This window comes from Streptomyces sp. NPDC045899 (genome assembly GCF_056431485.1).
Window position 1 is genome coordinate 401,118 of the sequence record NZ_JBWKKP010000003.1, and the last position, 43,576, is coordinate 444,693.

A 43,576-nucleotide genomic window follows, 5' to 3' on the forward strand; every position below is an offset into this window, starting at 1 on the left:
GTGGTCCGCACCAACGGTCTCGACCCGGTGGCCCGTGCCACCCCCGAGCGCTGGTTCACCCCCGCGTTCGCCGGCGCCCAGCCCGCCATCGTCGACTGGGCCGTCCAGATGGTCCGCACCACCGACCCCGGTTGCTACATCGCCTGCTGCGAGGCGCTCGCCGCGTTCGACGCCCGCGCCGAGCTCGGTCTGATCAGCGCTCCCACCCTGGTGCTGGTCGGCGCCGACGACGAGGTGACCCCGCCCGCCGACGCCCGCGTCCTGGTCGCCGGAATCCCCGACGCCCGGCTCGCCATGGTCCCCGGCACCTCCCACCTCGCCCCGGTGGAGCAGCCGGCGGCCGTCACCGATCTGCTGGTCCGCCACTTCTCCGGCACCTGGCAGAGCCCGGACCACCCCACCGGGATGACCGCGATCCCGGCGCCGCCCGTCAAGCCGGTGCTCACCCCCGCGCCCCCCGCCACGCCGACGACGGCCCCGACGGCCACCCCGGCCGCGGAGATCGGCTGGGCCGCCGCGCCCGAACCGGTCCCGGACGCCCGCACCGACGCCTTCGAGCGCGGCATCAAGGTGCGCCGCGAGGTGCTGGGCGACGCGCACGTGGACCGCGCCGAGTCACAGACCGACGAGTTCACCGGCGACTTCCAGGACTTCATCACCCGCTACGCGTGGGGCGAGGTGTGGACCCGTCCGGGGATCGACCGGCGCACCCGCTCCGTGATCACCCTCACCGCCCTGGTCGCCCGCGGCCACCTGGATGAACTGGCCTTCCACACCCGCGCCGCGCTGCGCAACGGGCTCACCCCCACCGAGATCAAGGAAGTCCTGCTGCACACCGGCGTCTACTGCGGGGTGCCCGCCGCCAACGCCGCCTTCGCGGTGGCCCAGCGTGTCATCGCTGAGGAGACCAGCCCGGAGGAGTGAGCCGTTTACGCGGGCGGCCCGGTAGCAGAATGATCCACATGAAGCTCACCAAGAAGGGCCACGCCTGCGTCCGGCTGGAGAAGGACGGGCAGACGCTCGTCATCGACCCCGGAGCCTTCAGCGAACAGGACGCGGCGGTGGCCGCGGACGCGATCCTGGTCACCCATGAACACGCCGACCACTTCAACGAGGCACGGCTGCGGGTGGCGCTCGAGGCCAACCCCGGCGCCGAGCTGTGGACCCTGACCAGTGTGGCCGGGCAGATCTCGGCGGCGTTCCCCGGCCGGGTGCACACGATCGGCGAGGGCGACACCTTCACCGCCGCGGGGTTCGAGATCGAGGTCCACGGCCAGCTGCACGCCGTCATCCACCCCGACATCCCCCGGATCACCAACGTCGGCTACGTGGTGGACAACACCGTCTTCCACCCCGGCGACGCGCTCACGGTGCCCCCCGGCCGCAGGCTGGACACGCTGCTGCTGCCGGTGCACGCCCCCTGGAACAAGTTCAGCGAGGTGCTCGACTATGTCCGGGCCGTGGCCCCCCGCCGGGCCGTCGACATCCACGACGCCCTGCTGTCCGAGGTGGCCCCGCAGGTCTACGGCCGGCTGCTGGGACCCGAGGGTCCGGGTATCGCCGGTACCGAGCATCTGCGGCTGGCGCCGGGGCAGACGCTGACCCTGTGAGCGCTGTCGGACCCGGCTGTTAGGTTGGCCCACATGCGCATCGCGACCTGGAACGTCAATTCGATCACCGCCCGGCTGCCGCGGCTGCTCGCCTGGCTGGAGAGCAGCGGTACGGACGTGCTGTGCGTCCAGGAGACGAAGTGCGCCGAGTCCGCCTTCCCCTACGAGCCGCTGCGCGAACTGGGCTACGAGTCCGCGGTCAACGCCACCGGCCGGTGGAACGGGGTGGCGCTGCTCTCCCGGGTGGGGCTCGGCGAGATCACCGTCGGCCTGCCCGGCGGCCCGGACTACGACGGCGGGCAGGAGCCGCGCGCCATAGCGGCCACCTGCGGCGGCGTCCGCGTCTGGTCGGTCTATGTGCCCAACGGCCGGGAGATCGGCCACCCGCACTACGACTACAAGCTGGACTGGCTGGAGGCACTGCGCTCCACGGTCGCCGAGGACGCCGCCGGTGACCGCCCCTTCGCCGTCCTCGGCGACTTCAACGTGGCGCCCACCGACGAGGACGTCTGGGACCGGGCCGCCTTCGACGGCCTCACCCACGTCACCGACCGCGAGCGGGACGCCCTGACCGCGCTGCGCGGCACCGGTCTGTCCGATGTGGTGCCACGCCCGCTGAAGTACGACCGCCCCTTCACCTACTGGGACTACCGCGAGCTGGGCTTCCCCAAGAACCGGGGCATGCGGATCGACCTGGTCTACGGGAACGAGCCGTTCGCCAAGGCCGTGGGCGACGCGTACGTGGACCGTGAGGAGCGCAAGGGCAAGGGCGCCTCCGACCACGCCCCGGTCGTGGTCGACCTGGAGGTCTGAGACCGGGGGTCACCCCGTCAGGGCCCGCAGGTCGATCGACTCGGCCATCGCCCGCAACCCGGCGTCCCCGGGGTGCAGATGGTCACCGCTGTCGTACGCCGGGAGGATCCGCGCCGGGTGCTGCGGATCCCGCACCACCGCGTCGAAGTCCAGCACCGCGTCGAACACCCCGCCGCTGTCCCGCAGGAACGCGTTGACCACCTGACGGCGTGCGTCGGCGTCCGCCGTGCAGCGCGCCTCGCCCTCGCACGGCGCGATCGTCGCCCCGACGACCCGCAGCCCGCGCGCATGGGCGCGCGCCGCGAGGGTCCGCAGTCCCGCGACGACATCCTGCGCCGAGGTGCCCCAGCGCAGGTCGTTGATGCCCTGGAAGACCACCACGGTCCGGGCACCGGTCCGGGCGAGCGCGTCCCGCTCCAGCCGGCTCAGTGCGCTCACCCCGCTGGTCACCGTGGAGACCCCGTCGCCGGTGTAGACATCGGTGACCACGCGGTTCGCGGAGATACCGCTGTTGACCACCCCGTACGCGGGCACCTCGGACTGCGCGCGCAGCCGCCGGGCCAGCACATCCGGCCAGCGGCGGTTGGCGTCGGCCGTGGAGTTGGTGCCGTCGGTGATCGAGTCGCCCAGCGCCACCACCGTGCCCGGCCCGCCCGTCACCTCCACACCGGTGAGGAACGGCCAGGTGGTCAGGGTGCCGGTGTAGGCGTCCGCACCGGTGTCCCCGGTGCGGTCCCCGCTGCCCGGCGCGCTCAGATACGAGCGCTGGGTGGCCTGGGTGTGCACCGGCGCCGCGCTGACGGGTCCCGGCAGATGCACGCTCACCAGCAGATTGGTGTCCGCGGGGACGCGGAAGTCCACCGGGTCGCTGACCAGCTGCGCCCCCGCCGGGATCGCGGCGCCCCGCCGTCCGCCGAACGTCAGCGGCACCGGCGTACCGTGCGCCGCCGCCCCGTTCCCCTGTACGGCGACGGTGGCCCGGCCGATCCCGACCGGCGCCGCCGCGAAGGTGTTCGCCAGCCGGATCCTGGCCCGCGGCCCGCCCGCGCTGGTGTGCACCACCAGCCGCAGCGTCTGGTCCGTCCACGGTCCGACCTTGGTGTACCCGGCGGTGCTCGCTCCCCAGCTGCCCGTCCAGCCCGGCGTGGACCGCCGCAGCGTCGCGGCGAACACATGCAGATCGGCGCCCGGCCCCGGATCACCGGGCAGCACCACCGACGCGATCTCCCGGTCCCGGGCCACCGGCACCGTCACCGCGTACAGCCGGGCGGGTCCCGTCCGCTGCCCGCCCGCGCCGTTGAGGTGCGGGAGGCCGACCGCCTTGGTGGCCGCGGAACCCCCGCGCCAGTCCGGCGCGGTGAGGGTGTACGTCCCGCTCGACCCGTCGCGGTAGCGCACCGTCCCGGTGCCGCTCACCCCGGCGCCGGGTCCCTCCGGCGCGCTGCCCGCCACGAGGAAGGTGAGCGCCTCGCCCCGGCCGCGCAGCCGTACCGCCTGCCCGTCGGCGACCACGTTGTCCGGGCGCGCTCCCGCGCCCCGCGGCCAGGTCAGCCGTGCCCCGTCCAGATCGAGCACCCGCCCCGGCGTCCACCCGGCGGCCCTCAGATCCCCCGCGGACAGCGAGTTGCCCGAACCGTCGAAGTCCGCGTCCCCGGGCCGGGAGTCCTCGCTGACCCCCCGGTTGTCGAAAAGCCGCTCCAGGGGGAGCGGCTCGGGCGGTGCGGTCCGGGTGGCTGTCCCGGCCAGAGCCGGTACGGCCGATGCCGGAAGGGCGAAGGCGACACCTCCCGCGATGATCCCGGCCGCCGTCCACCGTCTGCCCAGGCGCATACGTGTCCCCTCTCGCAACCAACCCCGACCGCTGATCCGACAGGTGCGGGAAGAACGTAGAGAGGCGGATGGGTGGCGTCAAGACAATCATCGGGTCACGAGCCATACCGCGCGCCCTGTGGTGCGCCCGTGCGCGGGATGCGACGCTGAGTGGTATGAACATCCCCTTCTTGGACAACTGGCGCAAGCGGCACGGCCCGGCCTCCGCAACGGCGCTGATGGGCGCCCAGGAGGAGGATCCCCAGGGGGTCGCGCAGCTGCTCTCCGAATGCGAGCTGCTGCGCGCCCGCGCCGCCACCGCCGGGATCGGACTCGACGATTCCGCCGCCTCGTTGGAGGAACTCGACCAACTCCTCCCGCGCTGGCGCGACGACCCCGAGGAACTGACCTGGCTCGGCAACGACGCCGGGCTCTACCTCGGCACGGTCATCATCCGCACCGTCCCCGGCGCCGTCTGGCAGGTCTGGCCCAACGGCCGACCCGTCGTCAGACTCGGTTCGGGCCGCGAGGTCGACGTCGTCCAGGCCGGTCACCAGTGGGCCGTCGACGGCGCCCCGGAACTCTCCCAGCTCTACGCCGAGGCCGCCGAGACATAGCCCGACGGCGGTCACGGTCACCCCCGGGCCGGCGGGCGGTCCCGCTCGCCCCAACGGGTAATCTGTGGACGCGCTGTGGCAGAGGGGGGTCAGGACGTGCGGGGAGGGGGGTCCCAGCCTTCGCTCCGGGCCATCGGGCCCTACCGGCTGCTCACCCGCCTCGGCGCGGGCGGCATGGGCGAGGTGTTCCTCGGGGTCGACCCCGCGGGCCGTCCGGCCGCGGTGAAGACGATCCGGCCCGACCTCGTCGCGGACGGCACCGCCGGCACCCTTCCCGGGGCCGGCCCCGATCATGACTTCCGCGGGCGCTTCCGGCGCGAGATCGCCGCGGCCCAGGCGGTGGAGGGCCGTTACACCGCACGTCTGCTGGGCGGCGACGCCGAGGCCGACACCCCGTGGATGGCCACCGAGTACGTACCGGGACCCGCCCTCGACCGGACCGTGTACCGATCCGGCCCGCTGCCGCCCGAGACCGTCCGGACTCTCGGCCTGGACCTCGTCCGCGCCCTGCGCAGCATCCACCACGCCCGCGTCCTGCACCGGGATCTGAAACCCGGGAACGTGCTGCTGGCGGACGGCGGACCCAAGGTCATCGACTTCGGTATCGCCCGGCCCTTCGGCGCCGGCACCATGACCGTCGCCGGAGCCGTGGTCGGCTCACCGGGCTTCATGTCGCCCGAGCACGTCAGGGGCAGCCGCCATGTCGTCGCGGCCTCGGACGTCTTCTGTCTCGCCACGCTGCTGTGCTACGCCGCCACCGGGGAGGGGCTGTTCGGCGACGGTGACGGGCCGGTGGCCCTGGTGCTGTTCCGCATCGCGGAGGCCGAGGCGGATCTCTCCCGTGTCCCCGGTCGGCTGCGCGAACTGCTGACCGACTGTCTGCACCCCGATCCGACGGCCCGGCCGGACACCGCCGAGCTGGAGCGCCGGTTCGCGGCCGGGACCCCCGCGGGTACCGTCGTGCGGCCTCCCTGGCCCGCTCCGGTCCAGGCGCTGATCGCCGAGCGGGAAGGGGAGCTGCGGCGCACCCTCGAACGGGCCGCCGCGGAAACCGCGTTCGGTCCGGAGCCCCCGCCCGGCGCGTCCGCCGTGCACAGTGCGCCGACCGAGGCCGGTGCGGTGCGCCGGCCGCCACGGACGGGCGGGGACGGTGTGCCGCGCCGCCGGCGGGTGCTGACCGGCGCGGCGGTACTGGCCGCCACCGCCCTGGCGGTCTTCGGGATCCGCGCCCTCGGCCCGGGCGCGGACGACGGCGCCGGACCGCGGACCGGGGCGAACGGCGCGGCGTCCGGCACCACTTCGGTCTCGGTGGACGCGTACGGTGGCCCGGACCGCAACCGGACCTTCTCCTCGAGCGGCGCCCGGCGACCGGAGGGCTGGCGGAGCTGGGCGGCCCGGCTGGCGGACACACCGGTGGACTGCGCGCTGGACAGCCGGCTGCTGGTGTGCCGTCTCGCGGACGGAACGCTCCAGGCCCTCGACGCCGCGTCCGGTGCGCGCCGCTGGCGGACCGACCGGGAGCACCCGGGCGAGCGGCCCGCGCACCACGCCCGGGGCGACGGCACCAATCCGGTGGTCGTCGGCGGGCTGGTGGTCTCGGCCGAATCCGGGCGGCTGCGCGCCCGCGACGTCCGGGACGGCTCGGTCCGCTGGGAGCGGCGGATCGCGGGCCGCGGGGGAGAGCACGGACGGATCCTCGCGGCCGACGGGCGGGTCTTCCTCACGGCCACCGGGCACGACGGGACCGGGAACGACGGCGGTGCCGAGGTCCTGGCGTACGACGTCCGCGGCGGACACCGGCTGTGGTCCCGCGCCCTCCCCGCGCGGGACGGCGCGGCGGCGGCCGGGACCCCCGTCGGCGTCCAGGCGTTCGGCACCGGACTGGTCTATGTGCTGGGACCGGACCGTCTGATGGCGTATGACGCCGGTACCGGGAAGCGGGAGGCCGTCTCGGAGACGGCCGCGGAGCGGTGCCGGGGAGCGCAGCTGAGCGGCGGTGAGGTGCTGTGCCCGGGTGGGCACGAGGGCGTCGCCGCCCTGGACGCCCGGACCCTGGAGCGGGTCGACCACCCGGACGATCCGGTCTATCCCGGGGTGCCCCCGGCACGGGGTTCGGTGGGTGCGCTGGGCAGCCGTGGCGCGCTGACCACGGAAGGCGACGCGGTGCTGCTGCGCGGGATGGACGGTACGACGCTCCGGGTCGGCCCGGTGGCCCGTACACCCGGCGGAGAGCGGGCGGCCGTCTCCGCGGGCGTGTTCATCGGGAGCACCGCCGTCTACGCCGACAACGCCGCGCTGTACACCCTGCCGTGGGGCGGCACCGCGCACCGGACCCCGGTGAAGGGCGCGCCCGGTATCCGCTCCGCCCCGGCTCCCCGGAACGTCAGGAAGGCGGTGCGGGCGCCGGAGGTGCTGTCGGCCGGCGGAACCGTCGTCCTCGTCTACTACGACGGCACGGTCCGCTCGCTCGACATGCCCTGACACCGTGCCGGCCACCCGCGTGATCAGCGGGACCACCACGACCACCACGACCACTGGACCACTACGAGAGGAGACGAGGGAGCGGTGCTGCGACCCCTCGACGAGCACACCCCGCGCCGGATCGGCCCGTACCGGCCACTGGCCGCACTGGGTTCGGGCGGTATGGGGACGGTGTACCTGGCCTTACCCCAGGACGTTCCGCCCCGCCCGGCCGACGGTGCAGAAGGTGCCCTCCCCGCGCTGGTCGCGGTCAAGACGATGCGCCAGGACCGTTTGGACGACCGGGAGTTCGGCATCCGCTTCCGCCGTGAGGTGGAGGCGGCACGGGCGGTCCGCGGCCCCCACACCGTGGCTCTGGTGGACGCGGACCCCGCCGCGGCCCCGCCCTGGCTGGCCACCGAGTACGTCGTCGGCCCCTCGCTGCACGAGGCGGTGACCCGGTGCGGTCCCCTCCCGGCGGCCGCCGTCCGCGCCCTGGGCGCGGACCTGGCCCGCGGACTGCGGACGATCCACGGCGCACGGGTGCTGCACCGCGACCTCAAGCCCGCCAACGTCCTCCTGACGGCCGGCGGGCCCCGGATCATCGACTTCGGTATCGCGCAGGCGTACGACGCCACCGCGCTCACGGGGGTCGGCACGATGATCGGTTCACCGGGCTTCATAGCCCCGGAACAGCTCATGACCGACGGGCCGGTGACGGCGGCCGCCGATGTCTTCGCCCTCGGCGCGCTGCTGTGCTTCGCCTCCCGCGGCTCGGGACCGTTCCACGACGAGGAACTGGCCGCCGTCATCCACCGCGTCGCCCGCGGTGCGGCCGATCTCGACGGCGTACCGGACGAGCTGCGCGGGGTCGTCACGGCCTGCCTGGACCGGGACCCCGGCGCGCGGCCCACCCCGGACGCGCTGCTGCGCTCCTTGGACCCCGAGGCGGTGGCCAACGGCAGGCCGGGACGGGAGACCCGCAGGACCGGGCCCTTCCCGTGGCCCGAGGGGATCCTTGGGCTCATCGGTTCCCATGACGCGGAGGTGCGCCGGGTGCTGGCGGCGGCACCGCCCCCGTCGCCGGGGCTAACCCCGCCCGCTCCGGACGGACGGCGGCGCCCGCGTTCCCTGGTCCTCGCCCTGGCCGGGGCGGCGGCGCTGACGGCCGGGCTGCTGATCGCCACGCTGCTCCCCGGTCCGGGGGAGGACGACGGGACGGCTTCGGACGCGGCCGCCCCGGTTGCCGCGGGACCGGTGGTGACCGGGCGTACGGACATCGGCGCGCGGGCCGTGGGACTGGGGCCCCACGCCGATGACCGGAAACGGCGGCCCGCGGGCTGGAAGCCCTGGCACGCCCGGCTGCCGGACGGCTCCCCGTCCGCCTGCCAGTTGGCGGACGCCTATCTGATGTGCGGTGTGCCCGGCGGAGTCGAGGTGCGGAAGGCTGCCACCGGTAAGCGGGTCTGGCGCTATCACGACGAGGGCGGGCGCAACGACCGGAGCGCCGGTGAGTTCTTTCCCGCGATCGGCGGGGACGTGGTCTACGCCGCGGAGGGCGACGGCGTCGTGGGCCTGCGGCTCGGCACCGGCAAGCCGGTGTCCCACTGGCCGGGTGCCGCGGGATACGTACCCACGCGGGCGGCGGCCGCGGACGGTGTGGTGTACATCGTCTACGGCGGTCCGGCAGGTGTGGGCACCAGTTCCAGCATGCTCTTCCGCGCCTACCGGGCGTCCAGCGGACACCGCCTCTGGGAGAAGGTCCACCGAAGCGTCTTCCCGCAGAGCATGGAGCTGGTGGGGGACCGGCTGTACGTCCAGGGGGACACCCATGGAGTCGCGCTGGACACCGCCGACGGGGAGGCGACGGGCGAGGCGCCGCCCTGTCTGCCGCTGGTGGTGCGGGGAGGGCGCGTCTACTGCGACACCGCCGAGAACACCACCACGGTGCGCGACCCCCGCACCCTCAAGTCGCTGTCCACGCTGCCGGGCGGCATGGTGACCGCGGGCACCGGCCGGACGGCCGTCACCCGTACCACCGGGACCGACGGCACCATGACACTGCACGGCGTCGACCTGCTCACCAGAGGGAAGCGCTGGACCAGGCCGAGCGGCACCGGGGAGGTGACGGTACCGGTCCACGGCGACCGCTTCCTGTCCGTCGACCACAGGGGGCTGCGCCCCTTCTCCGGGGCCGACGGACGGCCTTCCGGGGAGCCGGTCCGCTATCCGGGCTGGCCGGTGGTCAAGGACCCCTCCGAGTGGATCCCGCCCCTGGTGCTCGGTGACGGCGGTGTGCTGTACCTCGTCTTCGACGACGGCACGGTGGTCTCCGGCGCGATGCCCTGAGCCGTCGCCCCGGGCCGCTCTCGATCGGGGGGTATCCACCCCCCGGTATGCGTGTCCTGTGTGATGTGCCGCTTTTGTCTGGATAGCTTGCGCTGACGCGACACAGGCGAAAGTGGGTGGGGCCGGGTATGGCCGTCGGCGAACCGCTGATCGAGATGCGTGAGGTCAACAAGTACTTCGGCGCGCTCCATGTGCTCCAGGACATCGACCTCACCGTCGGCCGCGGTGAGGTCGTGGTGGTCATCGGACCCTCCGGCTCCGGGAAGTCCACGCTGTGCCGGACCATCAACCGGCTGGAGACGATCCAGTCCGGCTCCATCGCCGTGGACGGCCGGCCGCTGCCCGAGGAGGGCAAGGAGCTGGCACGGCTGCGGGCCGAGGTCGGCATGGTCTTCCAGTCGTTCAACCTCTTCGCGCACCGGACCGTGCTGGACAACGTGATGCTCGGCCAGCAGAAGGTGCGCAAGCGCGCCAAGCGGGAATCCGAGCAGCGGGCGCGGGAGTTGCTGGAGCGGGTCGGGCTCGCGGACCAGGCGCCCAAGTATCCGGCGCAGCTCTCCGGCGGCCAGCAGCAGCGGGTGGCGATCGCCCGCGCGCTGGCCATGGACCCGAAGGTGATGCTCTTCGACGAGCCGACCTCGGCGCTCGACCCGGAGATGATCAACGAGGTGCTGGAGGTCATGCAGCAGCTCGCCCGGGACGGGATGACGATGGTCGTCGTCACCCATGAGATGGGCTTCGCGCGCTCCGCGGCGAACCGGGTGGTGTTCATGGCCGACGGCCGGATCGTGGAGGACCGCAGCCCGGAGGAGTTCTTCAGGGCCCCGGCGACCGAGCGGGCCCGGGACTTCCTCTCCAAGATCCTCAAGCACTGAGCCGGGTGGTGACGGACATGAGGCGCATCCGCCGGACGATCGCCGCCCTGGCCCTGGCCCTCGCCCTGCTTCCGGCAGCGGCCGGATGCGGGAAGGAGGGCAGCCCGCCCGTCAAGGGTCCCCAGGCCGAGGAGTTGCCCACCTACAAGGTGGACACCGGCTTCCGGCTGCCGGAGTCGCCCACCTGGCGGCGGGCCGAGCGGCGCGGCTACCTCACCGTGGGGGTCAAGGAGGACCAGCCCTATCTGGGCGAGAAGGACCCGGCCACCGGCCGCTACTCCGGTTTCGATGTCGAGATCGCCAAGATGATGGCCGCGTCGCTGGGGTTCCAGCCCAGCACCATCCGGTTCCGGACCATCGCCTCCGCCAACCGGGAGACCGCGCTCCAGAACGGCCAGATCGACTACTACGTCGGCACCTACACCATCAATCCGCTGCGCAAGCGCCAGGTCGGCTTCGCCGGGCCGTACTACATGGCGGGCCAGTCGCTGCTGGTGCGCACCGACGAGGACGACATCCACGGTCCGCAGGACCTCGCGGGCAAGACGGTGTGCTCGGTGGCCGGTTCGACCCCGCTCCAGCGGATCCAGACCGACTACCCCAAGGCGCGGGCGGTGGCCTACGACACCTACTCGGTCTGCGTGGACAACCTGCTGAGCTACCAGGTCGACGCGGTCACCACGGACAACGTCATCCTGCTCGGCTACGCGGCCAAGGTCCCGGACGAGCTGAAGGTGGTGGGCAAACCGTTCTCCAAGGAGCCGTACGGCATCGGTGTGCCCCGCCATGACAACGCGCTGCGCTTCGCGCTGGACGACGCACTGCTGGCCCACGAGCGCAACGGGGACTGGAAGAGGGCGTACAACGCGACCCTCGGGCTGTCCGGGGTGCCCGCGCCCAAACCGCCGCCCATCGACCGCTACCAGACGCGCTGAGGCCGCCGCATGGATGTGCTCACCGACAACTTCTCCCTCTACGGCAAGGGGTTCCTGGGCACGGTCGAGCTGACCGTGTACGCCTCCCTGCTCGCCCTGGCCGCAGGCATCCTGATGGCGGCGTTCCGGGTGGCTCCGGTGGCCTCGCTGCGGGCGTTCGGCACCGCGTGGGTGACGGTGCTGCGCAACACCCCGCTGACGCTGCTGTTCTTCGCGGTGATGCTGGGGCTGCCGCGGTTCGGCCTGGTGCTCCCCTTCACCACCTTCGCGGTGCTGGCGCTGGGCTGCTACACCTCGGCGTTCATCTGCGAGGCGGTGCGCTCGGGCATCAACACGGTGCCGGTGGGACAGGGCGAGGCGGCGCGCAGCCTCGGGATGACGTTCGAGCAGACGCTGGGCGCGGTGGTGCTGCCGCAGGCGTTCCGCTCGGTCATCCCGCCGATCGGCTCGACCCTGATCGCGCTCGCCAAGAACTCCGCCATCGCCGGGTCGTTCAGCGTCACCGAGCTGCTGGGCACCTACAAGCCGCTCAACGAGATGGGCTACAGCATCATCTGGACCTTCATCTGGATCGCCGTCGGCTATCTGATCGTGACGCTGGCCATCAGCGCGATCTTCGCCGTCCTGGAGAAGCGCTGGGGAGTGCCGCGATGACCACCACCGCCCTCTACGACGTGGCCGGGCCGCGCACCCGGCGCCGCCACCGGATCTACGGGGCCGTGGCGACGGCCGTGCTGCTGGCGCTGATCGCCTGGGTGGTCTACCTCCTGGTCGACACCGGGCAGTTCGCGGCCGAGAAATGGGCGCCCTTCGCGTACAAGGGCATCCAGGAGCTGCTGCTGCGCGGGCTCGCCAACACTCTCAAGGCGTTCGCGCTGGCCGCGGTGTTCTCGCTGGTGCTCGGCGCGGTGCTGGCCGCCGGACGGCTTTCGGAGCACCGGCCGGTGCGCTGGCTGTCCACACTGGTGGTGGAGTTCTTCCGGGCGATGCCGGTACTGGTGATGATCTTCTTCGTGTTCGTCGCGCTGAAGGTGCAGCCCCTGCCCGCGCTGGTCACCGGGCTGACGCTGTACAACGGCTCGGTGCTGGCGGAGGTCTTCCGCGCCGGGGTGAACGCGGTGGACCGCGGTCAGCGCGAGGCCGCGTACTCACTGGGCATGCGGAAGACGGCGGTGATGACGTTCGTCCTGGTGCCGCAGGGCGTACGGGCGATGCTGCCCGCCATCATCAGCCAGCTGGTGGTCGCCCTGAAGGACACCTCGCTCGGCTTCCTCATCACCTACGAGGAGTTCCTGCACGCCGGGAAGCTCATCGCGTCCAATCTCGACTACGACCTCCCTTTCATCCCGGTGGTGATGGTGATCTCGCCGATCTACATCGGGATGTGCATGCTGCTGTCGTGGTTCGCCAACTGGGTGGCGAAGCGGGAGCGGCGCAGTGTGAAGACCGGTCAGGTGACCGTCGCCGCCGCTGAACCGGCCGCCCCCATGCCGGGTGACACCCGCACCTGACACGGGGGCGGAGGCGGTGAACGGGCCGGGCCCGTCCGCTCAGTCGCGGACCGGCACCGACAGCGCGGACGGATCGTCCTCGGGCGAGGAGAAGGTGAGCCGCGCCCCGTCCGGGTTGTGCTCGTTGTAGAGCGGGTCCTTGGCGTCGACGACCAGGGCCAGCCGGTGCCCGGCGGGGAGGTCGTAGGCGGTCGAGAACAGCTCCAGGTCCACACCGAACGGCGTCCCCGGGGTGCGGTCGTGGAAGGTGACCGGGGCGTGGGTGATCAGTTTGCCGATGCCGAGCGCGCCGACGTCGTAGAGGTAGGCCACCGCCGTACCGCTGGACTTGTTGCTGGTCATCGTGGTGTGCAGGGTGACGTTCCCGCGGATGCGCTGCTCGGTGGCGTAGCGCTCGCTCTGCCAGACGGCGGCGAAGGAGCGGGGCAGCAGCGGGATCGAGGCCAGCGGCGGCAGTTTCAGGAACTGGTCCAGCACACCGCTGAGGATCGCCGTACCGCCGTCGGCGCCGGAGTTGTGGTCGGCGCTGATCCGCTCGGTGCGGTCCAGGGAGATCCGGCGGTGGTCACCGGGCACGGCCGACCAGCTGGGGTAGCCCTCGTAGCCGTCCTTGGTCCGGGAGGCGAGCTGCACCGGCTGTTCGCTGTCGATGCCGTTCCGGTCGCCCTTGAGGTAGCGGTCCAGCCAGCGGCGGGAGTGGTCCCAGGTGTCATTGGGCACCCCGAGCAGCCCGGTGAGTTCGGGGGTCGCGTGGTCCCCGGGCCGCAGCTCAAGACGCTTGGGCCCGCTGAGCTTGTCGTAGAAGCGGGCGTAGCTGTTGGGCGGGAAGATGGAGTCCCCCCAGGCGTTGCCCAGCATCACGGCCGTGCCGTTGGCGTTGATGCGGTCGAGGTAGGTGGCGGGGGAGCGTTTGCGCCCCCACTCGATCATGTCCTGTTCCCTGGCCAGGTTGGAGCCGAGGAAGTCCTTGAGGATCTCCTTCATCTCCTCGCTCGGCCGGCCGGTCAGCGTTCCCAACCCGCCCAGCAGACCGGCGGCCTGACGGTGCTGGGTGCGGCCGCTGTAGATGGAGTCGATCAGATCCGCCCAGCCGCTCATCGCCACCACGGCCTTCACCCGGGGGTCGAACGCCGAGGCGAGCAGGCTGATCCCGGCGCCGTAGGAGACCCCGGCCATGCCGATGTGGCCGGGGTCGGCGGCGGTGTGGTCCAGCGCCCAGTCGATGACCTTGGAGGCGTCGGCGACATCGGGCGGTCCGGCCGTCTCGACGCGTCCGCCGGACTGCCAGAAGCCCCGGGGGTTGTAACTGACCACCACATAGCCGGAGTCGGCCAGCTTCCTGGCCTGGGCGAGATATTCGACCTGGGGCATGGCCCAGCTGGTGGGCAGCACGACCAGCGGATAGCGGTGCCCGGCACCGGCGTCGGCCGGGGCGACCACATTGGCGGCGAGCTTCACGCCGCCGTCGCCGGGAATGTCGACGAAGCGCACGGACGCCGAGGAGGCGGCCGCGCTGACGGCGCTCGTGGACGCCGCCGCGGCGGCCGGTGCCACGGCGCCGGGGCCGAGGGCGGCACCGGCCAGCACGGTTGCCGATACGGCGGTGATCGCCGCTGTGCGCAGGGAGATACGGGCAGGGGTCACTTGTCGCTCCTGTGGGGAAAAAGGCCGTGGGGGGCTCAAGGGAGCACGCGCTCAAGTGACCTGACGGTAACCCGGGTGTTTACCGCTGGTAATAGCGCGGTAAGTTACGCATGGGTAACGATAAGGGCCGCTCCCGGCTGCCGGGGCCGGAGCGGCTCGGGGCGCTGCCCAGGGGCCGGACCCCGTCCGGGTCCGGCCCCGCGCCGCGCGGTGCGAGCGGGCGGAAGCGGGCCGCCCTCAGACCTCCTTGGGCGCGGCGTGCGACCGCGCGGGCGCCGCGGCCGCAGCCTTGGTGACATCGGCGACCAGCTCGACCACATCCGGGCCGTACGCCTGGGAGTTGACCACCTTCAGCAGCAGACAGAACGAGCCCTGCGCACCGTACTTCCGCGCCAGCCGCGACCGGTTGCGCACCAGGTGGCGCACCGCCGCGCGATGGGTCACCGGGCGCTGCCCGGCGGCCAGGAAGACCGGACGCCCGCCCTCGCCCGCCGTCAGCCGGGCCAGCAGGACGTACTCGACCGCGCCCGGTTCGGCGCGGTAGTCGGTACCGCCGATGGTGAAGGTGCCGCGGTCCGCGCCCGATTCATCGCCCGGGCGCACGGTCACCCCCGGCAGCAGGTTCGAAAGGTGGGCGGCCAGCCTGCGGTGCGCCGTGGGATCGCCCACGCAGAACTCCGTCCGCGCGCCGAACCCCTGCAACCCGGTGTCATGCGGAGCGACCTCGGGATGGGCGCCGCAGTTCTCCACGACGGAGGCCAGACCGAGCAGCGCGAGGGCGTCATGGCGCGGAATGCTCCAGTGCGCCGAGGTGCTGTCCCGATGGGTGACCAGCACGCACTCCGAGCCGTCCGGCAGGCCGAAGAAGCGCTGCTCGCGGGTGCGCTTGCGGCGCACCAGCGCCGAATGCACGGCCCAGCCGAGGGCCAGGCCCACGACCAGGGCCGCCGCGGAGGCGATCAGGTCCTGCAGGGTGTCATTCATGGCCGCGCATCGTAGCGGCGAACCGGGTGGGTGTTCGAGGGCGGGGATCGGGGGAACCCGACTCCCGTCCCGACCGGCCGGGACGGTCCGACCCCTGTCGTGAACACACCGCGCACGGGTAGGCTCCGGCCCCTGTCGTCCGCTTGGAGGTATGGATGGGGCCCGCCGCACGACCCGCCGCACCGTCGACCACGTCCGGCGCCGCGCCCCCGCGCCGCCGGCTGCCCGCGATGGCCGCAGCGGCCGCGCTGGCCGCCGTGCTGGGCATCGCCCCGGCCGGTGCGGCGCAGACCGGTCCGGCGGACACCGCCCCGCATGACACTCCCCCCAAGACCCCGGTGGCCCAGGGCTACGGCGGCGCGGTCTCCAGCGTGGACCCGGACGCCTCGGCGGCCGGGATCGAGGTGCTGCGGCGCGGCGGGAACGCGGTGGACGCGGCGGTCGCGACCGCCGCCGCCCTCGGTGTCACCGAGCCGTACTCGGCGGGTGTCGGCGGCGGTGGGTACCTGGTCTACTACGACGCCAGGACGCACAAGGTGCACACGCTGGACGGCCGGGAGACCGCGCCGCTCAGCGCCGACGAGAAGCTCTTCCTCGGCGCGGACGGCAAACCGCTGCCGTTCGCCGACGCCGTCACCAGCGGGCTCAGCGTGGGCACCCCCGGCACCCCCGCCACCTGGGAGGACGCCCTCCACGACTGGGGCACCCGGTCACTGGGACAGGTGCTGAAGCCCGCCGAGCGGCTCGCCCGCGACGGCTTCACGGTGGACGCCACCTTCCGCCAGCAGACCGCCGACAACCAGGACCGCTTCAAGGACTTCCCGGCCTCGTCCGAGCTGTTCCTGCCCGGCGGCAAGCTGCCGGTGGTCGGCTCCACCTTCACCAACCCCGATCTCGCCCGCACCTACGCCCTGCTGGCGAAGAAGGGCACCGGGGCGGTCTACAAGGGCGAGCTGGCCCGCGACATCGTCGACACCGTGCGCAAGCCCCCGGTGGACCCGAAGGCGGAGCGCACCGTGCACCCGGGTGATCTGACCGCGCGCGACCTGCGGGAGTACCGCACCAAGCAGCAGGCGCCCACCCGCACCGGCTACCGCGGACTGGACGTCTACGGCATGGCGCCCTCGTCCTCCGGCGGCACCAGCGTGGCCGAGGGGCTCAACATCCTGGAGCGGACCGACCTCTCCAAGCTGAGCGACCGCGACTACCTCCACCGCTACATCGAGGCCAGCCGGATCGCCTTCGCCGACCGCGGACGCTGGGTGGGCGACCCGGCCGCCGAGGACGTCCCCACCAAGGGACTCACCTCCCAGCGGTTCGCCGACTCCCGGGCCTGCCTGATCAAGCCCGACGCGGTGCTCAAGAGCCCGGTGAAGCCCGGCGACCCGACCCGTCCGGGGAAGCCCGGCAGCTGTGACACCCGCGGCCACGCCGCCCCCACCACCTACGAGGGTGAGAACACCACCCATCTCACGACGGCCGACAAGTGGGGCAACGTCGTCGCCTACACGCTCACCATCGAGCAGACCGGCGGCAGTGGGATCACCGTCCCGGACCGCGGCTTCCTGCTCAACAACGAGCTGACCGACTTCTCCTTCGCGCCCGCCGACCCGGCCGTCCACGACCCCAACCTGCCGGGTCCGGGGAAGCGGCCCCGCTCGTCGATGTCGCCGACGATCGTGCTCGACGACAACAAGCCGGTGCTGGCGCTCGGCTCACCGGGCGGCGCGACGATCATCACCACCGTGCTGCAGACCCTGCTCAACCATCTCGAACGGGGCATGCCGCTGGTCGACGCCATCGCCGCACCACGCGCCAGCCAGCGCAACGCGGCCCAGACCGAACTGGAACCGGGACTGTGGAACGGTCCCGAGCGCGCCGAACTGGAGGCGCTCGGCCACTCCTTCAAGCAGAACCCGGAGATCGGCGCCGCGACCGGTGTCCAGCGGCTGCCCGGCGGGAAGTGGCTGGCCGCGGCCGAGACGCAACGACGCGGCGGTGGCTCCGCGATGGTGGTCCGGCCCGCCGGCTGACGGGCTGCCCCGCTGACCGCGACCGGGCCGGTCTCCCCCGCACGGGGGACCGGCCCGGCCGCACGGTCCGGCGCGTCCGGCGTCGGGCTCAGCCCAGCAGGGCGATGAGCTCGTCGGCCGTCCCGGTCTCCCCGAGCCGCGGGAAGATCCGCTCGACGCTGTTGCGGTGCGCCTCGGGATCCATGTCGGTCACCGCGTCGGTCGCGACGGTCACGTGATACCCGTGCTCGTACGCGGCCCGCGCGGTCGACTCCACCCCGATGCTGGTGGCGATCCCGCCCAGCACCACCTGGGTCACCCCGCGGCGGCGCAGCTGGAGGTCGAGATCGGTGCCGTGGAAGGCGCCCCAGGTGTGCTTGGTGACCACGATGTCGTCGTCCGTGCGCCCGAGTCCGGGCGCGAGCTCGGCGAAGTCCGCGGGCCGCGGCCCCGGGCGGCTGGGCCCCGACTCGGTGCGGCCCGGCGCCCCGGCCACCACCCGCACCAGCACCACCGGCCGTCCGCGCTCGCGGAAGGCGGCGGCCAGCCGGGCCGCCCGCTCCACCACATCGGCGGCGGGGTGCGCGGTGGGCAGCGCGGTGATGCCCTTCTGGAGGTCGACCAGGACCAGGGCGGTGTCCGGGTCGAGCGTGGTGGCGGTCATCAGGGCTCCTGAACGGTAGGGGCGGATCGGCTACGGGTCCGCGGCGCGCGCCCGGCGGTCGACGTCACTCCCCGACCAGTCGTTTCAGCAGGGCGGTGGCCTCGGCCACGGTGCGGCGCTCGTCCGCGTCGAGACGGGTGGCGATCGCGTCCAGCAGCCAGCTCTGCTTGGCCCGCCGTACGGCGGCGATGACGCGCAGCCCCTCCTCGGTGACCGAGAAGTCGATCTGCCGGCCGTCGGTGGGGTGCGGGGCGCGCCCGACCAGCCCCCGCTCCTCCAGCGCGGCGAGGATCGCCCGCATCGACTGGGGCCGGATCAGCTCCGCGCGGGCCAGGGCCGCGGTGGTGGCCGGACCGCCGGTGTCCAGACGGCTCAGCACACCGCGCTGGGACGGCGTCAGCTCACCGAGCGGCGAGGCCGCCCGCATCCGCCGCATCAGCTGCCCGACGACGGCTGTGAGGTCGGCGGCCACACGCTCCTGGGCGTGGGTCTCCGGGTGGGGTGCCATGGGCCCGACCGTACGATTTCAACAGCCGGACTTGCAAGTTTGGCTGTCATGTGCGGAGCAGGAAAACCGTCCGTAGCACGCCCGTAACCGGATCCGTAACACGCGGGGTGTCGAATGCGGGCCAGGGGGGTGAAGGCGGTCAGGGGGAGAGGGGTGGCGATGTGGGCGGGCAACTCCCGGCCGAGGTCGGTGAGTTCGCGGACTTCCTGCGGGCGCTGACGCGGCGGCTGGACCGGGGGTCAGGGTGGTACGGCGTCTTCGCGCGGCGCGACCCGGAGGGTCTTGAAGCGTGTCTGGACGGCCATGAGGTGCCGCCCTGGGACGTGGTCCAGGCACTGCTCCAGGACCTCTCCGTCCATGACGGCCCACAGGCGGCGCGGGACGCGGCGGCCCGCGCGGCCGACCTCTACCGGGCATCGGTCCGGGTCTACGACACCGAGGTCGGCGGAGGCCCGGCGCTCCGGGAGCGGCTGGCGGCGATGCGGCGCGAACAGCAGCGCGCGGCCGGGCGCGAGCGCGACCTCCAGGAGACCCTGCACACCGCCGCCGACCCCGCTGCGCGGGACGCCCTGACCACGGATCTCGCGTGGGCGCGCGACGACTGGGAACGCGCGACGGCCCGCTGCGAGGAACTGCGCGCCCGCCTCACCGCCCTCGCGGCGCCCCCCGCCGGTACGGAACGGTCCGAGGGACCTGGACATACCGCGCACGGCGGTGACGGCCCGGATCAGCCCCGGTCCCGTGGCTACCCGTCAGGTGAGCGAGGGCCGGACGGACTCGGAGCGGATGTGCGTCCGGCCGACGGTTACGGTTCCGACCGCCCTCAGCCAGGCGGCCATGGCCCGGGTGGGCTCGGCGTCGACGGCCGTGCGGCCGAGGGGTACGGCCCCGACCGCCCCCCGCCCGGTGGCCGTAGCCCGGAGGGGCCCGCGCCCGAGGACGACGGGGCCCCTGCCCGTGGCGGGGTTCCGGGCGCGGTGCCGGAGCCGGCCCTCGAACATCTGCCCCCCGCCGCTCGTTCGCGTCCCCGCGGGGCGCGGTTCGCCGGGGTCGAGGCGGACGACGGCGACGGGGACGGGGGAGCGGCGCCGTCCCCGGATCCCACTCCCGCCCCGGCGGTGGACGCCGCGGCCGAGGCCCCGTCGACGCCCCGCGGGGCCCGGTTCGCCGGGGCGTACGGCGACGGCGGTGGCCCCCGGCGTCGGCGCCGGGGTGGGCGGGACGAGAGCGCGACCCATCGCGCCGTACGGGAGGCGGCCCGGCGCGGCGAGGCCCACCGCGCCGCCGCCGAGGCCGTCACCCGGCTCGGCAGTCTGCGGGCGCAGGGGCGCGGCGGTGAGGCGCACATGGTGCTGTGCGAGACCGCCGCCTGGCCCGCCCCGCGGCTGCCGGTGCTCGCCGCGGAGCTGGAGCGCGCCGGGCTCGGGGCGGATGTGGCCACTCTGCTCTGGGAGATGGCGTGTCTTCCGCCCGCGTGCCTGGCCGCCGCCGCGGAGGCGCTGATGCGGGCGGGCCGGGAGGCCGACGGCGAACGGCTGCTGCGGCAGAGCGTCGCCCGGCCGGTCGCGGAGACCGCGCACACCGCGCTCGCGCTGGTCGCGGCAGGTGCCGGACATGAGGCGGACCTGCTGCTGCGGGCGTTGCTCCGGGCCCGCAGCCCGGAGGAGGCGGCGGGGGCGGCAGCTGAGGATCCAGCCACATTGGTTCCGCTGCTCCTGGACGCCGCGGACCGGGTGTCCGCCAGCAGCCGTAACGATCTCGCTCTAGCACTGCGTACGGCCGGTCTGGCCTGATAGGACGCGAATTCTGAATGTCTTCGTTGAGTAACGACGGCGGTATTGCCAGAGTGGTCAGTGCGCTTCTACGTTCTTCACCACAGCCGGATTCTACGTGCGTAGACACAGGTTGACGACGGGGGTAAGCCCTCGGAGCGCCTGCTGTGAAGGAGCTGATCATGGCCAATGTCGTACGTGCCGCTCTCGTCCAGGCCACCTGGACCGGCGATACCGAATCAATGATCGCGAAGCATGAGGAGTACGCCCGGCAGGCGGCCGCCCAGGGCGCGAAGGTGATCGGCTTCCAGGAGGTGTTCAACGCCCCGTACTTCTGTCAGGTACAGGAGGCGGAGCACTACCGGTGGGCCGAACGGGTGCCGGACGGGCCGACCGTCCAGCGGATGCAGGCGCTGGCCCGGGAGACCGGCATGGTCATCGTGGTGCCGGTCTACGAGGTCGAGCAGTCGGGCTTCTACTACAACACCGCCGCCGTGATCGACGCGGACGGCAGCTACCTCGGCAAGTACCGCAAGCACCACATCCCCCAGGTCAAGGGGTTCTGGGAGAAGTACTACTTCAAGCCGGGCAACATGGGCTGGCCGGTGTTCGACACCGCCGTCGGCAAGGTCGGCGTCTACATCTGCTACGACCGTCACTTCCCGGAGGGCTGGCGCGAGCTGGGGCTCGCCGGCGCCCAGCTGGTCTACAACCCGTCGGCGACCTCACGCGGTCTGTCCGCGTACCTGTGGCAGCTGGAGCAGCCCGCCGCGGCCGTCGCCAACGAGTACTTCGTCGCCGCCATCAACCGCGTGGGCGTGGAGGAGTACGGCGACAACGACTTCTACGGCACCAGCTACTTCGTCGACCCGCGAGGCCAGTTCGTCGGCGAGGTGGCCAGCGACAAGCAGGAGGAACTGATCGTCAGGGACCTCGACTTCGAGCTCATCGACGAGGTGCGCCAGCAGTGGGCCTTCTACCGCGACCGGCGCCCCGACGCCTACGAGGGGCTGGTGAAGCCGTGACCGAGCAGCCCTCCGGCGTCCACGCGGCGCTGCACCGGCGCCATCGGGCGGTGCTGCCCGACTGGCTGGCCCTCTACTACCAGCGGCCCATCGAGATCACCCACGGCGAGGGGCGGCACGTCTGGGACGCGGACGGCAACCGCTACCTCGACTTCTTCGGCGGCATCCTCACCACGATGACCGCCCACGCGCTGCCCGAGGTCACCAAGGCGATCAGCGAGCAGGCGGGCCGCATCCTGCACAGCTCCACGCTCTACCTCGACCGCCCGATGGTGGACCTGGCCGAGCGCGTCGCCGCGCTGTCCGGCATCCCCGACGCGCGGGTCTTCTTCACCACCTCCGGCACCGAGGCCAATGACACGGCCCTGCTGCTGGCCACCACCCACCGCCGCTCCAACCAGATCCTGGCGATGCGCAACAGCTACCACGGCCGGTCCTTCTCGGCCGTGGGCATCACCGGCAACCGCTCCTGGTCGCCGACCAGTCTGTCCCCGCTGCAGACCCTGTACGTCCACGGCGGGGTGCGCGGACGGGGACCCTTCGCCCACCTCACCGACGCCGAGTTCAGCCAGGCATGTGTGGCCGACCTCGAGGACATCCTCGGCCAGGCGCACGGCAACGTCGCCGCCCTGATCGCCGAACCGGTCCAGGGCGTGGGCGGGTTCACCTCACCGCCCGACGGGCTGTTCGCCGCCTTCCGCGAGGTGCTCGACCGGCACGGCATCCTGTGGATCACCGACGAGGTGCAGACCGGCTGGGGCCGCACCGGCGACCACTTCTGGGGCTGGCAGGCCCACGAGGGCTCCGGGCCGCCGGACATCCTCACCTTCGCCAAGGGCATCGGAAACGGTATGTCCATCGGCGGGGTGGTGGCCCGCGCCGAGGTCATGAACTGCCTGGACGCCAACTCCATCTCCACCTTCGGCGGCAGCCCGGTCACCATGGCCGCGGGCCTCGCCAACCTCAACCACCTCGTGGAACACGACCTCCAGGGCAATGCCCGCCGGGTCGGCGGACTGCTCATCGAGCGGCTGCGGGCCGCGACCGCCGGTCTGGACACCGTCCGCGAAGTACGCGGCCGTGGGCTGATGATCGGTATCGAACTGGTCGAGCCCGGCACCGACCGGCCGTCCCCCGAGGCCGCCTCCACCGTGCTGGAGGCCGCCCGTGAGGGCGGACTGCTCATCGGCAAGGGCGGCGGGCACAACAGCAGCGTGCTGCGCATCGCCCCGCCGCTGAGCCTCACCGTCGCCGAGGCGGAGGAGGGCGCGGAGATCCTCGAGGCAGCCCTCAAGGCCACCCAGTCCGGAAGGAGTGCGAGCTGATGCCCCGTACCGTGATCCGTGGCGGGCTCGTCATCACCGCCGCCGAGGAGACCCACGCCGACGTCCTGATCGAGGACGAGAAGATCGTGGCCCTGGCCGCGTCCGACAGCGAGTGCGCCCGCGGCTGGACCGCCGACCGCACCCTCGACGCCACCGGGAAGTACGTCATCCCGGGCGGGGTCGATCCGCACACCCATATGGAGATGCCGTTCGGCGGCACCTTCGCCGCCGACACCTTCGAGACCGGTACCCGGGCCGCGGCCTGGGGCGGCACCACCACCATCGTCGACTTCGCCATCCAGACCAAGGGCCACGCACTGCGCGAGGGCCTGGACGCCTGGCATCTGAAGGCGGGCGGCAACTGCGCCATCGACTACGGCTTCCACATGATCCTCTCCGATGTCGACCAGGGGTCGCTCAAGGAGATGGACCTGCTGGTGGAGGAGGGCGTGAGCAGTTTCAAGCTGTTCATGGCCTATCCGGGCGTCTTCTACAGCGACGACGGCCAGATCCTGCGCGCCATGCAGCGCGGCGCCACCAACGGCGGGCTGATCATGATGCACGCCGAGAACGGCATCGCCATCGACGTCCTGGTCGAACAGGCCCTCGCCGAGGGCAGGACCGACCCCCGCTACCACGGCGAGGTCCGCAAGGCACTGCTGGAGTCCGAGGCCACCCACCGCGCCATCCAGCTCGCCCGGGTGGCCGGTGCCCCGCTGTACGTGGTGCACGTCTCCGCCGAGGAGGCCGTGGCCGAGCTGACCCAGGCCCGGGACAAGGGGCTGCCGGTCTTCGGCGAGACCTGTCCGCAGTACCTCTTCCTGTCCACCGACAACCTCGCGGAACCGGACTTCGAGGGCGCCAAGTACGTGTGCTCCACCCCGCTGCGGCCGCGGGAGCACCAGGCGGCGCTGTGGCGGGGGCTGCGCACCAACGACCTCCAGGTCGTCTCCACCGACCACTGCCCCTTCTGCTTCACCGGTCAGAAGGAGCTGGGCCGCGGGGACTTCTCGAAGATCCCCAACGGTATGCCGGGGGTGGAGCACCGGATGGACCTGCTCCACCAGGCCGTGGTGGACGGCCATATCTCCCGCCGCCGCTGGATCGAGATCGCCTGCGCCACCCCGGCCCGGATGTTCGGCCTCTACCCGAAGAAGGGCACCATCGCCCCGGGCGCCGACGCCGATGTGGTGATCTACGACCCCGCCGCCGAGCAGACCCTGTCGGTGGAGACCCACCACATGAACGTCGACTACTCGGCGTACGAGGGCAAGCAGATCACCGGGCAGGTCCAGACCGTGCTGTCGCGCGGCACCACCGTGATCGACCAGCGGGAGTACACCGGGCGGGCCGGACACGGCCGCTATGTGCCGCGCGCCACCTGTCAGTACCTCTCCTGAACCCTGAACCTGGAGCAAGCATGGACTTCGGACTCGTCCTTCAGACGGATCCGCCCGCGTCAGGGGTGGTCGACCTGATGCAACGCGCCGAGAACAACGGCTTCCGCTACGGCTGGACGTTCGACTCCGCCGTGCTGTGGCAGGAGCCCTTCGTCATCTACAGCCGCATCCTGGACCACACCGAGCGGCTGATCGTCGGGCCGATGGTCACCAACCCCGGCACCCGCACCTGGGAGGTCACCGCCTCCACCTTCGCCACCCTGAACGACATGTACGGCAACCGCACGGTCTGCGGGATCGGCCGCGGTGACTCCGCGATGCGGGTGGCGGGCCGCAGGCCCAACACACTGGCCCGGCTGGGCGAGGCCATCGACACCATCCGCGACCTGGCCGAGGGCCGCGAAGCCGTCGTGGACGGCAACCCGGTGCGCATCCCGTGGGTCGAGGACGGCCGGCTGCCGGTGTGGATGGCCGCCTACGGCCCCAAGGCCCTGGCGCTGACCGGGCAGAAGGCGGACGGCTTCATCCTCCAGCTGGCCGACCCGTTCCTGACGGAGTGGATGGTCAAGGCGGTGCGGGACGCCGCCGCCGCGGCCGGGCGCGACCCCGACTCCGTCACCATCTGCGTCGCCGCCCCCGCGTACGTCGGGGACGACCTCGACCACGCGCGCGAGCAGTGCCGCTGGTTCGGCGGGATGGTCGGCAACCACGTCGCCGATCTCGTCTCCCGCTACGGCGAGCACTCCGGCGCCGTTCCCGAGTCCCTGACCGCGTACATCAAGGAGCGGCAGGGCTACGACTACAGCCACCACGGCCGCACCGGGAACCCGGACACCGCCTTCGTCCCCGACGAGATCGTCGACCGCTTCTGTCTGCTGGGCCCGGTGGAGGCGCACATCGAGAAGCTGGAGCGGCTGCGGTCGCTCGGTGTCGACCAGTTCGCCGTCTACGCGATGCACGACGCCAAGGAGGCGACCATCGACGCCTACGGCGAGCGGATCATCCCCGCCTTCGGCGGCTGACTCCCCCCGCGGGCCGGTCCACCGGGACCGGCCCGCGGCATCCGCGCACCCTTCCTCGCTCGGCTCCCCGCCCGCCCTGCCCGCGCCTCTTTCCCCGCCCGCCCTCTCCCCCCCCCGTATCGCCGTCCCGAACGAAGAGGGTCGCCATGACCGCCACCGCACCGCCCCCCGCCGAGCCCGCCCGAACCACCCACCCCGACGGCCGTGTCGAGCTGCCGCCCGGCACCTCCCTGGCCGACAGCCGCTTCTGCAACGAGGACCTGCGGCCGGTCCCGGTCGCCGAACGCCGCTGGACCACCTACAACTTCACCGCACTGTGGATCGGCATGGCCCACAACATCCCCTCCTGGACCCTCGCCTCCGGTCTGGTCGCCCTCGGCATGGACTGGAAGCAGGCCGTCTTCACCATCGCCCTGGCCAATGTCATCGTGCTGCTGCCGATGCTGCTCACCGGCCACGCCGGGCCCAAGTACGGGATCCCCTTCCCGGTGCTGGCGCGCGCCTCGTTCGGGCTGCGCGGTGCCAACCTCCCCGCGCTCATCCGGGCCGCCGTGGCCTGCGCCTGGTTCGGCATCCAGACCTGGATCGGCGGGCAGGGCATCTACATCCTGCTGGGCAAGGTGTTCGGCGGCGGCTGGGCGACGGCCGGGGAGATCGGCGGCTACCCCTGGACCCTGTGGCTGTGTTTCGTCGTCTTCTGGGCGCTGGAACTGGCCATCATCTACCGGGGTATGGAGACCCTGAGACGGTTCGAGAACTGGGCCGCGCCCTTCGTGCTCATCGGAGCCGTGGTGCTGCTGGTCTGGATAGCCGTCAAGGCGGGCGGTTTCGGCTCGCTGCTCGACCAGCCCTCCAAACTGGGCTGGGGCAGTGACTTCTGGCCCGTCTTCTTCCCCGCCCTCATGGGCATGATCGGTTTCTGGGCCACCCTCTCCCTCAACATCCCCGACTTCACCCGCTTCGGCGCGGGCCAGCGGGCCCAGGTGTGGGGACAGTCCCTGGGCCTGCCCACCACCATGACGGCCTTCGCCCTGCTGTCGGTCTTCGTCACCTCCGGCTCCGAGGCCGTCTACGGCGAGGCCATCTGGGATCCGGTGGCGCTCGCGGGCAAGGCGGACAACGTCTTCGGCCTGCTCTTCGCACTGGTGACGGTGCTGATCGCCACCATCTCGGTCAACATCGCGGCCAATGTCGTCTCGCCCGCCTATGACCTGGCCAATCTGGCGCCGAAGCTCATCAGCTTCCGCACCGGGGCGCTGATCACCGGGATCGTCGGCGTGGTGATCTTCCCGTGGAAGCTCACTTCCACCCCGGAGCTGTACATCTTCACCTGGCTCGGTGTCGTCGGCGGTCTGCTCGGCACCGTCGCCGGAGTGCTGATCGCCGACTACTGGATCATCCGCCGCACGGTGCTCGACCTCGCCGACCTCTACCGGCCCGGGGGCCGCTACTGGTACACCTCCGGCTGGAACTGGCGGGCCGTGGCCGCCTTCGCCGTCGGCGGGGTGCTCGCGGTGGGCGGTTCGTACTCCCACCCGGGCAAGGGGCCGTTCCCGGAGGACGGACTGATCCCGTTCCTCCAGCCGCTGGCCGACTACGGCTGGGCGGTCGGACTCGGGGCCTCCCTGGTGCTCTACACCGCGCTGATGCTGCCCGGGGCCGCCAGGCACCGCACCGGCTGAGGTTCCCGTGCGGCCGACGGCTGACGGCTCCGGGACGGTGAGGGGGTTCACCTCGGTGACACCCTCCGTCCGCCACCTGGTCACCGGCTGTCGGAGCGGCATGGTTCGATGAACGTATGATCGATCAATTTCTCGCTGGTGATCTGTCCGATGTCGAGGAGGCGGTCCGCAAGGCGGCCGCCGCCGAGATCATGCCGCGCTTCCGGCAGCTCGCCGAGCACGAGATCATCGAGAAGAACGGCCCGCACGACCTCGTCACCACCGCCGACCGGCTCGCCGAGCAGTACCTGGCCGCCTCGCTGACCAGCCTGCTGCCCGGCTCGGCCGTGGTGGGCGAGGAGGGCGTGCACGCCGACCCCTCGATCCTCGGCGCGCTCGGCGGCGACGCCCCGGTGTGGATCGTCGACCCGGTCGACGGCACCCGGCAGTTCGTCCACGGCGATCCGGGCTTCGCGACCCTGGTCGCCCTGGCCCACCACGGCGAACTGCTCGCCTCCTGGACCTTCGCCCCGGCGGTGGACGAGATGGCCGTGGCCCGGCGCGGTCAGGGTGCCCTGCTGAACGGAGAGCCGATCCGTTCCGGCTCGCCGGAGCCCGGTGCGACCCTCGAAGTGGCCATCTCCCACTTCGACTTCACCACCGACGCGGAGAAGCGCGCCCTGGCCGGTCTGAGCACCCCGGGCGTCGCGCCGCGGCCGTGCGGTTCGGCCGGTCTGGAGTATCTGAAGGTGGCCCGCGGACAGCTCGACGCCCTCGCCTTCACCTGGGAGAACGCCTGGGACCACGCCGCGGGACTGCTGCTGGTGGCCGAGGCGGGCGGTACCAGTGCCACCCTGGCCGGGGAACCCTTCCGCATTATTGGCGGAAACGCGCTGCCTTTCACAGCGGCCCGGGACGAGGCCACCGCACGGCATATCCTGAGCCTGCTGGCCGCCGCCGGCTGACGTTCCACGATCCTCAATGGCGAGGAGGAGGAGGCCGACGTGCCGTCGATGCTCGACGCGGTTGTGGTGGGTGCCGGACCGAACGGGCTGACCGCGGCCGTCGAACTCGCCCGCCGCGGCTGTGCGGTGGAGGTCTACGAGGCGGCCGGTGCCATCGGCGGCGGCTCCCGCACCGAGGAGCTCACCCTCCCCGGCTTCCGCCACGACCCCTGCTCCGCCGTGCACCCCCTCGGGGTCGGCTCCCCGGCCTTCGAACGGATGCCGCTCGCCCGGCACGGCCTGGAGTGGCTGCACCCCGAGCTGCCGCTCGCCCACCCCTTCCCGGACGGTTCCGCGGCGGTGCTGGCCCGTTCGGTCGGCGAGACGGCCATGTCGCTCGGGCCGCGGGACGCCGGGACCTACCGACGGCTGGTCGCGCCGTACCTCGGCAAATGGCACACCTTCGCACCCGACATCCTGCGCACCCAGTGGGACGGGGTGCCACGGGACCCGGCCACCTGGGTCAGGTTCGGGCTGCACGCGCTCCAGTCGTCCACCCTCCTCGCCCGCCGTTTCCGCGGCGAGAAGGCGAAGGCCCTGATCAGCGGGCTCGCCGGACATGCCATCGCGCCGACCAGCGCGCTGACCACCGCGGCGCCCGCGCTGACCTTCGCGGTCGCCGCCCATGAGGTCGGCTGGCCGGTGCCGCGCGGCGGCTCCCAGTCCATCGCGGACGCCCTCGGCTCCTATCTGCGCGAGCAGGGCGGCACGATCCACGTCGGCACCCCGGTCCGGCGGCTCGACGAACTGCCGCCCGCCCGTGCGTACGTCTTCGACACCTCACCCACCGCACTGGCCCGGATCGCCGGACTGGGCAACGCCTTCGCCCACTACCGCTACGGGGCCTCCGTCTTCAAGATCGACTACGCCCTGGACGGTCCGGTGCCGTGGACCGCGCCCGAAGCCCGCCGCGCCGGGACCGTCCACATCGGCCCCTCCGCGGGCGAGATCGGTGCGGCACTGCGGGCCGCCACCGAGGGCCATGAGCCGACCGTGCCGTTCCTGATCGCCGCCCAGCCGTCCCTGCTCGACGCCTCCCGCGCCCCCGAGGGCAAGCACACCTTCTGGGTCTACGGGCATGTGCCCAGCGGCTGGAAGGGCGATGCCACGGAGGTCATCGAGCGGCAGATCGAGCGGTTCGCCCCCGGTTTCCGCGATCTCGTCCTGGCCCGTGCGGTGGCCGGACCCCCCGAGCTGGCCGCGCGCAACGCCAACTACGTGGGCGGCGACATCGCCTGCGGCGTCTTCGGGGGCCTCCAGGCGGTGATACGGCCCCGGCTGGCCCGGGTCCCGTACGCCACCCCTCACCCCGCCGTCTTCCTGTGCTCCTCGGCGACCCCGCCCGGCCCCGGTGTCCACGGGATGTCGGGGCACCACGCGGCGCGGGCGGTGTGGCGGAGGCTGCGGCAGCGGCGCTAGGGCGGACCGGCCGGTCCGCCCCGTCCGCCCGGTGCGTCAGTGCCTCGGTGCCTCAGTGCGGAATGGTGTCGATGACCTCGCGGGCACCCTGGCGCAGCAGCGCCACCGCCACCGAGGTCCCCAGGGTGGCCGGGTCCAGCGGGCCCGCCCACTCGTGCGCGTCCAGCACCGTCTTGCCGTCCGGGCTGAACACCCGGGCACGCAGTGACAGCCGTCCGTCGCGCTCGGCCTTGGCGAAACCCGCGATGGGGGAGTTGCAGTGTCCCTGGAGGACGTGCAGCAGCATCCGCTCCGCCGTGACCTCCTTCCACGCGTCGGTGTCCCCGAGTCCGGCGACGGCGTCGATGGTGGCGGTGTCGTCCTCGCGGCACTGGAGCCCGAGTACTCCCGCGCCGATCGGCGGGCACATGGTGTCGACGGGGAGGATCTCGCTGACCACGTCCATCCGGCCGATGCGCTCCAGACCGGAGACGGCCAGCAGCAGCGCGTCCGCGTCACCGGCCGCCAGCTTCTCCAGACGGCGGTTGGCGTTGCCGCGCATCGGCACGCACTCGACGTGCGGGTGGGTGACGGCGAGTTGGGCCACCCGCCGCACCGAGGAGGTGCCGACCCTGGTGCCCTCGGGCATCTGGTCGAGGGTCAGCCCCTCGGGGTGGATCACGGCGTCGCGGATGTCGTCCCGCTTGAGGTAGGCGGCGAACACGGTGCCCGCGGGCAGCGGCCGGTCGGCGGGCACGTCCTTGATGCAGTGCACGGCCAGATCGGCCTCGCCCGCCAGCAGCGCCGCGTCCACCTCCTTGGTGAACGCGCCCTTCCCGCCCAGCTTCGACAGATCGCCCATCCAGCGGTCGCCGGAGGTGGTCACCGGGATCACCTCGGTACGGATCCCGGGGTGGAGGGCCGCGAGTTCGGTGCGGACCCGCTCGACCTGGGCCAGGGCCATGGGAGAGGAGCGGGAGACGATGCGGATGAGGTCGGTGGACGACATGGCGTACACGATAGGGCGTCCGGGAGGGGCCCCGTGCCACGACGCGGACGGGGTGACGAGCCGCACGTCCGTACCGCCGGCCGCCTCACTGCGGGTGCCGTCCCCCTTCCCGCAGGTGGCGCCCGAAGTCCTCGGCCACCAGGGCCGCCAGATCGAGATACGCCTCGCGGGTCCTCGACCGCAATTGACCGAGGTCCAGTTCGCCGCCGTCGGCCAGATGCCGGTCGAAGGGAACGGCGACCACACCACGGCAGCGGCTCCGGAAATGCGCCGCCACCTCTTCGGTGTTCACCGTTGGCCCGGGATCCCGGACTCCCGAGACGACCGTGACGCTGCGGGAGACCAGCTCCCCGTAGCCGTGTGCGATCAGCCAGTCGAGGGTGGTGCTCGCACTGCTCGCGCCGTCCACCGACGCGGTGCAGAGGAGGACCAGTTGGTCGGCGCGATCCAGTACACCGCGCATCGTGCTGTAGAGCAGACCGGTGCCCGAGTCGGTGAGGATGATCGGGTACTGCTTGCCCAGGACGTCGATGACGCGGCGGTAGTCCTCGTCGTCGAAGGTCGTGGAGACCGCCGGGTCCACGTCGTTGGCGAGGATCTCCAGACCGGAGGGGGCCTGTGAGGTGAACCGCCGGATGTCCAGGTAGCTGTTGAGGTACGGGATCGCGGTGACCAGGTCGCGGATGGTCGCGCCGGTCTCCCGCCGCACCCGGCGGCCCAGGGTGCCCGCGTCGGGGTCGGCGTCGATCGCGATGACCTTGTCCTGCCGCTCGGCGGCCAGTACGGAGCCGAGCGCCACGGTGGTCGTGGTCTTGCCGATGCCGCCCTTGAGACTGATCACCGCGATGCGGTAGGGGGAGGGCCGCAGCGGTGTACGGATCACCTCCAGCCTGCGCTGCCGCCGGCCGCCGAGCCGCAGCCGGGAGGCGAGGGTCGGCCGGGGAGGCTTCGACGCGTCCATCGCGGCCCACTCAGAGGGCTGGGCGGCCTGGTCGTAGGGGAGCAACCCCTGGAGGTCGAGGAAGTCCCCATAGCCCCGGGAGGCCGGGAGCGCGGGGTTCGGCGCGCTGTCCGGGGGCTGATGCTCATAGCGGGCCAGTACCTCGGCGACCTGACGTGCCGTGGGGCGGCGTCCCGGTTCGGGGTCGAGGCAGGCCTCGATCGTGGCGCGCAGACTCACCCCGGAGATGTCCCGCCACCGGAAGTCCTCCCACCGTCCGGTGCCGGCGCTCCGCCCTCCCATGACCTGGAGGATCCGGCCGAGCGCGAGGACGTCGTCCGCTGTGGTGGCAGTCGCCCACACGTCGTCGACGAAGGAGACGGCCTCCCAGCCGACCAGCTTCACGGCATCGTCCACGACGAGCACCGTGACGGTGGTGAGTCCGCCGTGGACGACGCTCCGGTCGGCGCACCGGGCGACGGCCTCGGCGAGGCTCCGGCCGATGCGGAGGAACCGGTCGCCGTTCCAGCCGGGTGCCCCGGCGGACAGCAAGCTCAGCAGATCGGTGGGCAGCGAACCGTCGGCGGCGCGGAGTAACTCCTCCGCCATGAAGGGTGGTGCCTCGGAACTGCGCAGCAGCCGCGGCGCGTACTGGCCGTCCATCCGGCGCAGTGCCTGGGTCCGTGCCCGCAGCCGGTGGCTTCCGGGCTCCGCGCCCGCATGGGGTGCCCGCACGACCGCGAACCGGCCCTGGTCGAAGCCGATATAGGTCACGGTCCGGGCGTCCGAGGCGAGCCTCCCGGCGAGCAGGTAGGGGCCCAGGGAGACCGGGACGTCGTCGGACAGGGCGACGGTGCCGTGCCGGGACGGCTCCGGCAGCACCAGCGGCGGAGGCGGCGTCGTGAGCGACGCGGGTACGGGGGCCGCCGGGCGGGCCGGGAGACCCGGACCAGGCCCGATGCGGATGCCGCAGGTGTCGCAGTATTCGCTGTCGCCCCGTACCGGCGCCCGGCACTCGGGGCACAGGCCCACCGGTTCGACGGTGATGTCCCAGCCGCAGGTACCGCAGAAGCGGTCATCGGGTTCCAGCGGAGACGCACAGCTCGGGCAGGCAGTGCGGAACGGCGCGGGTGGAGCGGACTCCGTCCGGCGGTCGGGCCCCCGCAGGCCCAGGGTGGGGGACTCCGCCCCGCTCCCCGGGGCCGCCGGAGGCTCCACCGGCAGGGCCGGGGCCCCGAAGCGGGCGGCCAGGCGCGGGCCCACCTCGGCGAACGCCCGCGCACCGGGCGGCAGGAGATCCGGTCCCGACGGATGGGCCAGCCAGGCGGGGAAGTCGGGTGAGCGGCCCGCCAGTTGGGACAGGGTGCGGCCGATATGGCGTCCCGTGGCGATGAGTTCGGCGGTCGGGACGGCGTCCAGCAGGGCCGCCCGGGCGGTCTCGGGGAAGTCGAAGATCCGGTGCCGTGGCGGCAGCAGCCCCGCCCAGGGCCCCGTCCCGGCGGGCCGCAGCAGTCCGCCGAGGAAGACCTCGGCGAGGTGTGCGGTGTCCGCCCGCCAGGGCACGGCGGCCTGCACCAGTCGCATCACCGGCACCGACACCGGGGCGACCGCCGCCAGATGGGCGGCCAGCCGGTACGCCTCGGGGGAGGCGGCGTCACGGAAGCGCTGGACGCTCCCCAGCCCGTCGGCCGTCGCGGCCGCCCGGTGCGGCGCCGGTTCCGGGCGGCCGAGCAGGGGCAGCAGCGCGCTGCCGCCCGACGAGGCGACCAGCCGGGCCCATGTCGCCATCGCCCCCGGCTCCGGTTCGATCACCGGCACCGGAACGCCGTCGAACGCGGCGAGCCCCGCCGGGAGTACGGGATCGCTCACCCGCCACGCGGTGTTGGGGGCGCCGCTGCGGCGGGTCGTCACCCGCCAGCGGTGCGCGCGGATACCGGAGCCGTCCCACATCCGGCGCGGCAGGGCGTGCAGGATCGCGGTGGGCCCGCAGCGGGCCCAGCGCCGTACGACCTCGTGCTTGCGGCCGTCCCGCCAGGCCGGACCCATGCCGTCGCTCAGCACCAGCACCAGCGTCTGGCCGGACGGATCGGCCAGGGCCCGGGGCGGCATCGGTGCGGCCGCCGGATCGAAGGGGCGGGTGCTCAACCGCGGCGGCGCGGTGGGGTCCGGAGCGCTCAGACCGTACGTCCGCACCAGGCGGAACGCGCCCAGCCGTTCCGTCATCGCGTGGATCTCGGCGGCCAGCCGCTGCCACAGCAGCATCGAGATCCCGTCGTCGATCACCAGCGCCAGATCCAGCCAGCGTTCGCGCGCCGGGCGGAGTGCGACGTCCGGCAGTCCGGTCTCGGCCAGTGCCGTCACCGTGGCGTCGATGTCCACCTCGTGCCGGGCGACGCTGGGCCGGTGCTGGCGGAGCGGGCGCAGCGCGCGTCCGATCCGGAGTTCGGCGCGCAGCGCCTTGCCCTCGGGGACGCGCAGCGCGAGCGCGCCGGACGGACCGGTGTGTGGCGGGTCATCGGCGTCGGCGCCGTCCGGGACGGCGTGCAGTCCGGTGGTCCGGACGTCCTCCGGTACGGCCGACGGCGGCCCCGCCGACGGCCGGACGGGCTCCGGCGGCGGGTCCGCCGGGCGGTGGGCGCCCGCCGCGCCGCCGTCGGCGCCGGAGGAGTCATGGGCGTGGTCCGGCGGGTGGTCGGCCGCGACCCGGCGGTCCAGGGCGCGGCGCAGCGGCGCTTCGGCGCCGTCCGCGGGCAGCCGTGCGGCCAGCCACAGGGCGTCCAGCAGCTCTTCGCGGGCCAGGGTGACGCCACTGGACTCGAGGACGGCACGCAGTGCGCCCAGCCGTTCGTCGAGCCGTTCGGCGTCAGGGGCCATGGGTCACACCGCCCCGCCGAGCCGGTGCAGGACGGCGTCGAGCAGTCCGTCGGCGTCCAGGTCCACGCCTCCGGTGCGGAGGAAGACCGCGTTCAGGAGCTGGTCGGTGGCCAGTTCGCCCGGTGCGCGGCGGCGCAGGAACGTCCGGAGCAGATCGTCCACCTCGTGCAGCGCGCCCTCGCCGAGATGGGCGGTGACGATCGCGCGGAGCTGCCGCTCGTCCGGCGGCGGCAGTTCGAGACGGACGCAGCGCCGCAGGAACGCGGGCGGGAAGTCCCGTTCGCCGTTGCTGGTCACGACCACCACGGGGAACTCGGCGCACCGCACCCGGCCGCGCACCACCCGCGCCCGCTCACCGGGCCACAGTGTGGGTACCTCGACCTCGGGCCGCTCGTCGGAGAGCCGGGACAGTTCGGGGATCTCGAACTCGCCCTCCTCGAAGACGGTCAGCAGGTCGTTGGGCAGGTCCACATCGCCCTTGTCCAGTTCGTCGATCAGCAGCACACCGGGCCGGGACCGCGGCACCAGGGCGGTGCCGAGCGGCCCCAGTCGCATGAAGGACCCGATGTCCGGCTCCGGGCCGCCGCGGTCGCGGCTCAGCGTGGTCTCGCGGAGCCGGCCGACCGCGTCGTAGCGGTAGAGCGCGTCCTGCACGGTGGAGCGGCTGTTGACCGGCCAGCGCAGTACCTCGCCGAGGTCCAGCTCATGGGCGATGGCCCGGGCCAGGGACGATTTGCCGGTGCCGGGCTGGCCGGTGACCAGCAGCGGGCGGCGCAGATGGAGCGCCGCGTTCACCACGTCGGCGTGGTCGGCGGAGATCAGGTAGGGCGGCGGGCCGTCCTCGCCGGGCCCGGTGCCCGGGGCGCCGAAGCGCCGCCAGGGCGGGGCCGGGGGCAGGTCGGCGCCCCGCGCGACACCGTCGCCGCGGAAGAGCCGCCAGTCGTTGCCGCCGGACTGGGGACGGTCGTACGACGCCGTCATGAGACCTCCGTAGCGATGTGGCCGATGTGGCCGATGTGGCTGAGACGGCGGACAGGGAATGCGCGATCGGCGGTCATGACGGCTCCGTGGGGTCGGCCAGCTCCAGCCGGGGCAGTTCGCGGTCGGCCTCGGCCCAGGCCAGCACCGGCCGCCCCAGGAACGTCCGCGGGCAGCCGAGGGTCCTGGCCCGGTAGGCGCGCACCGTCTCCGGCAGCCGGCGCGGCGGGGTGCCCGCCACCGCCCGTACGGCGTGCGAGCCGGACTCCGCGTCCGTGTCCCGGTCCCAGACGACGACCGGCATCCCCATCGCCAGACACACCTGGACGATCTCGATCCGCACCTCCGCCGGAACGCCGTCCACCGTGGCCTGCGCGGCGTCCAGCTGGTCCATCAGCAGCGCGTACACCCCGTGCGCGCCGCCCGTGGAGCCGTCGATGTGCACGGCCCCGCCGTCGTCCAGCCGCTGCCAGCGGTGGCGCAGCGCCGCCTTGAACCGCTCACCGGCCCGCTGGAGCAGTTCCGGGCAGTGGACGACGAGCGGGTACTCCGCGCCCAGCACCCCGGGCACCAGACCGGCCGGACCCGGCCACTCCCACTGGTCGACCGGGAGCTCCAGCGCCTCGCGGTCCACGATGAGTTCGATGACCGGCCGGATCCCTGCGGGGAGCGCCCGGTGCAGCGGCTCGATCACCGTGAGGATGTCCTCGGCGGCCCGGGCCGCGCTGCGCGGCGGATCGCCCTCGCCGTCCCCGCCGCCACCGGACACCCGGCGGGGGCCCTCGCCCTCGTCGCACCACATCCGCAGCCGGTAGCGGTCGGTGCCGTCCTGGCCGGGGTGGGCGGTCAGCCGCACCAGCACCCGGGGGACCGCGGCCGACGTCCGCTGACGCTCGGCCCACTCATGGGCGTCGGCACGGCGCTCCTCCAGCGCGGCCGGGTGGATGCCCAGCCGGACGGCGACCGCCGTGCTCCAGCGGCGCAGCGCCTCACCGGGGTCGGCCGGGCACAGGGCGGCCACATACGTGACCACGCGCAGCAGTCCGGGGACTCCCGCCGTGCCGTCGGGGACGGGGCGGCTGTCCCCGCGCAGCCCCTCCAGAGCGCCGATCAGCTCCCGGACGCGGACCGCCCGCGCCCCGGCGTCCCGGTCGGCCCAGCCGGATCCGGCGAGCGGTGTCCCCGGCAGTTCGGCCAGCGGCAGCGCGGCCCGTACGACGGAGGGGAGGCGGGCGGCGACGGTGACGGGCACCCGGGCGAACTGCGTCAGCAACTCCTCCAGCTCACCGGGGGAGAGCAGCTGGGGCACCCCGGACATCCGCCCGGCGGCGAGGAGTTCGGCGGCGTCGTGCGGGGCGGCGGGGTGCAGCACCTCGGCGAGGGCGGGCAGCGCCCGTCCGTCCTGGGTGAGCAGCCGGGCGAACTCGTCCACGGACGGGGCGGAACCGTCGGTGCGGTGGGGGTGGCCACAGCGCCGGGCGACGGTACGGGCGCAGTCGGCGCGGCGGACGGGGTCGGCCAGCGCGCGGGCGAGGACGGCCGTGAGGAGGCGGTGGGCGGGATCGGGGTGCGGTGGAGCGGGTGGCGGGGGCGCGGCGGGTCCGGATAACCCCCCGTCGCCGTACGGCCCGGCCGGCGTCCACGGTCCGGGCGCCGGTTCGTGGAGTACGTGTGCCGCGCCCGCCCGGCGCAGCTCGTCCTGGATCCGCTGCCACGGGATGCTCCAGCTGCGGCGCGCGACATGGTGCGGCGCGTAGGCCGGCGGAGCTCCGGTGACCGGATGGTGAGGGGGTGTCAGGGCGGCCGCGACCAGGCCGACCACCGCCCCCTCCTCGCCCGACCACAGCGGCCCCCCGCTGTAGCCGTGGTCGATGGCGACCCCGGTGAGGGACTCGCCGTCCACATAGCCGATCCGGCCGTCGCACGAGGTCACCTGAGCCTTGGCGATGGTGGCCGCGAGTCCGCTGGCGTGCCAGGCGAGCACCGACTGCCCCGCCGTCATGGCCCGCCAGCGTGGCGCGAGCAGCTCACGGGGCGGCGGTTCGGTGAGGTCGAGTACGGCCAGATCGCCTTCCCACTCCACCCCGCGGGAGCGGCCCGGGGGTATCCACACGGTGAGTTCGGCGGTGCGGATGTGCGGGGCTCCACCGTCCGGACCGTGCACCCGCACCGTCAGCGCCCCCGCCACCGGAGGGTCGGCGCAGGTGGTGTCCTCCTTGCCCAGCGCACAGTTGATCACGTGCGCGCAGGTCAGGAAGCGACGGCCGCCGGGGAGCAGGACCCCGGAGCCGACCGCCTCCCGGTCGACCTGGCTCAGCACCGAGACCGTGACCGGACGCTGCCCGGGGGCCGGTGCGGGTCGGAACCACTCCATCGGTCAGGCCGTACGGGGACCCGAGAGCTGCCAGGTGGCCGAAATCGTCATGCTGGCCTGGCCGCCCGCGCCGACGATGCCCAGCTTGAGGTCCTGGCCGACCTGGACGCCGAACTGCACCTGGACCTCGTCGGGCGGGTTCGCCGCGGTGGACACCGCGTCATGCACCTCCTGCAACAGCGGGCCCAGCGGCCGCAGTACCGCGCGCAGCCCGTCCGCGGCCAGCACCGCCGCCCGTTGCCCCCGGGACACCGGTGTCACCCCGCCGATCCCGCCGGGCAGCCGGTCCGCCGGCTCCCCGGGGGCGCTGCCGGGCGCGCCGGCCACGGGGGTCAGCTCGAGACGTACGGGGGTGCCATCGGGGAGCGGGAGCTCGGCGTAGTCCGTCACATGACCATGATGCCGATCGGTACGCCCCCGGTCTGCCCGTTTCACACAACCGCCCTCGTCGGACGGGCCGCCGTGGCCCGGCGGAAGGTCCATGTCGGATTTCCGCGAGCACCGCCCCACCCGCTGGCGGATGCTGGAGACATGCACACCGACACCGACCGGTGCCTGCGCGCGGCGCAGGCCAAGGACGCCCGCTTCGACGGCTGGTTCTTCATCGCCGTCGTCACCACGGGCATCTACTGCCGTCCGAGCTGTCCGGTCGTCGGTCCCAAACCCGGGAACATGCGGTTCTACCCCAGCGCGGCCGCGGCCCAGCAGGCCGGGTTCCGGGCCTGCAAACGGTGCCGCCCCGACGCCAGCCCCGGCTCCCCGCAGTGGAACGAGCGCGCGGACCTGGTGGCCCGTGCCATGCGGATGATCGCGGACGGTGTGGTGGACCGGGACGGGGTGCCGGGTCTCGCCGCGCGGCTCGGCTACAGCACCCGCCAGATCGAACGGCAGCTCCTCGCCGAGCTCGGCGCGGGGCCCCTCGCCCTGGCCCGCGCCCAGCGGGCGCAGACCGCGCGGCTGCTCATCGAGACCAGCCCGCTGCCGATGGCGGACATCGCCTTCGCCGCCGGGTTCGCCAGCATCCGCGCCTTCAACGAGACCGTGCGCGAGGTCTTCGCGCTCACCCCGACCGAGCTGCGGCTGCGGGCCAGGAACGGCCCGCAGCCCGCCGTCCCCGGCGTGCTGACCCTGCGGCTGCCCTTCCGCGCCCCGCTGTGCCCGGACAACCTCTTCGGGCACCTGGCCGCCACCGCGGTCCCCGGGGTGGAGGAGTGGCGCGACGGCGCGTACCGGCGGACCCTGCGGCTGCCGTACGGGCCCGGGGTGGTCGCCCTGAGTCCGCGGCCGGACCACATCGCCTGTCAGCTCTCGCTCGCCGATCTGCGCGATCTGGCCGGGGCGATCAGCCGTTGCCGCCGGATGCTGGACCTCGACGCCGACCCGGCCGCCGTGGACGAGCTGCTGCGCGCCGACGACCGGCTCGCGCCGCTGGTCGACAAGGCCCCGGGGCGGCGGGTGCCGGGCACGGTGGACGCCGAGGAGTTCGCGGTGCGCGCCGTGCTCGGCCAGCAGGTGTCCACAGCGGCGGCCCGTACCCACGCGGCCCGGCTGGTGACCGCCCACGGCGAGCCCGTCGAGGACCCGGCGGGCGGACTGACCCACCTCTTCCCGACCGTCGGCGCCCTCGCCGGTCTCGACCCGGAGGCGCTCGCCATGCCGCGCACCCGCCGGGCCACGCTCACCGGACTGATCGGCGCGCTCGCCGAGGGCCGGGTCGCGCTCGGCGTCGGCACCGACTGGGACGCCGCCCGCGCCGGTCTGACCGCACTGCCCGGCCTCGGCCCGTGGACCGTGGAGATCATCGCGATGCGGGCGCTCGGCGACCCCGACGCGTTCATCCCCACGGACCTTGGTGTGCGCCGCGGCGCCGCGGGGCTGGGCCTGCCGGCCACCCCGGGCGCGCTGACCCGGCACTCCACGCGGTGGCGGCCGTGGCGGGCCTACGCCGTCCAGTACCTATGGGCGACCGACGAGTCGCATGCGATCAACCGGCTGCCCGCGCCCTGACCGTCACCAGCACCCGAGGAAGACAGCCCGACATGATCACGCACACCGTCGTCGACAGCCCATGCGGCCCGCTCACCCTGGTCGCCACCGACGGGGAGCTCAGCGGTCTCTACATGGCGGGGCAGCGGCACCGCCCGCCCGAGGAGAGCTTCGGCGCGCCGGGCGACCCGGACGAGGCGCCGTTCGCCGAGACCGCCCGCCAGCTCACCGCCTACTTCGCCGGTGACCTCACCGCGTTCGACCTGCCGCTGAAGCTGACCGGCACGCCGTTCCAGCGACGCGTCTGGGCCGAGCTGTGCCGCATCCCGTACGGCGCGACGCTCTCCTACGGGCAGCTCGCCGACCGGATCGGACAGCCTTCCGCCTCCCGCGCCGTCGGTCTGGCCAACGGCAAGAACCCGGTGGGCATCATCGTCCCCTGCCACCGCGTCGTCGGTGCCTCCGGCGGCCTCACCGGCTACGGCGGCGGACTCGACCGCAAGCGCCGGCTCCTGGACTTCGAGAGCGGGACCGGGCTGGTCGGCGTCTGGGACCTCGTGGGCTGACGCACCGTCCGGCCTCAGCCGCCCGCGGCGATCCGGTCCAGCAGGGCGGGCAGCGCCGTACCGATGGGCTCGCGCACGACCTCGTCCGCGAGCTCGTCGTACGGGGTCGGCTCGGCGTTGACGATGACCAGCCGGGCGCCGCCCTCCGCCGCCATCCCGGCGAGCGAGGCCGCGGGCTGGACCTGGAGGCTGGTGCCGACCGCGATGAACACCTCGCAGGCCCGCGCCACCGCGACCGCATCGGTGAGCACCTCCGGGTCCAGGGCCTGCCCGAACATCACCGTCGCCGACTTCAGGATCCCGCCGCACTCCTCACAGGACGGGTCCGGATCCCCGGACGCCACCCGGGCCAGCGCTGTGGCCATGTCCGACCGTGCGTCACACACCGTGCACTGGACGGTCCGTGCGGTGCCGTGCAGTTCGAGCACCTTGCGCGCGGGCAGTCCGGCGAGCTGGTGCAGCCCGTCCACGTTCTGGGTGATCACCCTGACCGGCACCCCCGACCGCTCCAGCCGCGCCACCGCCTCATGGGCCCCGTTCGGCCGGGCGCGCAGCGCTTCACTGTCCCGCCGCATCAGCCAGGAGCGGCGCCGGATCTCCGGGTCGGTCATGTAGTAGTCGTAGGTCACGAGCTTCTCGGCCTCGGGGTCCTGCCGCCACAGCCCCTGCGGCCCGCGGTAGTCCGGGATCCCGGAGTCCGTGGAGATGCCCGCGCCGCTCAGGATCGCCACCAGGGGCCGGTGCTCGCTCTCGCTGCTCATGCCGCCGAGCGTACGCAGCGGACGGGGGCGGGGGCGACCGCGTTTCGCCCGCTCCGAACGGGCGGTCCGCATACGGACCTACGGGACGTGACGCGCCCGCACCTGACCGTCGGCCGGGCCGACCGGGCCCGGTTCACGCGCTACGTCACGACGAGCTGAGCCCCCGCACCCGCCACCGCCAGCCGGTGCGTGCGTGCCGCCAGGTCGCTGATGCGGGCACCGTCGAAGCCGAACACCGCGCTGCGCAGACGGTCCTCGAGCGGGACGGTCCACTGCGGGGGGATGGCCTGCGCACCGCACAGCACCCCCGCGACGGAGCCCGCCGTCGCGCCGTTGGAATCCGTGTCCAGACCGCCGCGGACGGTCAGGGTGACCGCGGCGGTGAAGTCCCCGGCGCCGTAGAGCAGTCCGGCGGTGATCACGGCGGCGTTGGGGACGACGTGGATCCAGGGCAGCCCGGCCGTCTCCCGCTCCAGCTGGTCCAGGGCGTCCGCCCAGTCCACGCCCGCGTCGTACAGGGACGCGGCGCGGCGGACGACACGGGCCAGGCGGCAGCGCGGTGGGATGGGGGTCAGGGCCTCCTCGACTGCTTCGCGCGGTCCGTCGGCGGTGAAGGCGGCGGCGATCAGGGCGGCCGCCCACATCGCGCCGTAGACCCCGTTGCCGGTGTGGGACAGCACGGCGTCACGGCGGGCCATCCCGGCGGCACGGCGCGGATCGCCGGGGTTGACCCAGCCGTGGATGTCGGCGCGGATCAGGGCGCCGATCCACTCCTGGTACGGATTGTCGAGCGTGGCGCTGAGCGGCGGCTTCACCCCGGCGGCCAGATTGCGGTACGCCGCGCGCTCGGCGGTGAACGTCTGGAGGTAGGGCAGGCACAGCAGCCACACCTCGCCGACCTGCTCGGTGGTGAACCCGAAGCCGTGGGTCTCCAGCAGGTGCAGCCCCAGGACCGAGTAGTCCACGTCGTCGTCGCGGCAGCTGCCGTGGATCCGGCCGCGGACGCAACCCTGCCACTCGGGGCGCAGCGCGAACTCCACGGGGTCCGGCGGCGGCTCCAGCGCGGGCAGGTAGTCGGTCAGCGGCAGCGCCCCGGCGCGGCGCAGATAGCGGTCGATGCGTCCACGGGTCCAGTGCGTCCCCTCCTCGACGGGCTTGCCGAGCATGTTCCCGGCGACCCGGCCCAGCCAGCCGCCGTGGATCCGGTCGGAGAGTGCGCTGCCGCTGAGGCCCATGTGTCAGGTCTACCGGAGTCCGGGGCGAAGCGCGCGGGAAAGCGGTGGTGGGCAAGGGGCTTGGCGGCGGATAAGGTCGCAGCGGCGCGACTGCCTGTTCCGGAAGCAAGGGGTTACCAAGGTGACGGACGAGGAAAAGGCAGAGCCGACGAAGACCTGGGCCGAGGGGCAGGCGACCCGGCCGACCCGTGTGCTCATCGCCGCGGACAAGTTCAAGGGCTCGCTCACCGCGGTGCGGGTCGCCGGGCATGTGACGGCCGGGCTGCGCCGCGGCGCGGCGGACGGCGCGGAGCTGGAGATCGTGTCGCTCCCGGTCGCCGACGGCGGTGACGGCACGGTGGACGCGGCCGTCGCGGCCGGGTTCGAACGCCGGGAGCTGACGGTCACCGGACCGCTGGGCACCCCGGTGACGGCCGCGTACGCGCTGCGCGGGACCACCGCCGTGGTGGAGATGGCGGAGGCGTCGGGGCTGCGGCACCTCCCGGCCGGGGTGTACGCACCGCTGACGGCGACCACCCACGGCAGCGGTGAGCTGCTGCGCGCGGCCCTGGACGCGGGGGCGCGCCGCATCGTCTTCGGCGTCGGCGGCAGCGCCACCACGGACGGCGGCGCGGGGATGCTGGTGGCGCTGGGTGCCCGGCTGCTGGACGCGGACGGCACACCGGTCGCCCCGGGCGGCGGCCCGCTGTGCGAGCTGGCCACCGCGGATCTGACCGGTCTGGACCCGCGGCTCGCGGAGACCGAGGTCGTGCTCGCCGGCGATGTCGACAACCCGCTGACCGGGCCGAAGGGCGCGGCGGCGGTCTACGGCCCGCAGAAGGGCGCGGGCCCGGAGGAGGTCAGGGCGCTGGACGCCGCGCTGGCGCACTACGCGCGGGTGCTGGAGCGGGCGGCCGGCCCCCGGGCCGCCGACTGCGCCCAGGCGCCGGGCGCGGGCGCGGCGGGCGGTATCGGCTTCGGCGCGCTCCTGGGCCTCGGCGCGGCCTTCCGTCCGGGAATCGACGTGATGCTGGACGTGCTCGGCTTCGCGGCGGCGCTGGAGGGCACGGACCTGGTGATCACGGGCGAGGGCTCGCTCGACGAGCAGACCCTGCACGGCAAGGCTCCGGCGGGTGTGGCGGCGGCGGCGCGGGCGCGGGGCATCGAGGTCGTGGCGGTCTGCGGCCGTCTCGTCCTCTCCCCGTCGGCCCTGGGCGCGGCGGGCATCCGCCGCGCCTACCCCCTCACCGACCTGGAGCCCGACCCGTCCCGCTGTATCGCCGAGGCGGGCCCCCTCCTGGAACGCACGGCCGAACGCCTGGCCGCGGACTTCCTCACCTGACCGACTCCATCGCTCACCGTCGTGGCGGGGGCGGACGACAACGGCGTGGGGGGGGGGGGGGGGGGGGGGGGGGGGGAGGGGGGGGGGGGGGGGGGGTGGGGGTGGGGGGGGGGCGTGCTCATCGGTATGCTGCC

At 73.5% G+C, this 43,576-nt stretch carries 34 protein-coding genes (1 of these 34 running past the window's edge); 22 read left to right on the top strand and 12 right to left on the bottom strand.

Annotated features, from left to right (window positions below):
* The 3 genes in view from pcaDC to AC07FT_RS06460 are tightly spaced (at most 38 nt apart) and all read left to right on the top strand, a layout consistent with a single transcriptional unit that may run on beyond the window.
* Positions 1-924: the 3' portion of a bifunctional 3-oxoadipate enol-lactonase/4-carboxymuconolactone decarboxylase PcaDC gene (gene pcaDC, locus AC07FT_RS06450; RefSeq protein ID WP_479174410.1), read on the top strand. It extends 390 nt beyond the left edge of the window; the window shows 924 of its 1,314 coding nt (coding positions 391-1,314); its start codon lies off the left edge, out of view; its stop codon occupies positions 922-924.
* A gap of 38 nt (positions 925-962) precedes the next feature.
* Complete coding sequence (locus tag AC07FT_RS06455) at positions 963-1,610, top strand: MBL fold metallo-hydrolase (protein WP_254737503.1); 648 nt, start codon at positions 963-965, stop codon at positions 1,608-1,610.
* Between the two features lie 33 nt (positions 1,611-1,643).
* Entirely contained in the window at positions 1,644-2,423 is a 780-nt protein-coding gene (locus AC07FT_RS06460; protein WP_479174412.1) for an exodeoxyribonuclease III, read from the top strand.
* A 9-nt stretch (positions 2,424-2,432) separates the two neighbouring features.
* Here the strand turns inward: AC07FT_RS06460 and AC07FT_RS06465 are convergent, their stop codons facing one another.
* Positions 2,433-4,253, bottom strand: coding sequence for an SGNH/GDSL hydrolase family protein (locus tag AC07FT_RS06465; protein WP_479174414.1), 1,821 nt, complete (start codon positions 4,251-4,253; stop codon positions 2,433-2,435).
* Positions 4,254-4,408: 155 nt separating this feature from the next.
* Here AC07FT_RS06465 and AC07FT_RS06470 point away from each other — a divergent pair, with 155 nt between their 5' ends.
* From AC07FT_RS06470 to AC07FT_RS06500, 7 genes are all read left to right on the top strand, one after another.
* Positions 4,409-4,849 carry a DUF6278 family protein gene (locus tag AC07FT_RS06470; RefSeq protein WP_479174415.1) on the top strand — a complete coding sequence of 147 codons (441 nt, stop codon included), beginning with the start codon at positions 4,409-4,411 and terminating at the stop codon, positions 4,847-4,849.
* 96 nt (positions 4,850-4,945) lie between these two features.
* Positions 4,946-7,330, top strand: a complete 2,385-nt coding sequence (locus tag AC07FT_RS06475) for a protein kinase domain-containing protein (RefSeq protein WP_479174417.1) — start codon at positions 4,946-4,948, stop codon at positions 7,328-7,330.
* An 84-nt stretch (positions 7,331-7,414) separates the two neighbouring features.
* Positions 7,415-9,658 carry a protein kinase domain-containing protein gene (locus AC07FT_RS06480; RefSeq protein WP_479174419.1) on the top strand — a complete coding sequence of 748 codons (2,244 nt, stop codon included), beginning with the start codon at positions 7,415-7,417 and terminating at the stop codon, positions 9,656-9,658.
* Positions 9,659-9,786: 128 nt separating this feature from the next.
* Positions 9,787-10,533: an amino acid ABC transporter ATP-binding protein gene (locus tag AC07FT_RS06485; protein ID WP_479174421.1), complete on the top strand. Its 747-nt coding sequence runs from the start codon at positions 9,787-9,789 to the stop codon at positions 10,531-10,533.
* Positions 10,534-10,550: 17 nt separating this feature from the next.
* Positions 10,551-11,468 (top strand): glutamate ABC transporter substrate-binding protein, encoded by a 918-nt coding sequence (locus tag AC07FT_RS06490; protein WP_479174423.1) that lies wholly within the window; start codon positions 10,551-10,553, stop codon positions 11,466-11,468.
* A gap of 9 nt (positions 11,469-11,477) precedes the next feature.
* Positions 11,478-12,122 (top strand): amino acid ABC transporter permease, encoded by a 645-nt coding sequence (locus tag AC07FT_RS06495; RefSeq protein WP_479174425.1) that lies wholly within the window; start codon positions 11,478-11,480, stop codon positions 12,120-12,122.
* Positions 12,119-12,979, top strand: a complete 861-nt coding sequence (locus AC07FT_RS06500) for an amino acid ABC transporter permease (RefSeq protein WP_479174427.1) — start codon at positions 12,119-12,121, stop codon at positions 12,977-12,979. The genes AC07FT_RS06495 and AC07FT_RS06500 overlap by 4 nt, the downstream gene beginning before the upstream one ends.
* A gap of 39 nt (positions 12,980-13,018) precedes the next feature.
* On the opposite strand, the gene AC07FT_RS06505 is transcribed toward AC07FT_RS06500, so the two are convergent.
* Together AC07FT_RS06505 and AC07FT_RS06510 are read right to left on the bottom strand one after the other, a co-directional pair.
* On the bottom strand, positions 13,019-14,623 hold the full coding sequence (locus AC07FT_RS06505; RefSeq protein WP_479174428.1) for an alpha/beta fold hydrolase: 1,605 nt from the start codon (positions 14,621-14,623) through the stop codon (positions 13,019-13,021).
* 237 nt (positions 14,624-14,860) lie between these two features.
* Entirely contained in the window at positions 14,861-15,607 is a 747-nt protein-coding gene (locus AC07FT_RS06510; protein ID WP_479174430.1) for a hypothetical protein, read from the bottom strand.
* A 230-nt stretch (positions 15,608-15,837) separates the two neighbouring features.
* Between AC07FT_RS06510 and ggt the strand changes: the two genes are divergently transcribed.
* The gene (ggt, locus tag AC07FT_RS06515; RefSeq protein WP_479174538.1) at positions 15,838-17,640 is read left to right on the top strand and encodes a gamma-glutamyltransferase; all 1,803 of its coding nucleotides are present in this window, start codon (positions 15,838-15,840) and stop codon (positions 17,638-17,640) included.
* An 88-nt stretch (positions 17,641-17,728) separates the two neighbouring features.
* Here ggt and AC07FT_RS06520 read toward each other — a convergent pair whose 3' ends face one another.
* Together AC07FT_RS06520 and AC07FT_RS06525 are read right to left on the bottom strand one after the other, a co-directional pair.
* Positions 17,729-18,283 (bottom strand): isochorismatase family protein, encoded by a 555-nt coding sequence (locus AC07FT_RS06520; RefSeq protein ID WP_479174431.1) that lies wholly within the window; start codon positions 18,281-18,283, stop codon positions 17,729-17,731.
* A gap of 64 nt (positions 18,284-18,347) precedes the next feature.
* Positions 18,348-18,791, bottom strand: a complete 444-nt coding sequence (locus AC07FT_RS06525) for a MarR family winged helix-turn-helix transcriptional regulator (protein WP_479174432.1) — start codon at positions 18,789-18,791, stop codon at positions 18,348-18,350.
* 161 nt (positions 18,792-18,952) lie between these two features.
* Between AC07FT_RS06525 and AC07FT_RS06530 the strand changes: the two genes are divergently transcribed.
* The 8 genes from AC07FT_RS06530 to AC07FT_RS06565 all read left to right on the top strand — a co-directional run bounded on the left by AC07FT_RS06530 (position 18,953) and on the right by AC07FT_RS06565 (position 29,419).
* Entirely contained in the window at positions 18,953-20,584 is a 1,632-nt protein-coding gene (locus AC07FT_RS06530; protein ID WP_479174433.1) for a hypothetical protein, read from the top strand.
* A gap of 161 nt (positions 20,585-20,745) precedes the next feature.
* Positions 20,746-21,588: a nitrilase-related carbon-nitrogen hydrolase gene (locus AC07FT_RS06535; protein ID WP_479174434.1), complete on the top strand. Its 843-nt coding sequence runs from the start codon at positions 20,746-20,748 to the stop codon at positions 21,586-21,588.
* The gene (locus AC07FT_RS06540; RefSeq protein ID WP_479174436.1) at positions 21,585-22,913 is read left to right on the top strand and encodes an aspartate aminotransferase family protein; all 1,329 of its coding nucleotides are present in this window, start codon (positions 21,585-21,587) and stop codon (positions 22,911-22,913) included. Before AC07FT_RS06535 ends, AC07FT_RS06540 begins: the two co-directional genes overlap by 4 nt.
* Positions 22,910-24,313, top strand: coding sequence for a dihydropyrimidinase (hydA, locus tag AC07FT_RS06545; RefSeq protein WP_479174540.1), 1,404 nt, complete (start codon positions 22,910-22,912; stop codon positions 24,311-24,313). Before AC07FT_RS06540 ends, hydA begins: the two co-directional genes overlap by 4 nt.
* Positions 24,314-24,333: 20 nt before the next feature.
* The gene (locus AC07FT_RS06550) at positions 24,334-25,335 is read left to right on the top strand and encodes a TIGR03842 family LLM class F420-dependent oxidoreductase (RefSeq protein WP_254737537.1); all 1,002 of its coding nucleotides are present in this window, start codon (positions 24,334-24,336) and stop codon (positions 25,333-25,335) included.
* A 146-nt stretch (positions 25,336-25,481) separates the two neighbouring features.
* The gene (locus AC07FT_RS06555; protein ID WP_479174437.1) at positions 25,482-27,017 is read left to right on the top strand and encodes an NCS1 family nucleobase:cation symporter-1; all 1,536 of its coding nucleotides are present in this window, start codon (positions 25,482-25,484) and stop codon (positions 27,015-27,017) included.
* Positions 27,018-27,133: 116 nt separating this feature from the next.
* Positions 27,134-27,961 carry an inositol monophosphatase family protein gene (locus AC07FT_RS06560; RefSeq protein WP_479174438.1) on the top strand — a complete coding sequence of 276 codons (828 nt, stop codon included), beginning with the start codon at positions 27,134-27,136 and terminating at the stop codon, positions 27,959-27,961.
* Positions 27,962-28,009: 48 nt separating this feature from the next.
* Complete coding sequence (locus AC07FT_RS06565) at positions 28,010-29,419, top strand: phytoene desaturase family protein (RefSeq protein ID WP_479174542.1); 1,410 nt, start codon at positions 28,010-28,012, stop codon at positions 29,417-29,419.
* Between the two features lie 52 nt (positions 29,420-29,471).
* On the opposite strand, the gene hemC is transcribed toward AC07FT_RS06565, so the two are convergent.
* The 5 genes from hemC to AC07FT_RS06590 all read right to left on the bottom strand — a co-directional run bounded on the left by hemC (position 29,472) and on the right by AC07FT_RS06590 (position 37,963).
* On the bottom strand, positions 29,472-30,407 hold the full coding sequence (gene hemC / locus AC07FT_RS06570; protein WP_479174439.1) for a hydroxymethylbilane synthase: 936 nt from the start codon (positions 30,405-30,407) through the stop codon (positions 29,472-29,474).
* An 85-nt stretch (positions 30,408-30,492) separates the two neighbouring features.
* Positions 30,493-34,221: an SAV_2336 N-terminal domain-related protein gene (locus tag AC07FT_RS06575; protein ID WP_479174441.1), complete on the bottom strand. Its 3,729-nt coding sequence runs from the start codon at positions 34,219-34,221 to the stop codon at positions 30,493-30,495.
* Between the two features lie 3 nt (positions 34,222-34,224).
* On the bottom strand, positions 34,225-35,202 hold the full coding sequence (locus AC07FT_RS06580; RefSeq protein WP_479174443.1) for an AAA family ATPase: 978 nt from the start codon (positions 35,200-35,202) through the stop codon (positions 34,225-34,227).
* A 73-nt stretch (positions 35,203-35,275) separates the two neighbouring features.
* Entirely contained in the window at positions 35,276-37,573 is a 2,298-nt protein-coding gene (locus AC07FT_RS06585; RefSeq protein WP_479174444.1) for a VMAP-C domain-containing protein, read from the bottom strand.
* Between the two features lie 3 nt (positions 37,574-37,576).
* Complete coding sequence (locus tag AC07FT_RS06590; protein WP_479174446.1) at positions 37,577-37,963, bottom strand: CU044_2847 family protein; 387 nt, start codon at positions 37,961-37,963, stop codon at positions 37,577-37,579.
* Between the two features lie 141 nt (positions 37,964-38,104).
* Between AC07FT_RS06590 and AC07FT_RS06595 the strand changes: the two genes are divergently transcribed.
* Both AC07FT_RS06595 and AC07FT_RS06600 read left to right on the top strand, forming a co-directional pair.
* Positions 38,105-39,580, top strand: a complete 1,476-nt coding sequence (locus AC07FT_RS06595; protein ID WP_479174448.1) for an AlkA N-terminal domain-containing protein — start codon at positions 38,105-38,107, stop codon at positions 39,578-39,580.
* A gap of 32 nt (positions 39,581-39,612) precedes the next feature.
* The gene (locus AC07FT_RS06600; RefSeq protein WP_479174450.1) at positions 39,613-40,125 is read left to right on the top strand and encodes a methylated-DNA--[protein]-cysteine S-methyltransferase; all 513 of its coding nucleotides are present in this window, start codon (positions 39,613-39,615) and stop codon (positions 40,123-40,125) included.
* 14 nt (positions 40,126-40,139) lie between these two features.
* Here AC07FT_RS06600 and AC07FT_RS06605 read toward each other — a convergent pair whose 3' ends face one another.
* Positions 40,140-40,886, bottom strand: coding sequence for an SIR2 family NAD-dependent protein deacylase (locus AC07FT_RS06605; RefSeq protein ID WP_471193333.1), 747 nt, complete (start codon positions 40,884-40,886; stop codon positions 40,140-40,142).
* 140 nt (positions 40,887-41,026) lie between these two features.
* Positions 41,027-42,121: an ADP-ribosylglycohydrolase family protein gene (locus tag AC07FT_RS06610; protein WP_479174451.1), complete on the bottom strand. Its 1,095-nt coding sequence runs from the start codon at positions 42,119-42,121 to the stop codon at positions 41,027-41,029.
* Positions 42,122-42,311: 190 nt separating this feature from the next.
* Between AC07FT_RS06610 and AC07FT_RS06615 the strand changes: the two genes are divergently transcribed.
* Positions 42,312-43,442, top strand: coding sequence for a glycerate kinase (locus tag AC07FT_RS06615; protein WP_479174544.1), 1,131 nt, complete (start codon positions 42,312-42,314; stop codon positions 43,440-43,442).
* The last annotated feature ends 134 nt before the right edge of the window (positions 43,443-43,576 follow it).

Bases quoted from the DNA above. Each gene is read 5' to 3' on its own strand.
- ggt (WP_479174538.1), top strand. From the start codon at position 15,838: ATGGCCGCAGCGGCCGCGCTGGCCGCCGTGCTGGGCATCGCCCCGGCC.
- AC07FT_RS06490 (WP_479174423.1), top strand. From the start codon at position 10,551: ATGAGGCGCATCCGCCGGACGATCGCCGCCCTGGCCCTGGCCCTCGCC.
- AC07FT_RS06495 (WP_479174425.1), top strand. From the start codon at position 11,478: ATGGATGTGCTCACCGACAACTTCTCCCTCTACGGCAAGGGGTTCCTG.
- AC07FT_RS06610 (WP_479174451.1), bottom strand. From the start codon at position 42,121: ATGGGCCTCAGCGGCAGCGCACTCTCCGACCGGATCCACGGCGGCTGG.
- AC07FT_RS06460 (WP_479174412.1), top strand. From the start codon at position 1,644: ATGCGCATCGCGACCTGGAACGTCAATTCGATCACCGCCCGGCTGCCG.
- AC07FT_RS06465 (WP_479174414.1), bottom strand. From the start codon at position 4,253: ATGCGCCTGGGCAGACGGTGGACGGCGGCCGGGATCATCGCGGGAGGT.
- AC07FT_RS06520 (WP_479174431.1), bottom strand. From the start codon at position 18,283: ATGACCGCCACCACGCTCGACCCGGACACCGCCCTGGTCCTGGTCGAC.
- AC07FT_RS06575 (WP_479174441.1), bottom strand. From the start codon at position 34,221: ATGGCCCCTGACGCCGAACGGCTCGACGAACGGCTGGGCGCACTGCGT.
- AC07FT_RS06600 (WP_479174450.1), top strand. From the start codon at position 39,613: ATGATCACGCACACCGTCGTCGACAGCCCATGCGGCCCGCTCACCCTG.
- AC07FT_RS06550 (WP_254737537.1), top strand. From the start codon at position 24,334: ATGGACTTCGGACTCGTCCTTCAGACGGATCCGCCCGCGTCAGGGGTG.
- AC07FT_RS06605 (WP_471193333.1), bottom strand. From the start codon at position 40,886: ATGAGCAGCGAGAGCGAGCACCGGCCCCTGGTGGCGATCCTGAGCGGC.
- AC07FT_RS06580 (WP_479174443.1), bottom strand. From the start codon at position 35,202: ATGACGGCGTCGTACGACCGTCCCCAGTCCGGCGGCAACGACTGGCGG.
- AC07FT_RS06455 (WP_254737503.1), top strand. From the start codon at position 963: ATGAAGCTCACCAAGAAGGGCCACGCCTGCGTCCGGCTGGAGAAGGAC.
- AC07FT_RS06510 (WP_479174430.1), bottom strand. From the start codon at position 15,607: ATGAATGACACCCTGCAGGACCTGATCGCCTCCGCGGCGGCCCTGGTC.
- AC07FT_RS06500 (WP_479174427.1), top strand. From the start codon at position 12,119: ATGACCACCACCGCCCTCTACGACGTGGCCGGGCCGCGCACCCGGCGC.
- AC07FT_RS06485 (WP_479174421.1), top strand. From the start codon at position 9,787: ATGGCCGTCGGCGAACCGCTGATCGAGATGCGTGAGGTCAACAAGTAC.
- AC07FT_RS06535 (WP_479174434.1), top strand. From the start codon at position 20,746: ATGGCCAATGTCGTACGTGCCGCTCTCGTCCAGGCCACCTGGACCGGC.
- AC07FT_RS06525 (WP_479174432.1), bottom strand. From the start codon at position 18,791: ATGGCACCCCACCCGGAGACCCACGCCCAGGAGCGTGTGGCCGCCGAC.
- AC07FT_RS06595 (WP_479174448.1), top strand. From the start codon at position 38,105: ATGCACACCGACACCGACCGGTGCCTGCGCGCGGCGCAGGCCAAGGAC.
- AC07FT_RS06560 (WP_479174438.1), top strand. From the start codon at position 27,134: ATGATCGATCAATTTCTCGCTGGTGATCTGTCCGATGTCGAGGAGGCG.
- AC07FT_RS06470 (WP_479174415.1), top strand. From the start codon at position 4,409: ATGAACATCCCCTTCTTGGACAACTGGCGCAAGCGGCACGGCCCGGCC.
- AC07FT_RS06555 (WP_479174437.1), top strand. From the start codon at position 25,482: ATGACCGCCACCGCACCGCCCCCCGCCGAGCCCGCCCGAACCACCCAC.
- hemC (WP_479174439.1), bottom strand. From the start codon at position 30,407: ATGTCGTCCACCGACCTCATCCGCATCGTCTCCCGCTCCTCTCCCATG.
- AC07FT_RS06565 (WP_479174542.1), top strand. From the start codon at position 28,010: ATGCTCGACGCGGTTGTGGTGGGTGCCGGACCGAACGGGCTGACCGCG.
- AC07FT_RS06585 (WP_479174444.1), bottom strand. From the start codon at position 37,573: ATGGAGTGGTTCCGACCCGCACCGGCCCCCGGGCAGCGTCCGGTCACG.